This window comes from Pseudomonas sp. 58(2021), assembly GCF_017491585.1.
In the GTDB taxonomy this organism is placed as follows: Bacteria; Pseudomonadota; Gammaproteobacteria; order Pseudomonadales; family Pseudomonadaceae; genus Aquipseudomonas; species Aquipseudomonas fluorescens_BT.
Genome location: NZ_JAFGYZ010000023.1, coordinates 57,414 through 100,438 on the forward strand (window position 1 = coordinate 57,414; position 43,025 = coordinate 100,438).

At 62.4% G+C, this 43,025-nt stretch carries 37 protein-coding genes and 1 pseudogene (1 of these 38 only partly in view); 10 read left to right on the forward strand and 28 right to left on the reverse strand.

Features of this window, described 5'->3' with window-relative positions:
* The 4 genes from J5M72_RS23385 to hemE form a co-directional block, all read left to right on the forward strand.
* Nucleotides 1-628, forward strand: partial view of an AAA family ATPase gene (locus tag J5M72_RS23385; protein ID WP_207867228.1) — the 3' portion only. 968 nt of this gene lie to the left of the window's left edge; the window shows 628 of its 1,596 coding nt (coding positions 969-1,596); its start codon lies beyond the left edge, outside the window; its stop codon occupies nucleotides 626-628.
* A gap of 350 nt (nucleotides 629-978) precedes the next feature.
* Nucleotides 979-5,424 (forward strand): glutamate synthase large subunit, encoded by a 4,446-nt coding sequence (gene gltB / locus J5M72_RS23390; protein WP_207867229.1) that lies wholly within the window; start codon nucleotides 979-981, stop codon nucleotides 5,422-5,424.
* Nucleotides 5,425-5,457: 33 nt separating this feature from the next.
* The gene (locus tag J5M72_RS23395; RefSeq protein ID WP_169428512.1) at nucleotides 5,458-6,876 is read left to right on the forward strand and encodes an FAD-dependent oxidoreductase; all 1,419 of its coding nucleotides are present in this window, start codon (nucleotides 5,458-5,460) and stop codon (nucleotides 6,874-6,876) included.
* A gap of 253 nt (nucleotides 6,877-7,129) precedes the next feature.
* Nucleotides 7,130-8,197: a uroporphyrinogen decarboxylase gene (hemE, locus tag J5M72_RS23400; protein WP_169428513.1), complete on the forward strand. Its 1,068-nt coding sequence runs from the start codon at nucleotides 7,130-7,132 to the stop codon at nucleotides 8,195-8,197.
* A gap of 70 nt (nucleotides 8,198-8,267) precedes the next feature.
* On the opposite strand, the gene J5M72_RS23405 is transcribed toward hemE, so the two are convergent.
* Nucleotides 8,268-9,542, reverse strand: coding sequence for an MFS transporter (locus J5M72_RS23405; protein ID WP_207867230.1), 1,275 nt, complete (start codon nucleotides 9,540-9,542; stop codon nucleotides 8,268-8,270).
* A 118-nt stretch (nucleotides 9,543-9,660) separates the two neighbouring features.
* Here J5M72_RS23405 and J5M72_RS23410 point away from each other — a divergent pair, with 118 nt between their 5' ends.
* The gene (locus tag J5M72_RS23410) at nucleotides 9,661-10,557 is read left to right on the forward strand and encodes a LysR family transcriptional regulator (RefSeq protein WP_207867231.1); all 897 of its coding nucleotides are present in this window, start codon (nucleotides 9,661-9,663) and stop codon (nucleotides 10,555-10,557) included.
* On the opposite strand, the gene J5M72_RS23415 is transcribed toward J5M72_RS23410, so the two are convergent.
* Nucleotides 10,558-10,995 carry an excinuclease gene (locus tag J5M72_RS23415; RefSeq protein WP_207867232.1) on the reverse strand — a complete coding sequence of 146 codons (438 nt, stop codon included), beginning with the start codon at nucleotides 10,993-10,995 and terminating at the stop codon, nucleotides 10,558-10,560.
* Between the two features lie 50 nt (nucleotides 10,996-11,045).
* On the opposite strand from J5M72_RS23415, the pseudogene J5M72_RS29025 reads away from it, so the two are divergent.
* Nucleotides 11,046-11,147: pseudogene (locus tag J5M72_RS29025) on the forward strand (transcriptional regulator); the annotation flags it as partial.
* A gap of 38 nt (nucleotides 11,148-11,185) precedes the next feature.
* Here the strand turns inward: J5M72_RS29025 and J5M72_RS23420 are convergent.
* The 21 genes from J5M72_RS23420 to J5M72_RS23520 are packed head-to-tail and all read right to left on the reverse strand — an operon-like array spanning nucleotide 11,186 to nucleotide 29,621.
* Nucleotides 11,186-11,626 carry an excinuclease gene (locus J5M72_RS23420; protein ID WP_169428517.1) on the reverse strand — a complete coding sequence of 147 codons (441 nt, stop codon included), beginning with the start codon at nucleotides 11,624-11,626 and terminating at the stop codon, nucleotides 11,186-11,188.
* Nucleotides 11,627-11,646: 20 nt separating this feature from the next.
* Entirely contained in the window at nucleotides 11,647-12,882 is a 1,236-nt protein-coding gene (locus tag J5M72_RS23425) for a beta-ketoacyl-ACP synthase (RefSeq protein ID WP_207867233.1), read from the reverse strand.
* The gene (gene fabG / locus J5M72_RS23430) at nucleotides 12,882-13,610 is read right to left on the reverse strand and encodes a 3-oxoacyl-ACP reductase FabG (RefSeq protein WP_169428519.1); all 729 of its coding nucleotides are present in this window, start codon (nucleotides 13,608-13,610) and stop codon (nucleotides 12,882-12,884) included. The genes J5M72_RS23425 and fabG overlap by 1 nt, the downstream gene beginning before the upstream one ends.
* Nucleotides 13,603-14,067, reverse strand: coding sequence for a hotdog family protein (locus tag J5M72_RS23435; protein ID WP_207867234.1), 465 nt, complete (start codon nucleotides 14,065-14,067; stop codon nucleotides 13,603-13,605). The genes fabG and J5M72_RS23435 overlap by 8 nt, the downstream gene beginning before the upstream one ends.
* Nucleotides 14,064-15,260: a beta-ketoacyl-[acyl-carrier-protein] synthase family protein gene (locus tag J5M72_RS23440; protein WP_207867235.1), complete on the reverse strand. Its 1,197-nt coding sequence runs from the start codon at nucleotides 15,258-15,260 to the stop codon at nucleotides 14,064-14,066. Before J5M72_RS23440 ends, J5M72_RS23435 begins: the two co-directional genes overlap by 4 nt.
* Nucleotides 15,257-15,739: a hypothetical protein gene (locus tag J5M72_RS23445; protein WP_169428522.1), complete on the reverse strand. Its 483-nt coding sequence runs from the start codon at nucleotides 15,737-15,739 to the stop codon at nucleotides 15,257-15,259. Before J5M72_RS23445 ends, J5M72_RS23440 begins: the two co-directional genes overlap by 4 nt.
* Nucleotides 15,739-16,464, reverse strand: coding sequence for a class I SAM-dependent methyltransferase (locus tag J5M72_RS23450; RefSeq protein ID WP_169428523.1), 726 nt, complete (start codon nucleotides 16,462-16,464; stop codon nucleotides 15,739-15,741). Before J5M72_RS23450 ends, J5M72_RS23445 begins: the two co-directional genes overlap by 1 nt.
* A complete protein-coding gene (locus tag J5M72_RS23455) occupies nucleotides 16,461-17,708 on the reverse strand; it encodes an NAD(P)/FAD-dependent oxidoreductase (RefSeq protein ID WP_207867236.1) in 1,248 nt (415 codons plus the stop codon). Before J5M72_RS23455 ends, J5M72_RS23450 begins: the two co-directional genes overlap by 4 nt.
* A complete protein-coding gene (locus J5M72_RS23460; protein WP_207867237.1) occupies nucleotides 17,695-18,855 on the reverse strand; it encodes a sodium:proton antiporter in 1,161 nt (386 codons plus the stop codon). Before J5M72_RS23460 ends, J5M72_RS23455 begins: the two co-directional genes overlap by 14 nt.
* Nucleotides 18,852-21,191 (reverse strand): MMPL family transporter, encoded by a 2,340-nt coding sequence (locus tag J5M72_RS23465; RefSeq protein ID WP_207867238.1) that lies wholly within the window; start codon nucleotides 21,189-21,191, stop codon nucleotides 18,852-18,854. The genes J5M72_RS23460 and J5M72_RS23465 overlap by 4 nt, the downstream gene beginning before the upstream one ends.
* Nucleotides 21,175-21,777 carry an outer membrane lipoprotein carrier protein LolA gene (locus tag J5M72_RS23470; protein WP_207867239.1) on the reverse strand — a complete coding sequence of 201 codons (603 nt, stop codon included), beginning with the start codon at nucleotides 21,775-21,777 and terminating at the stop codon, nucleotides 21,175-21,177. The genes J5M72_RS23465 and J5M72_RS23470 overlap by 17 nt, the downstream gene beginning before the upstream one ends.
* Nucleotides 21,774-22,199: an acyl-CoA thioesterase gene (locus J5M72_RS23475; protein WP_169428528.1), complete on the reverse strand. Its 426-nt coding sequence runs from the start codon at nucleotides 22,197-22,199 to the stop codon at nucleotides 21,774-21,776. The genes J5M72_RS23470 and J5M72_RS23475 overlap by 4 nt, the downstream gene beginning before the upstream one ends.
* Nucleotides 22,192-23,736, reverse strand: a complete 1,545-nt coding sequence (locus J5M72_RS23480; RefSeq protein ID WP_207867240.1) for an aromatic amino acid ammonia-lyase — start codon at nucleotides 23,734-23,736, stop codon at nucleotides 22,192-22,194. Before J5M72_RS23480 ends, J5M72_RS23475 begins: the two co-directional genes overlap by 8 nt.
* Nucleotides 23,717-24,664, reverse strand: coding sequence for a glycosyl transferase (locus tag J5M72_RS23485; protein WP_207867241.1), 948 nt, complete (start codon nucleotides 24,662-24,664; stop codon nucleotides 23,717-23,719). Before J5M72_RS23485 ends, J5M72_RS23480 begins: the two co-directional genes overlap by 20 nt.
* Nucleotides 24,661-25,395 carry a glycosyltransferase family 2 protein gene (locus J5M72_RS23490; RefSeq protein ID WP_207867242.1) on the reverse strand — a complete coding sequence of 245 codons (735 nt, stop codon included), beginning with the start codon at nucleotides 25,393-25,395 and terminating at the stop codon, nucleotides 24,661-24,663. The genes J5M72_RS23485 and J5M72_RS23490 overlap by 4 nt, the downstream gene beginning before the upstream one ends.
* Nucleotides 25,388-27,067, reverse strand: coding sequence for an acyl-CoA synthetase family protein (locus tag J5M72_RS23495; protein ID WP_207867243.1), 1,680 nt, complete (start codon nucleotides 27,065-27,067; stop codon nucleotides 25,388-25,390). Before J5M72_RS23495 ends, J5M72_RS23490 begins: the two co-directional genes overlap by 8 nt.
* Nucleotides 27,064-27,609 carry a hypothetical protein gene (locus J5M72_RS23500; protein ID WP_169428533.1) on the reverse strand — a complete coding sequence of 182 codons (546 nt, stop codon included), beginning with the start codon at nucleotides 27,607-27,609 and terminating at the stop codon, nucleotides 27,064-27,066. Before J5M72_RS23500 ends, J5M72_RS23495 begins: the two co-directional genes overlap by 4 nt.
* Nucleotides 27,606-27,860, reverse strand: coding sequence for an acyl carrier protein (locus J5M72_RS23505; RefSeq protein WP_007947135.1), 255 nt, complete (start codon nucleotides 27,858-27,860; stop codon nucleotides 27,606-27,608). Before J5M72_RS23505 ends, J5M72_RS23500 begins: the two co-directional genes overlap by 4 nt.
* Nucleotides 27,861-27,869: 9 nt before the next feature.
* Nucleotides 27,870-28,130 carry a phosphopantetheine-binding protein gene (locus J5M72_RS23510; protein WP_169428534.1) on the reverse strand — a complete coding sequence of 87 codons (261 nt, stop codon included), beginning with the start codon at nucleotides 28,128-28,130 and terminating at the stop codon, nucleotides 27,870-27,872.
* Entirely contained in the window at nucleotides 28,111-28,920 is an 810-nt protein-coding gene (locus J5M72_RS23515) for a lysophospholipid acyltransferase family protein (RefSeq protein ID WP_207867244.1), read from the reverse strand. The genes J5M72_RS23510 and J5M72_RS23515 overlap by 20 nt, the downstream gene beginning before the upstream one ends.
* A complete protein-coding gene (locus J5M72_RS23520) occupies nucleotides 28,896-29,621 on the reverse strand; it encodes a beta-ketoacyl synthase chain length factor (protein WP_207867245.1) in 726 nt (241 codons plus the stop codon). Before J5M72_RS23520 ends, J5M72_RS23515 begins: the two co-directional genes overlap by 25 nt.
* A 369-nt stretch (nucleotides 29,622-29,990) precedes the next feature.
* Here J5M72_RS23520 and J5M72_RS23525 point away from each other — a divergent pair, with 369 nt between their 5' ends.
* On the forward strand, nucleotides 29,991-30,761 hold the full coding sequence (locus J5M72_RS23525; RefSeq protein WP_169428537.1) for a ParA family protein: 771 nt from the start codon (nucleotides 29,991-29,993) through the stop codon (nucleotides 30,759-30,761).
* A gap of 44 nt (nucleotides 30,762-30,805) precedes the next feature.
* Here J5M72_RS23525 and trxC read toward each other — a convergent pair whose 3' ends face one another.
* The 5 genes from trxC to J5M72_RS23550 all read right to left on the reverse strand — a co-directional run bounded on the left by trxC (nucleotide 30,806) and on the right by J5M72_RS23550 (nucleotide 39,921).
* Entirely contained in the window at nucleotides 30,806-31,240 is a 435-nt protein-coding gene (gene trxC, locus J5M72_RS23530; protein WP_169428538.1) for a thioredoxin TrxC, read from the reverse strand.
* 81 nt (nucleotides 31,241-31,321) lie between these two features.
* On the reverse strand, nucleotides 31,322-32,785 hold the full coding sequence (gene selO / locus J5M72_RS23535; protein ID WP_207867246.1) for a protein adenylyltransferase SelO: 1,464 nt from the start codon (nucleotides 32,783-32,785) through the stop codon (nucleotides 31,322-31,324).
* A gap of 48 nt (nucleotides 32,786-32,833) precedes the next feature.
* Entirely contained in the window at nucleotides 32,834-36,187 is a 3,354-nt protein-coding gene (gene mscK / locus J5M72_RS23540) for a mechanosensitive channel MscK (protein ID WP_207867247.1), read from the reverse strand.
* Between the two features lie 34 nt (nucleotides 36,188-36,221).
* Nucleotides 36,222-37,964 carry a potassium/proton antiporter gene (locus J5M72_RS23545; RefSeq protein ID WP_085711091.1) on the reverse strand — a complete coding sequence of 581 codons (1,743 nt, stop codon included), beginning with the start codon at nucleotides 37,962-37,964 and terminating at the stop codon, nucleotides 36,222-36,224.
* A 331-nt stretch (nucleotides 37,965-38,295) separates the two neighbouring features.
* On the reverse strand, nucleotides 38,296-39,921 hold the full coding sequence (locus J5M72_RS23550; protein WP_169428541.1) for a methyl-accepting chemotaxis protein: 1,626 nt from the start codon (nucleotides 39,919-39,921) through the stop codon (nucleotides 38,296-38,298).
* Nucleotides 39,922-40,200: 279 nt separating this feature from the next.
* Between J5M72_RS23550 and zapB the strand changes: the two genes are divergently transcribed.
* The 3 genes from zapB (at nucleotide 40,201) to J5M72_RS23565 (ending at nucleotide 42,766) form a co-directional block, all read left to right on the forward strand.
* On the forward strand, nucleotides 40,201-40,431 hold the full coding sequence (zapB, locus tag J5M72_RS23555; RefSeq protein WP_207867248.1) for a cell division protein ZapB: 231 nt from the start codon (nucleotides 40,201-40,203) through the stop codon (nucleotides 40,429-40,431).
* Nucleotides 40,428-40,730, forward strand: coding sequence for a cell division protein ZapA (locus J5M72_RS23560; protein ID WP_207867249.1), 303 nt, complete (start codon nucleotides 40,428-40,430; stop codon nucleotides 40,728-40,730). The genes zapB and J5M72_RS23560 overlap by 4 nt, the downstream gene beginning before the upstream one ends.
* 98 nt (nucleotides 40,731-40,828) lie before the next feature.
* Complete coding sequence (locus tag J5M72_RS23565) at nucleotides 40,829-42,766, forward strand: methyl-accepting chemotaxis protein (RefSeq protein WP_207867250.1); 1,938 nt, start codon at nucleotides 40,829-40,831, stop codon at nucleotides 42,764-42,766.
* The last annotated feature ends 259 nt before the right edge of the window (nucleotides 42,767-43,025 follow it).

Consider the following 43,025-nt stretch of genomic DNA (forward strand, 5'->3'; position numbering starts at 1 on the left):
GGTCGGCAATTCGCAGCCGGTCATGCGCAAGCCCTTGGCCGAAGCGGCCGGCGGGATCACCGAAGGTGACGACGGTGTGCCGCTGGAAGGTTCCAGCAATACGCCGCCAACCGTGACCACTTCTGCGCCGCCGGTCGGTGTGCCGGCCGGTCCTGTACCGACGCCGGTTCCGGTCCCTGTCCCTGCGGCCAAACCGACACCGGCTCCGACCCAGGTGGCTACCGCCAAGCCAGCACCTGCTCCGGTGGCCAAGCCGGCCCCGGCGCCTGCCAAGCCTGTGGCAGCGGCCAAACCGGCCGAGAAAGCCGCCGAGAAGCCGGTTGCCGTTGCCAAAGCCGCCGGCGGTAGCTGGTATGCAGGTCAAGCACCGGGCAACTACGTGGTGCAGATCCTCGGCACCAGCTCTGAAGCCGCCGCGCAAAACTTCGTCAAGGAGCAGGGCGGCGAGTACCGCTATTTCAAGAAAGTCCTCAACGGCAAGCCGCTCTACGTGATCACCTATGGCAGCTTCGCCAATCGTGATGCGGCCGTTTCTGCCATCAAGGCCTTGCCAGCGAAGGTTCAGGCTGGTAAACCTTGGCCTCGCACTGTCGCCAGCGTCCAACAGGAACTGGCAACAACTCGCTGAAGATTCGGCGGCCTTACCCAGGCCGCCTCTCCAAGCACCTCAAAATTTCTACAAGTGCGCGCCGCCCTTACGGGCCGCGTGCCTTGTGGTGTCTGCGTCACAGTAGTCTTTGAGTCGTTGCGGTCAAAATTAAAAAAGTTTTGACTAGCACAGCAGATCGTTTTAAACCTTTCACAAATGCGACATGGATTTGCGATATTTCGTCGTCAAATTTGTGAGCCTCTGTGTCGCTGTGTACAATGACCACCCTTTTGCCCCCGCAAAGCCGGCGTACGTTCGGCGCTAGGTGCAAGTGGTTGAATTGAAAAGAAATTTGCCTCGAAAAGAGGCAGCCTGGTGAGAAAGTGTCTATGAAAGCAGGTCTGTACCAACCAGATGAATTCAAGGATAACTGCGGTTTCGGCCTGATAGCCCATATGCAGGGCGAACCCAGTCATACCCTTTTGCAAACGGCCATCGAGGCCCTGACCTGCATGACCCACCGCGGTGGGATTAATGCCGACGGCAAGACCGGTGACGGTTGCGGTCTGCTGATTCAAAAACCCGACGCCTTCCTGCGTGCCATTGCCCAGGAAGCCTTCAGCGTCGAGCTGCCCAAGCAATACGCCGTGGGCATGGTCTTCTTCAATCAGGATCCGGCCAAGGCCGAAGCCGCTCGCGAGAACATGAACCGCGAGATCCTGGCCGAAGGCCTGCAACTGATCGGCTGGCGCAAAGTACCGATCGACACCAGCGTCCTCGGCCGCCTCGCCCTTGAGCGCCTGCCGCAGATCGAGCAGGTGTACATCGGTGGCGAAGGCCTGAGCGATCAGGACATGGCGGTCAAGCTGTTCAGCGCCCGTCGTCGTTCGTCGGTGGCCAACGCCGCCGACACCGACCACTACATCTGCAGCTTTTCCCACAAGACCATCATCTATAAAGGCCTGATGATGCCGGCCGATCTGGCCGCTTTCTATCCGGACCTGGGTGACCAGCGCCTGCAAACCGCAATTTGCGTGTTCCACCAGCGCTTTTCCACCAACACCTTGCCGAAATGGCCGCTGGCCCAGCCATTCCGCTTCCTCGCCCACAACGGCGAGATCAACACCATCACCGGCAACCGCAACTGGGCTCAGGCCCGTCGCACCAAGTTCACCAACGATCTGATGGATCTGGAAGAACTCGGCCCGCTGGTGAACCGCGTTGGCTCCGACTCTTCGAGCATGGACAACATGCTCGAACTGATGGTCACCGGCGGCATCGACCTGTTCCGTGGCGTGCGGATGATCATTCCGCCTGCGTGGCAGAACGTCGAAACCATGGACCCGGACCTGCGTGCGTTCTACGAGTACAACTCGATGCACATGGAACCTTGGGACGGCCCGGCCGGCGTTGTGATGACCGACGGTCGCTACGCGGTGTGCCTGCTCGACCGTAACGGTCTGCGCCCGGCGCGCTGGGTTACCACCACCAACGGTTTCATCACTGTCGCTTCGGAAATCGGCGTCTGGAACTACCAGCCGCAGGACGTGATCGCCAAGGGCCGCGTCGGTCCTGGCCAGATCCTCGCCGTGGACACCGAAACCGGTCAGATCCTCGACACCGACGCGATCGACAACCGTCTCAAATCCCGTCATCCGTACAAGCAATGGCTGCGCAAGAATGCCCTGCGCATCCAGGCGACCATGGAAGACAACGATCACGGTTCGGCTTTCTACGACGTCGATCAGCTCAAGCAATACATGAAGATGTATCAGGTCACGTTCGAAGAGCGTGATCAGGTACTGCGTCCGCTCGGCGAGCAAGGCTACGAAGCCGTCGGCTCGATGGGCGACGACACGCCGATGGCCGTGCTGTCCCAGCGCGTGCGCACGCCGTACGACTATTTCCGTCAGCAGTTCGCGCAGGTGACCAATCCGCCGATCGACCCGCTGCGTGAAGCGATCGTGATGTCGCTGGAAATCTGTCTCGGTGCCGAGCGCAACATCTTCCAGGAATCGCCGGAACACGCGTCGCGCGTAATCCTCAGCTCGCCGGTGATTTCCCCGGCCAAGTGGCGCTCGCTGATGAACCTCGACCGCCCGGGTTTCGAGCGGCAGATCATCGACCTCAACTACGACGAAAGCGTCGGCCTCGAAGCGGCGATCCGCAATGTGGCCGATCAGGCTGAAGAAGCCGTGCGTGCCGGTCGTACCCAGATTGTCCTGAGCGACCGCCATATCGCGCCGGGCAAACTGCCGATCCACGCCTCGATGGCCACCGGCGCGGTACACCACCGTCTGACCGAAAAAGGCTTGCGCTGCGACTCCAACATCCTGGTGGAGACCGCCACCGCGCGCGATCCGCATCACTTTGCGGTGCTGATCGGTTTCGGCGCCTCGGCGGTGTATCCGTTCCTGGCCTACGAAGTGCTGGGCGACCTGATCCGCACCGGTGAAGTGCTGGGCGACCTCTACGAGGTGTTCAAGAACTACCGCAAAGGCATCACCAAAGGTCTGTTGAAGATCCTGTCGAAGATGGGCATCTCGACCATCGCCTCGTATCGCGGTGCGCAGCTGTTCGAAGCCATCGGTCTGTCCGAAGAAGTCTGCAACCTGAGCTTCCGTGGCGTGCCGAGCCGCATCAAAGGGGCGCGTTTTGTCGACATCGAAGCCGAACAGAAAGCACTGGCCACCGAAGCCTGGAGTCCGCGCAAGCCGATCCAGCAGGGCGGTCTGCTGAAGTTCGTCCACGGTGGCGAATATCACGCGTACAACCCGGACGTGGTCAACACCCTGCAAGCCGCCGTGCAGCAGGGCGACTACGCCAAATTCAAGGAATACACCTCACTGGTGGACAACCGTCCGGTGTCGATGATTCGCGACCTGTTCAAGGTCAAGACCCTCGACACGCCGCTGGACATCAGTGAAGTCGAGCCGCTGGAATCGGTGCTCAAGCGCTTCGACTCCGCCGGTATCTCGCTGGGCGCTCTGTCGCCGGAAGCGCACGAAGCCCTGGCCGAAGCCATGAACCGCCTCGGTGCGCGTTCCAACTCCGGCGAAGGCGGCGAAGACCCGGCGCGCTACGGCACCATCAAGAGCTCGAAAATCAAGCAGGTCGCGACCGGCCGTTTCGGGGTGACCCCGGAATACCTGGTCAATGCCGAAGTGCTGCAGATCAAGGTCGCCCAAGGCGCCAAGCCGGGCGAGGGCGGGCAACTGCCGGGCGGCAAGGTGAACGGGCTGATCGCCAAGCTGCGTTACGCAGTGCCGGGCGTGACTCTGATTTCGCCACCGCCGCACCACGACATCTATTCCATCGAAGACTTGTCGCAGCTGATCTTCGACCTGAAACAGGTCAACCCGAAGGCGCTGGTTTCGGTGAAGCTCGTGGCTGAAGCAGGCGTCGGCACCATCGCCGCCGGTGTGGCCAAGGCCTATGCGGACTTGATCACCATCTCCGGCTACGACGGTGGCACCGGTGCTTCGCCGCTGACCTCGATCAAATACGCTGGCGCACCGTGGGAACTCGGCCTGGCCGAAACCCACCAGACCCTGCGTGGCAACGACCTGCGCGGCAAGGTCCGGGTGCAGACCGACGGCGGCCTGAAAACCGGCCTCGACGTGATCAAGGCCGCGATCCTCGGCGCCGAAAGCTTCGGCTTCGGTACTGCGCCGATGATCGCGCTGGGCTGCAAATACCTGCGTATCTGCCACCTGAACAACTGCGCCACCGGCGTCGCGACCCAGAACGAGAAGCTGCGCAAGGATCACTACATCGGCACCGTCGACATGGTGGTGAATTTCTTCACCTACGTCGCCGAAGAAACCCGTGAGTGGCTGGCCAAGCTGGGCGTGCGTTCCCTCGAAGAGCTGATCGGCCGCACCGATCTGCTGGAAGTCCTCGAAGGCCAGACCGCCAAGCAGCATCACCTGGATCTGACCCCGCTGCTGGGCAGCGATCACATCCCGGCGGACAAGCCTCAGTTCTGCGGCGTCGAGCGCAACCCGCCGTTCGACCAGGGCCTGTTGGCCGAGAAAATGGTCGAGATGGCGACATCGGCGATCAACGACCTCAGCGGCGCCGAGTTCGACCTGGATATCTGCAACTGCGACCGTTCGATCGGCGCAAGGATCTCCGGCGAAATCGCGCGCAAGCACGGCAACCAGGGAATGGCGAAAGCGCCGATCACCTTCCGCTTCAAGGGCACTGCCGGTCAGAGCTTCGGCGTGTGGAACGCCGGCGGTCTGAACCTGTACCTGGAAGGCGATGCCAACGACTACGTCGGCAAAGGCATGACGGGCGGCAAACTGGTCATCGTGCCGCCGAAGGGCAGCGTTTATCAGACTCAGAACAGCGCCATCATCGGCAACACCTGCCTGTACGGCGCCACCGGCGGCAAGCTGTTCGCCGCCGGCACCGCAGGCGAGCGTTTCGCCGTGCGCAACTCCGGTGCCCACACGGTCGTGGAAGGCACTGGCGATCACTGCTGCGAGTACATGACCGGTGGTTTTGTCTGCGTCCTGGGCAAGACCGGTTACAACTTCGGCTCTGGCATGACCGGTGGTTTCGCCTACGTGCTCGACCAGGACAACACTTTCGTTGACCGGGTCAACCACGAACTGGTGGAGATCCAGCGGATCAGCGGCGAGGCGATGGAATCCTATCGCAGCCACCTGCAGAACGTGCTGAACGAGTACGTCGCGGAAACCGACAGCGAGTGGGGTCGTGAACTCGCCGAGAACCTCGATGACTACTTGCGTCGTTTCTGGCTGGTCAAGCCGAAGGCTGCCAACCTGAAATCGTTGCTTTCCAGCACCCGTGCCAACCCGCAGTGATATGCGCCTGAAGAGTTTGATGAGGTTTTAACAATGGCTGAACGTCTGAATAACGACTTCCAGTTCATCGATGTCGGGCGCAAGGATCCGAAGAAGAAACTGTTGCGTCAACGCAAGAAAGAGTTCGTGGAAATCTACGAACCGTTCAAACCCCAGCAGTCGGCCGACCAGGCCCACCGCTGCCTGGGTTGTGGCAACCCGTATTGCGAATGGAAGTGCCCGGTGCACAACTTCATTCCGAACTGGCTGAAGCTGGTGGCCGAGGGCAACATCCTCCAGGCTGCCGAGCTGTCGCACCAGACCAACACCCTGCCGGAAGTCTGCGGCCGGGTGTGCCCGCAGGATCGTCTGTGCGAGGGGGCCTGCACCCTCAACGACGGCTTCGGTGCGGTGACCATCGGTTCGGTCGAGAAGTACATCACCGACACCGCATTCGCCATGGGCTGGCGCCCGGACATGTCCAAGGTCAAACCGACCGGCAAGCGTGTCGCGATCATCGGCGCAGGCCCGGCGGGCCTCGGTTGTGCCGATGTGCTGGTGCGCGGTGGCGTGACCCCGGTGGTGTTCGACAAGAACCCGGAAATCGGCGGTCTGCTGACCTTCGGCATCCCCGAGTTCAAGCTCGAGAAGACCGTGCTGAGCAATCGCCGCGAAGTCTTCACCGGCATGGGCATCGAGTTCCGCCTCAACACCGAGGTCGGCAAGGACGTGACCATGGAGCAACTGCTCGCCGAATACGATGCCGTGTTCATGGGCATGGGCACCTACACCTACATGAAGGGCGGTTTTGCCGGTGAGGACCTGCCGGGCGTTTATGACGCGCTGGATTTCCTGATCGCCAACGTCAACCGCAACCTGGGCTTTGAAAAGTCGCCGGAAGATTTCGTCGACATGAAAGGCAAGAAGGTCGTGGTGCTGGGCGGTGGCGACACGGCGATGGACTGCAACCGCACGTCGATCCGCCAGGGCGCCAAGTCGGTGACCTGCGCCTATCGTCGTGACGAAGCGAACATGCCCGGCTCGCGCAAAGAGGTGAAAAACGCCAAGGAAGAAGGCGTGAAGTTCCTCTATAACCGCCAGCCGATCGCCATCGTTGGTGAAGACAGGGTCGAAGGCGTGAAAGTGGTCGAGACCCGTCTCGGCGAACCGGACGCCCGTGGCCGTCGCAGCCCCGAGCCGATCCCGGGCTCCGAAGAGATCATCCCGGCCGACGCCGTGGTCATCGCCTTCGGTTTCCGCCCGAGCCCGGCGCCGTGGTTCGAACAGTTCGAAATCCAGACCGATAGCCAGGGCCGCGTCGTTGCGCCCGAGCAAGGTCAGTACAAGCACCAGACCAGCAACCCGAAAATCTTCGCCGGTGGCGACATGGTGCGCGGTTCCGACCTGGTGGTGACGGCGATCTTCGAAGGCCGCAATGCGGCGGAAGGGATCCTGGATTACCTGGGCGTCTAACCGCGATCCCGAGCTGAAATGCAGTAAACCTGTGGGAGCGGGCTTGCTCGCGAAGAGGGAGTGTCAGTCGACAGATTTGTTGTCTGACACACCGAATTCGCGAGCAAGCCCGCTCCCACATTCGTTTCAGGGTGTTGCTGATAGCGCATTTCCTGCGCGACAAATTGACCCGATAGACAAAAGGCTGACCTGCATCCGTGCCTTTTGCGTCGCGCTCTGAGAAAATGCCCGCACTTTTTTTCCGGATGCCGACATGACTGCCCTGAAGAACGACCGTTTCCTCCGCGCCCTGCTCAAGCAACCCGTAGACGTCACCCCTGTGTGGATGATGCGCCAGGCCGGCCGCTACCTGCCGGAATACCGCGCCAGTCGTGCCCAGGCCGGTGATTTCATGAGCCTGTGCATGAATCCGGAATTCGCCTGCGAAGTCACGCTGCAACCGCTGGACCGCTATCCGCAACTGGACGCGGCGATCCTGTTCTCCGACATCCTCACCATTCCCGATGCCATGGGCCAGGGCTTGTACTTCGAGACCGGTGAAGGTCCGCGCTTCAAGAAAGTCGTCAGCACCCTGGCCGACATCGAAGCCCTGCCGATCCCGGATCCGCACAAAGACCTCGGTTACGTGATGGACGCGGTCAGCACCATCCGCCGCGAACTGAACGGCCGTGTGCCGCTGATCGGTTTCTCCGGCAGCCCTTGGACCCTCGCCACGTACATGGTCGAAGGCGGCTCGTCGAAAGACTTCCGCAAGACCAAGGCGATGCTCTACGACAACCCGCAAGCCATGCACCTGCTGCTGGACAAGCTGGCGCAGTCGGTGACCTCGTACCTCAATGGCCAGATCAAGGCCGGCGCGCAAGCGGTGCAGATCTTCGATACCTGGGGCGGCAACCTGTCGGCGGCGGCGTACCAAGAGTTCTCCCTGGCCTACATGAAGAAAATCGTCAGCGGCCTGATCCGCGAGCACGACGGTCGCAAGGTGCCGGTGATCCTCTTCACCAAGAACGGCGGCCTGTGGCTGGAAAGCATCGCCGACGCCGGCGCTGACGCACTGGGCCTGGACTGGACCTGCGACATCGGCAACGCCCGCGCTCGCGTCGGCGACAAGGTCGCCCTGCAAGGCAACATGGACCCGACCGTGCTGTACGCCAAGCCTGAAGCGATCCGCACCGAAGTCGGGCGCATCCTCGCCAGCTACGGCAAAGGCAGCGGCCACGTGTTCAACCTCGGCCACGGCATCACGCCGGAAGTCGATCCGGAACACGCCGGCGCGTTCCTGCGCGCGGTGCACGAGTTGTCGGCGCAGTATCACGAGTGATCGGCGCTCAGCTCTAATGTTAGAAAACAAAAACGCCCGGCTTATGCCGGGCGTTTTTTGTGGGCGTGAATCAAGCTTTGACGCCACCCAGCGGCGGCAGCTTCGCCAGCTTCAACGCCACCAACAGCGCCACCAGCAGCAGCGCGCCGATAAACAGGCCAATCCCGTTCCACCCGGCCATGTGCCAGAACACCCCGCCCGCCGTCCCGGCGATGCTCGACCCGGCGTAATAGCTGAACAGGTACAGCGACGACGCCTGGCCCTTGGCCTTGAGCGCCCGACGGCCGATCCAGCTGCTGGCCACCGAGTGTGCGGCGAAGAAACCGAAAGTGAAGATCAGCATGCCGATGATCACCAGTGGCAGCGGGGTGAGCATCGTCAGCGCGAGGCCGGCGAACATCAGGGCGATGGTGGCCCACAGCACTTTGCGGCGACCCAGTTTGTCGGCCAGCGAACCGATTTTGGCCGAGCTGTAGATACCCGACAGGTAGACCACCGACAACAGCCCCACAAACACTTGATCCATGTGGTACGGCTCGGCGAGCAGGCGATATCCGATGTAGTTGAACAGCGTGACGAACGCGCCCATCAGCACGAACGCCTCAAGGAACAGCAGCGGCAGGCCTGCATCACGAAAGTGCATGGTGAAACCATCGAGCAGGCTGCGTGGATGCAGCGAGCGGGAGCGGAAGTTGCGCGACTCCGGCAGGATTTTCCAGAACACCGCCGCCGCGATCAGCGCCAGACCGCCGATCACCAGCATCGCCGTGTGCCAGCTGACGAAGTCGATCAGTACGCCGGTGATCAACCGCCCGCTCATGCCGCCAATCGCGTTGCCGCCGATATACAGGCCCATCGCCAGACCGATGTGTTGCGGATGGATTTCCTCGCTCAGGTAAGTCATTGCGACCGCCGCCAGACCGCTGAGCGACAACCCGATCAGCGCACGCATGATCAGCACACCGTGCCAGCTCGGCATTATCGAACTGGCGATGGTGCACAGGGCTGCAGCAAACAGCGCGGCGACCATCACCGGTTTACGCCCGACCCGATCGGAAATCGGGCCGGTGATCAGCAGACCGAACGCCAGCATGCCGGTGGCCACCGACAGGATCAGGCTGCTCTGCGCCGCGTTGATCGAATATTCGTGAGACAGCAGCGGCATCATCGGCTGCACGCAGTACAGCAGGGCGAACGTCGCGAAGCCGCCGCTGAACAGCGCAAGTACCGTGCGCATGAACGCGGGCGTGCCTTTCTCGATGTAGATCTCTTGCAGTTCGGTCAGCACATCGTCCGCCGCAGCGGGCGGGACTTCATGGGCCAGTGGAGCGACGGCGGTTTTCACATCAGACCTCGGAGGGCGCGGGCAGGCAGGCAATGAAAAAATCATATAGCTGGCTAATGTTTCTATCCAATATATTGTTCGACCTGTTTGATAGCTTTAACGACTTAATGGGGTGTCCATGGAATTGCGTCACTTGCGCTACTTCATCGCCGTCGCCGAAGAACTGCACTTCGGCCGCGCCGCACAGGTGCTGGGCATCTCCCAGCCACCGCTGAGCCAGCAGATTCAGGCGCTGGAACAGGAAGTCGGCGCACGGCTTTTCGAGCGTACCAATCGTCGGGTTGAACTGAGCGAAGCCGGGCGACTGTTTCTGGAGGAAGCGCGGCTGGTGCTGGCCCAGGTCGATAAAGCGGCCGACGTGGCCCGCCGTGCGCAACTCGGCGAGCTGGGTGAACTGAAGATCGGCTTCACCTCGTCGGCACCGTTCAACTCGACCATTCCCCAGGCGATCTTTTCCTTTCGCCAGCGTTTCCCGGCCGTGCACCTGAACCTGCGGGAGATGAGCAGCACCATGGTGGCCGACGCACTGGTGGACGAGTCGATCGAGGTCGGCATCATGCGCCCGCTGGGTTTGCCTGATTCGCTGAGCGTGGTCGAGTTGACGCGCGAGCCTCTGGTGGCGGTGCTCAGTTCCAAGCATCCTCTGGCCCAAGGCAGTGAGGAAGGTCTGTTTCTCTCGGCGTTGGCTCTGGAGCCGTTCGTGTTCTTCCCACGCAGCTATGGCAGCGGTCTGTACTCGCAATTGATCAGCCTGGCCCGTGACGCCGGGTTCAGTCCGCACTTCGCCCAAGAAGCGGGGGAGGCGATGACGATCATCGGCCTGGTGGCGGCGGGCCTGGGCGTCTCGGTCATGCCGGCCTCGTATCAGCGGATGCGCATTGACGGCGTGGTCTACCGACCGCTGCTCGATCCCGAGGCCGTGACGGCGGTGTGGCTGGTGCAGCGCAAGGATCAGAAATCGCCGATGGCCAAGGCCTTTGTCGAGCTGCTCACGCGCAAGGTCGAAGCCGGTTGATCAGGGCAGCCGCACCAGATCGCCCTTCAACGCCACCCGCGTCACAAACACCCCGGCCCGACATTCGTATGTGTTCAGATCCTTGCGCACATGCTGGTCGTAATAGCTGACGATGTTGGTCACCGCATTGGCGCCGACGCGCTTGGCCTCGGCCTGCAGCGCAATCAGGTTCGACTGCAACACCCACTCGCAGGAGTCGTGATCGCTTTTGTTGAAACCGTTGGTCTTCAAGTCGCTGACCACCCCGCGCTTCAACAACTGCGGTGTGCCCTGGGGCCCGTTGCCGATCAGATAAAACTTCACACTGCCATCCAGCCGCCCGGCACGAATCGCATCCGACAGCACGGTTTCGAACGGCATGTACATCAGATTGGTGGCGTGGCTGGCACTGGGGAGCAGGCTGAAAAGGGCGGCGGCGATCAGGGCTTTTGCTTGCATGGTCATCTCCTTGACGTAACGCGCAGTAAATCATGGGTATGACGAGTGTAGACGCCATATATCGCGCACTGTCAGGCGAGGTAAATCCCGAGTTTGGAACGATCCTGAAAGTCATGAAAGCGCTGGGGCTGAAGTTGCATGCCAGCACATGAGCTGAACGACGAAGGGCGCCCTTCGTCGTTTCCGGCAGTTACTGAACCGTCGCCAGATCACCCTTCAAGGCAACGCCGGCCATGATCGCACCCGCGTGGCACTCGTAGTTCTTCGCATCCTTGCGCTCGTTGCTCTTGTAGAAGCTGACGATGTTGGTCACGGCGTTGGCGCCGGCGTTTTTCGCCGCCTGGTGCAGGCTGATGATGGCCGATTGCACGACCCACTCGCAGGCTTCCTGGTCGGACTTGTTGAAGGCGTTGGTCTTCTTGTTGGTCACCGCGCCAGGGCTGACGACGCTGACTTTGCCGGCCGGGGCGTTCCCCGCCAGATAGAACTTCACGCTGCCGTCGATCTTGCCGGTACGGGTTGCTTCTGCGACCGCCTTGTCGAACGGCAGGTACACCGCCGTGTCACGGGCCTGGCTGACGGCTGGCAGCGCGCAGATGAGCAGGGCGGCAGCGAGTTTGTTCAAACGCATGGAGGTCTCCTTGACCTGGATTAATTCGGTGGCGTCCAGCGGCGGAAGATCAGCGAGGTGTTGACCCCGCCAAACGCGAAGTTGTTGTTCATCACGTAGTCGTGGTGCATCTGGCGGAATTCGCCGCGCAGGTAGTCGAGCTTGCCGCAGTGCGGATCGACCTCGTCGAGGTTGAGCGTGTGCACGTACAAGTCACGGTTGAGCATTTCGATGCTGAACCATGACTCCAGCGCACCGCAGGCACCCAGGGTGTGACCGAGGAAGCTTTTCTGCGAGCTGATCGGCATGTGTTCGCCGAACAGACTGCTGGTCGCCAGGGTTTCGGCGATATCGCCCTGTTCGGTGGCGGTGCCGTGACCGTTCACGTAACCGATGGCGTCGGGTTCCAGACTGGCGTCTTCAAGCGCCAGCTCCATGGCGCGGCGCATGGTGATCTGTTCCGGCCGGGTCGTGTGCTGGCCGTCGGCATTGCTGCCGAAACCGACGATTTCGGCGTGAATGTGCGCACCGCGCGCGAGGGCGTGTTCGAGCTCTTCGAGCACCAGCATGCCGCCGCCTTCACCGATCACCAGACCATCGCGGCCCTTGTCGTACGGGCGTGGCGAGGTTTGCGGCGCATCGTTTTTCAGGCTGGTGGCATACAGCGCGTCGAACACCATGGCCTCGGTCGGACACAGCTCTTCGGCACCACCGGCGAGCATCATCGGCAGGCGGCCGAACTTGATCGCCTCGTAGGCGTAACCGATGCCCTGGCTGCCGCTGGTACAGGCGCTGGAGGTCGGGATCAGGCGGCCGGTGAGGCCGAAGAAGATGCTGATGTTCGCCGCGGTGGTGTGCGGCATCATCCGCACATAGGAGTTGGCGTTCAGGCCTTCGGCCACCGAGTTCAGCAGCATGTTGCCGAACGCCTTGATCTCGTCGGTGCTGCCGGTGGACGAGCCGCAGGCCACGCCCATGCGCCCGTCCTTGATCGATTCGTCGCCCAGCAGGCCGGCATCGGCCAGTGCCTTTTCGGCAGCGCCGACGGCCAGCCGCGAAACCCGACCCATGCTGCGCAGTTGCTTGCGGGTCCAGTGCGCCGGCACCAGAAAATCATCGATCGGCCCGGCCAGTCGGGTGTTGAGTTCGCTGAAACGATCCCACTCGTCCATCCGGCGGATGCCACTGCGGTTGGCCGCAAAATTGCCGGCGATGGTGTCCCAGTCGCTGCCCAGCGAGGTAATGCCGGCCATGCCGGTGACGACAACGCGCTTCATCAGCACAAGCCTCCGTTGACCGCCAGGACCTGGCGGGTGATGTACGACGCTTCCGCCGACATCAGGAAATTCACCGCACCGGCCACCTCTTCAGGGGTGCCCATGCGTTGTGCCGGGATCATTTTCATCAGTTCTTCCACTGGCACGTTTTCGTCGAGCATGGCCGTGTCGATCAGGCCCGGCGCGACACAGTTGACTGTAATTTTGCGCTTGGCCAGTTCGATCGCCAACGCTTTTGCGGCGCCGATCACGCCGGCCTTCGAAGCGCTGTAGTTGACCTGGCCACGGTTGCCGATCAACCCCGAGACCGAGGTGATGCAAACGATGCGACCGGCGGCGCGGCGGCGGATCATCGGCATCATCACCGGGTGCAGGACGTTGTAGAAACCGTCGAGGTTGGTACGCAATACCACGTCCCAGTCGTCATCGCTCAGGGCCGGAAACGCGCCGTCGCGGGTCAGACCGGCGTTCAGCACCACGCCGTAATAGGCGCCGTGAGTTTCGACGTCGGCTTCGAGGATGGCTTTGCAGGTTTCGCGCTCAGCCACGTCGAATTGCAGGATGCGCGCATGGCGGCCCAAGGCTTCGATTTCGGCCTGCACGGCTTGTGCGTCGCTCAAGCCACTGCGGCAATGCACGACGATATCGTGGCCGGCCCTGGCCAGACGCAGTGCGATGGCGCGGCCGATGCCACGGCTGGAGCCGGTGACCAGTACGGATTCAGTCATCGTTCGACTCCCTGGATTGTTGAAGATATTGGTCGGCCTGCGGCGGGCGGAACACGTTCAGCCGGGCGCTGGCTTCGATGCCGGGCGCATTGATGTGGCATTCGAACACGCCCATGCCGTTGTCGTCTTCCAGCGAGCGAATGCCGTGGATGGTCAGCTCGCTGCCGACCGGGAACGCTTCGACATTGCACTCGAACTTGCGGGTGCCGAGCAGAAAGCCCAGCTCCACTGCGTTGCCTTTCTGCCGTGCATGGCAGCCGGCGAATGCAGCGACGCTCTGCGCCATCAATTCGACGCCGACCCATGCCGGCAGGCTGCCGTCGGGCAGGTTGAACGGGCCATCGGGCTTGACCGTGAGGGTGGTGTGGATCTGCTCGTCGTCGAAGCCGAGGATCCGGTCGATCAGAATCATGTCGCCAGCGTGGGGCAGCAATTCGGCGAGCGGCCAGTCATTCATGGTGCATCTCCGATAATCAGGCTGACGTTATTGCCACCGAAGGCAAACGAATTGCTCATCAGGTAGCGGGGTGCAATGGACGCCAGGCGCTCGCTCGCGGTCACCCACTTCAGCGCTGGCAGGTCGGGGTCGGCCTGGCCGTCCCAGACGTGGGGCGGCAAGGCGCGGTCGGGGTTGTCGGCACTCAGGCTCAGCCAGCAGAACGCGGCCTCCAGCGCTCCGGCAGCCCCGAGGGTGTGGCCGGTCATGGGTTTGGTCGAGGAACAGGCCACGCCCTGCGGGAACAGGGTGGCAACGGCCAGGCTTTCCATGGCGTCGTTGTGTTGGGTGGCGGTGCCGTGCAGGTTCAGGTAACTGATTTGCGCGGCTTGCAGTTGTGCGCGATCCAGCGCCTGTTGCATGGCTTGCAACGCGCCGCGACCCGACGGTTCCGGCGCGGAAATGTGGTGCGCGTCGGAACTGGCGCCGGCGCCCAGCAGGGCAATGGCCGGGCCGTCGCCGCGCTGTCTGCTCATCACGAACAGCACCGCCGCCTCGCCGATGTTGATGCCGTTGCGGTTGGCGGAGAACGGATTGCAACGCTGGTCGGATACCGCTTCCAGCGACGAGAAGCCGTTGAGGGTCAGTTTGCAAAGACTGTCGACACCACCGCACAGCACCGCATCGCACAGCCCCAGATCCAGCAGGCGTCGTGCACTCATCAAGGCCCGGGCGCTGGAGGTGCACGCGGTGGAAATCACGTAGGCCGGGCCGCTCAGTTGCAGCCAGTCGGCGAGGAAGGTCGCCGGGGCGCCGAGTTCCTGTTGCCGATAGTCGTAATCGGCCGGGAACTGCTGGTCGCGAATGTAATGCGCCAGACCCCGGCTGGCCTCGTCGATGCCCGAAGTGCTGGTGCCGAGCACCACACCGATACGCTCCGGGCCGTAGGCCTGAATGGCGGCGTCGATGTCGTCGCGAATCTGCAACGCGGCTTCCAGCAGCAGCTGATTGTTGCGGCTTTTGTGCGCGGCCATCTGCGGCGGAATGAGCGCCAGATCACCGCGCACGGCGGCCACCGGCAGCTCGCGCTCCGGCACCCAGCCAGCCTCGTGGCGTATGCCCGAGCAATTGCCGGCGAACAGGTGGTGTGCGATTTGCTGCTTGTCACGGCCCAGGGCACAGATCACGCCGAGGGCGTTGAGGTAGGCGGTCATGGCGTCGATTCACCTAAGGGAGACACGCGATAGTGCGGGCCTTGTGGCAGATTCAATTCGAAGCTCGACGGTTGTGAATATCGGATGTTCCAGCGTGCCGGCAGGGAACGTTGCCCGTCGTGTTGTTGCGCCGCGGGGTAATTGCGCGACAGCTCGCCGGCAGGTGTCAGGGCGAACAACAGCGCGGCGAACAACTCCCGGGCCTCCGGATTCGGCGGCAGCAGGCCGTCAGCCTGCCAGCGTCCGTCGATCAGTTGCTGACGGGCCTGGGGGATGCCCAGCGGATCCATCATCGACCAGCGGATGCCCGGGCCCTCGCGCTGGATCACCAGCAACCAGTCCTGACGCTGTCCGGCTTGCTGGCGCTCGATGTGCAGTTGCAGCGGCAAGGGCAGCGTAGGGTTATCCACAGGCAGCGGCGCCTGGCTGGCGCAAGCGGTCAGCAGCAGGACGCAGGCGAGCAGCAGAACACGCAGCATCAGACGACCTCTTCCAGCGGTTTGCGCGCCACGACATTGACCAGGGTTTCTTCACGCTGGCCAAACGGCTTCGGTTTGCGCAGGCCAAAACGTTCCAGCAGGCCAAAATCCTTTGCACGGCTCCACCACAGGTACGGATAGGAAACATTCCGCTCGGCGAACTCGAATCCCTGCTGGCGGATCATCTCCAGATATTGCGCCGCACTCTTCTGCACGTGCATCGGATGACGGAACAACCAGCGGATGACCCACGTATCAATGTATGCCTCGGTGGACTCGGCGAACAGCAGATAACCTCCGGGTTTGAGCACCCGGTAGAACTCGGCCAAGGCTTTTTCCTGTTCCACGAGGTGATGAAAGGTCTGGTGACAGAACAGCAGGTCGACGCTCGCATCCGGGACATTGAGTGTCGCGCAGTCGCTGCCGATCAGCTCGACGGCAAACCCCTGGCGCGCTGCTTCGGCGGCGCTCAATTCCAGGCTGTGCGGGTCGGCATCGACGCCGATCAAACGTTGTGGCGCGAAGGTCTGGCGCAGGTGGCCGAACGACTTGCCCTGACCGCATCCCGCATCCAGCAGCACCGGACTGGCCGGCAGCGATTCGCTGAACAACCCGCGCAAGTCGTTGATCGCCACGCGCAGCACATGGTGCTGCCAGGTGTGGCTGCGCAGGAACCAGAAGCCGAAACGGGTTTCCTCGACGTAGCTGTCGCTCAAGTAATTCATGGGGCGTCCTTTGCACAGAGTTCGGAGATCATCTTCAGCCGGCGACGCGCTTCGCTGACGAACGGGTTGCGTTCGTCCCAGGCGTAACCGGCGAGGATCGAGCAGATCATGCGACGGATTTGCGCCGAGCCTTGCTCGTGGAAAATCACGTCCTGGAAGGTGCCGGCGTACCAGCCCTCGACATAGCAGCGGAAGGTATCGACGCCGCGCTTGAGCGGTTCGGCGAACTCGCTTTGCCAATCCACGGTTTCGCCCTGCAACTGCCGATGCAGCACGCCGGCGGCCATACTCGCCGAGCGCATGGCGATGGTCACGCCGGAAGAAAACACCGGATCGAGAAACTCCGCCGCGTTGCCCAGCAGCGCGAAACCTGGGCCGTGCAGGGTTTTGACGTTGGCTGCATAACCGCCAAGGGTACGCGCCGGGGTGTCCCACACGGCGTTGTTCAGCACTTTGGCCAGACTCGGGGTTTCAGCGATGAAACCACGCAGGCAGGCATCGAGATCGGCATCGCGACCGTTGAAATGTTCAGCGGCAGCGACAACGCCCACCGAGCAGCGACCGTTGCTGAACGGGATTGTCCAGAACCAGATGTCGCGATGCTGCGGGTGGGTGGTGACGAGGATTTTCTCGCGGTCGAAGGCCGGGTGGTCGATGTGATCTTCGACATGGGTGAACACGGCCTGGCGCACCGGGAAATTCGACGGTGCTTCCAGATCGAGCAAGCGAGACAGCACCCGGCCGTAGCCGCTGGCATCGAGCACGAAAACAGCCTCGACACGGTACTCGCTGCCGTCTTCGCGACGCACATCGAGTTGCGGACGCGGACGCTCGAAGTCGACGCTGACAATGGCGTCGCCATAACGGATTTCCACGCCTTGCAACGCTGCCTGATCGGCCAGCAGTTTGTCGAAGTCGGCGCGTTGTACCTGGAAGGTGGTCGGTTTGCCGCCGGTGAATGTATCGCCGAAATCGAACGCGCTGTAGTGCTCGCCCCAGGCAAATGCCGCGCCGGTCTTGCGCTGGAACCCGGCGGCGTTCACGGCGTCGAGCATTCCCGCTTCTTCGACGAAATCCAGGCAATGACTGAGCAGGCTTTCGCCAATGGAAAACCGCGGAAAATGCTGGCGCTCGATGACCAGCACGTCGTGCCCCTTGCGCTTGAGCAACGCGGCGGCGATGGCGCCCGACGGGCCGGCGCCGATGATCACGACCTGACGGGATTCCATTTCAACGATTGGCACGGGAGCTCCCGGGTACGGCAATAGGGTTCAGTGACCTGCGGTGCAGGCCGATGAAGGCCGGCAACAGCGTCGCGATCAGCCCCATCAGCATCAGCGCAAAGTACAGCGCCGGGCTGATGATCTGTTGTTGCAACAGCAGGTTGAGAAAAACGATTTCGCTCAAGCCGCGAATGTTCAGCAGCACGCTTTCGCGCCAGCGACTGGCGCCTTCGAACGAGGCGCCGGCCCAGCCAAGACCCAGCCAGTTGCCGAGCAGTTTGCTGGCGATCGGCAACAGCAGCAGTGCTGTCCATTGCACAACGCCGAGGCTGGCGAGGGCGCTGTGCACATCGATCTGCACAATGCCGAACGTCAGGATCAGCGGGATCGCAATCGACGTCTGCAAACGGTTCATCCAGCGTGTCGGCAGCGGCAACACCAACGGCACCTTCAGTGCGGCCATGCACAGCAGGTAGCCGATGCCGAAAATCAGTGCATTGAGCTTGTAGTGCTCGGCCAGCACCAACAGCGCAAAAAAAACCAGGCTGTAAGTCAGCGGCCGGCGGATGTCGAACACCCTAAGCAGCAATGGCACACAGGCCAGCCCCAGCGGCAGCAACAGACTGCTCAGGTGCAGGCTGCCCTGGGCGAGGCCGAACAGGGTCCAGCAGGTCAGGTCGATCAGGATCGCGGTCTGCACCAGACGCCGGGTGGCGGCGGGCGGGTAGTCGATGTGGCGCAGGTACAGGTACAACACCGGGATCGCGGTGATGGCGAACACCAGACCGATCGCCAACGAGGTGATCCATGGTTGCGCTGGCAGCAGCCAGTACGTCGTTGCGAGTCCGCAGGCGAACGGCACGGCGAAACTCGGCACGGCGATTTTCACGCTCTGGCGATCCAGGCGCAGGTCGATCACGTCGCTGAGAATGTGCCCCAGCAACAGCGCAAAACTCAGGCTGTAGAGATTCTTCAGCCAGGCCGGCGCAATCAGGTCGGCGCCGCTGAGCTGCCAGCCCGGTTCGATCCAGAAATACATCAACAGCGGCAGCACGAAGCTGGCCAGCAGCAACTGGCTGACAATCGGAATCAACCCGAAATGCCGGCCGACGCGGGTGGCCACGGCGAACAACGCCAGCGCCATCAGCCAGAAGCCCGCGACTATCATGCTGCCGGCTCCGCGACTGTCGCCGCATGAGCATGACGCCCGGCCCAGGGTGCGAGCATGAAACTGAAGGCCAGCCCGAGGCTCACCGACAACCCGAAATTGCTCACCGCCGGCGTACTTGACACTGCCAGCAGGCCGAACGACAGCCAGGTCGTCAGCGCCGCCAGCAAAGTACCGAGCAGACTGACCGCCGCGCCGCCGACCTGTTCGCGCATGAGGATCGCGTAATCGACGCTGATAGCGGTCACCAGCAGCAGGCCGAACAGACTGAACAGCGTCAGCGGCTGACCGAGCCAGCCGAGGCTGGCCAGACTGCAGAGCGCCGCGAGCAGCGGCAGGGAAACGATGCGCAACGCGCCGCCAAGGCCGAACGGCAGGATCAGCACCAGCACGATCAGCACGCAGGAGGCGAGTTTCAGTTCGGCGGCGCTGATCTGGGTTTCGGCAAATACCCGGTTCAGGTCACCGAGTCGATCCACCAGCTCCACGCCGGGCAAGTCCAGTGCCTGCACCCGCAGCAGTGCCGGGTTGTTCAGGCCTTGCAGGCTGACCATCGCCGCCACACCGCCCTCGGTCGGGCCGAGCCACAAGGTGCGGTAAGGCTCGCCGAGAGGGCCGACGAGTGCGGCATCGATGTCTTCGGCGGGCAGGGATTGCAATTGCGTCAGTTCGGTTTGCAGGGCTGCCAGCGGTACGCCGACTTCAAGCAGCGGCTGCCAGAACTGCGGCAACTTGTTCAGGGCTTCGCGCACCTGTTGCTGCTGGCTGGGCGGACTGACCAATTGGTTGAGCGCCAGAAAGCCCTGCAACTTGTCGAGGTTGACCAGTTGCTCCAGTCGCTCACTCAGCGCTGCCTGACGTTCCAGCAGTTGCTCCTGGTTTTCTGCGCGCACCAGGAAGAACTGGCTGGTCGGTTGATAACCGGTGATGCGGGCGATGGCCTGCGCCTCATCGGTCAGGCGCTGCGGCGCGCCGACCCACTGGCGGATGTCGTTCTTGCTTTGCAGTTGCACCAGACCGCCGGCGCAGAAGGCGATCAACAGGGCGAACAGAATCGGCGTGCGCACGTGCTCCAGCAGGGTTTCCCGAAGGTTGACCATGCGTTCGGCCAGCCGCAGCGGCCACTGCGCCGGTCGCAGCTCGACGCCGCTCAACAGCGCCGGCAGCAGGCACACCGCCGACAGGTAGGCACCCAGCAGCCCAGCGGCGGAAAACACGGCGATCTGGGTCAGGGCCGGGAACGGTGTCCAGGCCAGCGCCAGATAGCCGATGGCGCTGGTGATCAGGCTCAGGGTCAGGCCTGATACTGTCAGGCGCAGCGCCGGCCAACTGCGCCATGGCTTGAGGCTCCAGCTCTTGGACAGGTAGTGCAGCGGGTAATCCACGGCTACGCCGATCAGGCTGGAGCCGAGCACCAATGTCATCACGTGCATGTGCCCGAACAGCGCCACGCAGGCCACTGCACCGAACAGCATGCCGACCAGCACCGGGATGAACGCCAGCAGCACCCGCCAGCGGCGGAAGGCGAGCAGCAACAGCAGCAGAATGCCGACCGTGGCGCCGCCGCCGACCCAGGTCATTTCCCGGGTCGCCTGCTGCTGACCGTTGGCGGCGTACAGCAGGCCGCTGGCGGCCAGCAGTTGCACGTCGGATTTCGCCGCTTGTTCGCGGCTGTGTTGCAGCAGCGTGGCGACTTGCAGCGGCAGGCTCATGTCGAAGGCGTTGCCGGTGGTGCGTGCGCGCAGCAGCACCCAGCTCTTGCCGTCGGCATCGGCGATCAATGCACCGCTGCCGATGTCCAGTTGCACCGCGCCATGTTGCGGCTGGCTGTTCTGGATGCGTCCGGTCAGGCCCAGCCAGTCGTCCTGACTCGGTACCAGACTGAAACCGGTGAACGGATCGAACAGCGCCTGCACCCGTTGCTGGATAAAGGCGTCCGGGTGTTCAATCAGCAGTTGCCGATCATCCGCCGAGAGCATCGCCAGCCGCCCTTGCAGCAACTGCGTGCGCAGCGCGGGCAAATCGGCTTGCAGATTCCACTGGACCTTTTCGAACAGTCCGCTGGCCTGCCACTGCTCGCCCAAGGTTTGGGCCATGGCAACGGCTTGCTGGCGATCGGTGTGACCGACCAGCACCAGCATTTCCCGGTTGAGCGGATCCTGCATGCGTTGTTCGGCCCGCTGCTCGATGGCGTCCGGGTGGGTGCCGGGCACCAGCTCCATCAGGTTGGCCGACAGTGGTGCGCCGTCGCGCCACTGCCAGGCGCCCAGTGCGACAACCGCCAGCAGCAGGATCAGGAACAGCCAGGGCAGCCTGCGTTCACTCGGCAAAGTCATGTTGCTCCGCGTCGCTCAACGGTTGGTCGGCGGTGCTGTCCTGCATGCGCAGCACGGTGCTGTCGCCTTGGGTTTCCATCAGTTCGATGGTATTCACCAGCGTGCCGCCGGTGATGTTGATCTGATTGAAAACCTGCTTGAGCAGCACCGAGCGCGGGGTCAGTGTCAGATGCCATTGCTGCGCATCGCCGCTCAGGGCCAGTTCGAAATCCCGTTGCAGACCGCTGCTGTCGCCTTGCAGCACGGCGAGGAACAAACGGTTCTGCTCGGCGCCGGCACTCTTGCCGGGCAACAGTTGCCAACCGTTTACGTCACGACGGGCGATGCCTTTGGCGCTGATGCGGTAATCCTGCTGCAACGGGGTTTTCAGCAGCCAGAGCAGGCCGTGGTTTTTCGCCAGCACGAAGCTGCCCTTGCTGATCAGCGGCTGGGGCAGGGCGCGCAGGTGCTTTTCCTGGATGAACTGGCCGTGGATCACGTCCGGCTTCGCCAGTTGATCGCTCAACTGTTGCAGGTCGAAGGCGTTGGCCAGCGATGACAGCGTCAGCAGCGCCAGGACCCCAAGGGATTTCACGAACACATTCATCGCAGCATCCTTTCCACGGCATCGGTGAAGACTTTCGGCGAGGCCAGTTGCATCTCGCGGCTGCTCACCTCGACGGCGACCTGTACGGAGCTGGCGCGGGTCAGGCGTTCGCCGGTCCGGGCGTCGGTGATCAGGTAGTGAATCTTCAGGCGGTTTTCCCATTCCACCAGACTGGCGCGCACGTTCAGCCGCTGACCGAACACCGCGCCGCGCACGTAGCGCAATTGCAGGTCGATCACCGGCCAGGCGTAGCCCGAGTCGACCATCTGGTTGTAGTTGTGGCCGATCTTGTCGAGCAACGCGCAGCGCGCCACTTCCAGGTATTTCACGTAATGGCCGTGCCAGACGACGTGCATGGTGTCGACGTCAAAGAACGGCACGAGGATTTCCGTATCGGCGTGAAGCACTCCGGCGCTACGCATGCAGCCTCCAGTGTTGTTCGGCGATGCGTTGCAGGCACAGGCGCAGTTCGCCTTCCAGCGCGCGGTCTTCGATCACTGGCGGGAAGTCTTGGGCCAGCTCTTCGTGCATGGCGGCCAGGGACGGTGGCAGCGCTCGCGCGTCCTCATCACGGCTGCGCAGCCACACACCCTGATTGGCCGCGAGCAAGGTGGCGGCGGCGACCTGTTCGGTCAGCTCCAGCACACGAATGGCGTCGCGGGCGGCGATGGTGCCCATGCTCACCTTGTCCTGGTTGTGGCACTCGGTAGAGCGCGAGAACACGCTGGCGGGCATGGTGTTTTTCAACGCTTCGGCGGTCCAGGCGCTGGCACCGATCTGCACAGCCTTGAAGCCGTGGTTGAGCATCGCCCGATCAGCGCTGGCGCCAGACAGGTTGCTCGGCAAACCGTGGTTGTAACGCTCGTCCACCAGCAGCGCGAGTTGTCGGTCGAGCAGGTCGGCGACGTTGGCCACGAGGTTTTTCAGGCTGTCCATGGCGAACGCGATATGCCCGCCATAGAAGTGCCCGCCGTGCAGCACGCGTTCGGCTTCGGCGTCGATGATCGGATTGTCGTTGGCGCTGTTGAGTTCGGTCTCGATGAACGAGCGCAGCCAGTTCAGGCTGTCGGCCAATACGCCGAGCACATGCGGTGCGCAGCGCAGCGAGTAGCGATCCTGCAAGCGGTGCAGCGGCGCGGTCGGCGCGTCGATCGCCAGATCCTTGCGCAGCCACGCGGCCACCTGCATCTGACCCGGATGCGGTTTGGCGGCGAACAGGCGCTCGTCGAAGTGCTCCGGATTGCCTTGCAGCGCCACCACGTTCAACGCGGTGATGCGGGTGGCCAGTTGCAGCAGGTAATCGGCGCGGGCGTAAGCCAGGCAAGCGAGGCCGGTCATCACGGCGGTGCCGTTCATCAGTGCCAGCGCTTCTTTCGGGCGCAGCACCAGCGGGGTCCAGCCCAGTTCACGATGCACATCGGCGGACTGGCGGCGCTGACCTTGGAACATCACTTCACGCTCGCCGGACAGGGTCGCGGCGACGTAGGACAGCGGCGTCAGATCGCCGCTGGCGCCCACCGAACCCTCTTCGGGGATCAGCGGCAGGATGTCGTGTTCAAGAAACGCATGCAGGCGCTCCAGCAGTTCGATGCGCACCCCGGACACGCCGTGGCACAGCGACTGCAAACGCGCCGCCAGCACCGCGCGGGTAGCCTGGGCGTCGAGCAGTTTGCCCAGCCCGCAGCCATGGAACGTGTAGAGATGCTGTGGCAATGCTTCGACGTGATGCAGCGGCACCGCAACCACGCAGGAGTCGCCGTAACCGGTGGTCACGCCGTAAATCACGCCTTCCTTGTCCAGCAGCGAGTCGAGGAACCGCGCACCTTTGGCGATGCGCTCACGGTAGTCGGCGTCGCTCTGCAACTGCACGGGCGCCTGACGATTGGCCAGGGCCAGCACGTCTTCGATGCGCAAAGGGCGTTCGCCGAAGGTTACCGGCTCATGGGTTGGCGTCGTCATCGGTCTTCCAGAAAGGGTAAAAGTTGAACCATTGCTTCGGTGCTTCAAGACAATAGTGACTCAGGCGTTCGGCGTAGCGGGTCGCCCACTGATGAATGACCTGTTCGCGATCGCGGCGCGTCCACGTCACGGCATCGGTGAACGGCTCGAGGGTCAGGCGATAGTGTCCGTCAGGTTGCTTGAGGCACATCAGCAGATTGACCGGGCATTTCAGCAGGCCGGCCAGCAGCCACGGGCCTTGCGGGAACCGCGCCGGATGGCCGAGGAAGTCCACGGTCACGCTGCGCCCGCCGTGCAGCGGCACCCGGTCGCCGGCAATCGCCAGCCATTCGCCGCGCTCCAGGCGTTCGTGCAGTTGCAGCATGATCACCGGGTCCAGCTCGCTGACCTGGATCAGCCGCAGATTGGTCGCCCCGGCTTCACCCAGCAGCCGATTGAATTGTTCGGCGTGCTTGGTGTGCACCAACACATTCATGGTGACCTTTTCGCCGATCTCCGCCAGCGCCCGGCAGACTTCGAGGTTGCCCAGATGCGCGCCCACCAGCATTTGCCCGCGACTGCCACGCAACTGATTGCGCAACAGCGCGGGGTCGATGATTTCGATCTGTTCGATGCGCAACTTGCGGTTCCACACGTCGAGCTTGTCGAGCAGTGAATCGGCAAACGCCATGAACTGGCCGAACACGCGCCACAGGCTTGGGCGCAATTCGTCGCGACCGCTCCAGTCGGCCAGGCGCTGCTGATACTGCCAGGCACTGCGCCGGGCCGTGCGGCCGAACAGGAAAAAGTACAGGACGATGCCGTACAACAGCGGGCTCAGCAGGCGTCGGCCAAGAACCCTGGCGGCGAACGCGGTGAATTTCATCAGCACAAAGCTGCCGCGTTCTTCGCGGTCGGCCCAGTGCTTCTTGTCGGTTTCGACGGTCATGCGCGCCACCGTCGCCAGAGGATGGCGGGCGAGCGCAGCAACATGCCGAAGAACAGGCGCGTGTGCATGCTCGAAATCAGCACGTTGTCATGGAACATCCGAAAGTGCGACACGCCGTCCAGCGGGTAATGCACGCCGGTTTGCAGCCAACGCATCGGCTGGTTGCGCCAGGACAGGCGCACGAGGATGTCCGAGTCGAAATCCATGCGCTTGCCGATCCGGGCCGAGTCGATCAGCGCCAGGGTCGGCTCCAGCGGATACACCCGGAAACCGCACATCGAGTCGCGGATCTGCAGCGACAGGGTGTTGATCCACACCATCACGTGAGTCAGGTAGCGGGCGTACAGGCGACCCTTGGGCACGCTGGCGTCGTACAGTGGATAACCGCAAATCAGCGCTCGCGGATGGGCGCGGGATTCTTCGACGAAACGGCTGACGTCCTGCAAGTCGTGCTGACCGTCGGCATCGACCTGCAAGGCGTGGCTGAAGCCCAGTCGCGCTGCTTCACGCAGGCCGGTCATCACCGCGCCGCCCTTGCCCTGATTGGTGGTGAGGCGCACCAGATACACCCGCTCGCGTTCGGCCAGCACATCCAGCACGGCTGCGCAGGATTTGCTGCTGGCGTCGTCCACCAGAATGCACGGCAAGCCTTGGGCGAGCAGGGCGTCGACCACCGTGGAGATCGCGGTTTCGTGGTTGTAGACCGGAATGACTGCGCAAGGATTATGCATTGACAGTCCCCAGCAGAATCCGCCCGCTGGAGCAGGTCGCGGTGTCGTTGCGGTAGGCGAAATACAGCTTGCCGCGTTCGGGGTCAAAGCGCAGGTGCAACTGGATTTCATCGCCTGGGCGCACGAGTTGCTGGAACTTCAGCACTTCCATCCCGGCGAATGCACCGGACAGGTTCAGCAGTTTCCGACCCAGGTTCAGCGCCCACTCGACCTGCACCACGCCGGGCAGTACCGGGGCCTTGGGGAAGTGGCCGCTGAAGTAAGCGAGGTCTGGCGGCACGCTCAGTTGCAGGCTCCACTCGCCCTCGGTTTCGGTCTGTTCCAGAACCTCCGGAGCCTTCGGACGCGGCGCCAGCAGCAAGGCTTCGACCTCGGCCTGGGGCAGCTTGCCCTGAGGGTTCAGCGGCAGTTGTCGCAACAGGCGCCAGCGCCGGGGCAGGGCGAGGGCTTCGCAATGTTCGCCGAGGTGACGGCGCAGGGTTTCGGTGAGGCTGCGCCGGCCATGTTCGCGCAGGGCAAACAGGCCGGATTCGCTGAGCACCAGCAAGGCGCCGAGGGACGCACGGTTTTCCTGTACTACGCCCAGACGCGCTTCGCTGACCCAGTCGTGGGCCACCAGCGCCTGTTCAAGCATCGGCAGGGAAATACGTTTTTCTTCGAGTTTGACGATCCGGTCGAGTCGCCCGAGCAGTTCGAAGCGACCATCGGCAGCAATGCGTGCCGCATCGGCGGTGTGTTCGACGTGTCCGGCGGGCAGGTACGGTGACGCGATCAGCAGTGCGCCGTCGCCGTCCTGGCTCAGCTCGACACCGGCAAACGGCTGCCACAGCTGTTGGCCCTGACGCCAGGCGATGCCGCCGGTCTCCGAGCTGCCGAGGATCTCCGTCGGCCACTGCTGCAGGCGCTGGTGCAGACTCTGCGCGGCATCTGCCGGCAGCGCGCCACCGGAGGAAAACACCCGGCGCACGGCGCTCAGGGCCGGCCAGTCGAGGTTGTCGCCCATGCGCTTGAGCAGTGCCGGGCTGGCCACCCAGGCGAAGGCCGGGTGTTCGCGGCTGGCGCGCTGCAGGTCTTCGGGAAAGGCCAGTTGTTTGCGCAGGAACGGGCGCCCGGCGCACAGCGGCCACAACACACGGAACAACAGGCCGTAAATGTGTTGGGTGGCGACGCTGCCGATGATACAGGCCTCGCCGAGATCCACTCCCCACAGTTGCTCCAGGGCTTGGACTTCGTTGGCCAGTTGCCGCAGGGATTTGTCGATGCGCTTGGGTTCACCGCTGGAGCCGGAGGTGCACAGACTCAGGCGGCACTGGTCGAGATCCAGTTCGGCGCCCGTCAGTGCGGTGTGCTGCAAGTCGCTCAGGTTCGCGTCGTCTGCGTGATCGGTCAGCCACAGGTCGACTTCGCCTGACCAGCGCTGGCGGGTCTGCGCCTGCAGATCCGAAGGCAGCAACACGCTGGCGCCCGCTCGCCAGGCACCCAGCAGGGCGATCGCCAGTTCCGCGGCATCGTCCAGGTGCACGGCCAGGCGTTGCACGCCTTTGGCCTGCAGGCCGGCGGCCAGGCGCAGGGCCTGCTCGCGCAGATGTCCGTGATCGACTGCCGGCGCGACAGTGACTGCGCGTCCCGGCAGATCCTTGAGCAACAGTTGCTCAAGTCTTATCCAGTTCATGGGCGACCTCTTACCCGTTGTCGTACCAGCCATTCAATGGCAAACATCAGGCCGATCAATCCGTAGGAGATCAGGCCGGTGTACAACATCCACCAGTGCAGCGGCGCCCAAAGGGTCAGCAGCGCGGCGCACAGACCGTTGCAGAAGAAAAACACGCTCCAGGCCACGGTGACCTGGCGGGTGTAGCGGATCGCTTCGGGCGGCAACTGCGGCTCGCGAATCCGCGCCAGGCGTTCAACCATCGGCGGCCCGTATTTCAGGCTCAGACTGAACAGCACCAGCATGAAACCGCTGATCAGCACCGGATACCAGCGCAGCAACAGCGGGCTGTCGAACAGCGCCAGCAGCAGGCAGAACACGATGGCCACGCAGGCCATCCACAGGCTGCCGGGCTTGCGCTCGCCGGTCAGCGCGCGGGCCAGCCACAGGCTGCCCAGCAGCAGACCGAACTGCCACGGCGCAAAGTGCTCCATGCCGAAGTACACCGCAAAGGGATAAAGCAGGCCCGCCAGCAGCAGGCCGAGGCCGATCAGTCGGCTCATGCGGCCGGTTGAACCAGACGGTAGACCGCCTCGACCACGTCACTGACGGTACGCACCGACTTGAATTCCTCGGCGGCGATTTTCTTGCCGGTCTGGCGTTTGATGTGGTCGATCAGGTCGACGGCGTCGATGCTGTCGATTTCCAGGTCCTGATACAGGTTCGATTCCAGGCTCACGCGAGCCGGGTCCAGTTCGAACAGCTCGACCAGGGCATCGCGCAGGGTGTTGAAAATGTCGTCACGAGTTTGCATGGTCCGGTCTCAAGCTGCCTGTTTTGCCGTGACGAACGCCGCGAGGCTCGCCACGTTGGTGAAATGGTTGCGGGTGTCCTTGGCGTCGGCGTCGATCTTGATGCCGTACTTTTTCTGGATCGCCAGGCCGAGTTCCAGTGCGTCGACGGAATCCAGGCCCAGGCCCTCGCCAAACAGCGTCTGATTGTCGCCGATGTCGTCGACGCTGATGTCTTCGAGGCCCAGGGCGTCGATGATCAGCAGTTTTATCTCACGGTGCAGATCGCTCATCTTCGGCGAGCTCCTTGATAAAAAAATGGTGCAGAAAGTCGTTGAGCTTGCGCGAGGCCTGCGGTGCAGGGCCCTGCGCGACAAACGTCTGTGGGTCTATATCGGCCCCGACGCGAAAACTGAAATGAACACGGCGGCTGGGGATGCGGTACCAGGGTTCAGCTTTGGTCAGAGTGGTCGGACTGACCTTGATGATGACCGGTGTGAGGATTTTCGCACCCCGCAGTGCAATGGCCGCCGCGCCCCGATGAAAGGCCGGTGCCTGTCCGGGCTGGGTGCGGGTGCCTTCGGGAAAAATGATCAGGGTCTGGCCGTCTCGAAGTGCGTCGGCGGCGGCATCGAGCATGTCCATGCTGCCGTCGTTGCTGATGTATTCGGTGCTGCGCAGCGGGCCGCGGGTGAAAGGGTTTTCCCACAGGCTTTTCTTCACCACGCAATTGGCGTGGCGTACCAGACCGATCAGAAACACCACATCGATGAGCGACGGGTGGTTGGCGATGATCATCTGCCCCGGGCGGCCAAGGCGTTCGGCGCCCTGGATGTCATAGGTCAGCACACCGGTACGGGCCATGAACCGGACGAAAAACCAGAACAGCCGACTGACGGTCTGCCGCGCCCGCTCCCGATGGGCTTTCGCGTTGCCAGGCAGGCAGCCCAGCAGCGGAAACACCAGCAAACGCAGGCACAGCCCACCGAGCCCGAACAGGGCAAAGCTGAGGGCGGTGGCCAGCAAGCGCCAGTAATAGGCGTCGCGGTGCTTTTCGGTCACGGGTTGCGTTGCCAGGTCCATACACGATTTTTCCAGGCATGTTGGCAAAGGGGTTGCTGGCCGAGCAGGGTTTGCAACAGGCTCAATGCATGGGGCCATTGCGCTTTGGACAGTGCCGGCGGGGCGCTGTTCAGGGTCAGCCGCCAGTCGGTACCGGGGGTCAGCAGCAAGCCAACCGCGTATGGGAACGGCACGTCATCGATCCAGGCCGAATAGGCCGCGGGAGGTTGTTCTTCGGTGATCACCAGCAGTACGGCCGGGGCGCCTTCGTCCAACAGCGCGGCGGCCTCCAGCATGCCGTGTTCGAGGCCGTCGCCGGCGGCGGCAAGGGCCGTCATCTCGCTGGTTTCTCCGCGCATGATCGACCAAAGACCGATGATCGCGTTGTGTACGGAGAGGCTGAACTGAGTCGGTGACAGCGGCTGCTCGCTGGCCAGATCACTGAGAATATCGAACGTACGCGGGGTTTCACCGTGGCGTGAAATGAACACCAGCGGCAGGTTTTCCCGCCCCTCGGCCAACGGCCAGCCAACACTGAAGGCCATGCGCGCCAGGCGACTGAGACGGCGTCGCTGCATGGCCGCAAGAAACGACACATCGGGCGCGGCATCGCTGCTCGGGAGCACGACCGGTTGTCGGCTCCAGGCCTGCCAGGCGTCCACGCTGTCGAGCCCGGGAGCCCACGCGCGCCATTGGGCGATGTTGAAGTTGATCACGGACATTCATCCCGCCCCTGCGGGCTAAAGTGACGCTGTTTTGCCAGCGTCGCAGTTGCGCTGACCCTGCCGGAAGTGGCGTGGCGCTTGGCCCCGAGTGGTGCGCATTATCCCGGTGTGACGAGTGTGTAGCAAATGCTGGTTACATTTTGCGCGCTGAAATGGACCGAAGGGTACATTGTAAAAAATGTCACTTGGCCATTATCCAGAACACGCCGGTTTTTTCTGTCAGGCGGATCAGCAGTCCGTTGCAGTCTTTGCGCCGTGTTCATTGAGATATTGGCGTCTGACTCTGTAGTCCGCGTCCATGAAGGTAGCGAAGCGGGGCTGGGCGACACTACACTCGGTCATTCTTTGATACACGGAGGTTTTGTCATGCGGCGCGTGGTGTTCAATCAGAAAGGTGGCGTGGGCAAATCCAGCATCGCCTGCAATCTGGCGGCGGTCAGCGCCAGCGAGGGCTATCGCACGCTGTTGGTGGACCTCGATGCCCAGGCCAACTCCACTCAGTACCTGACCGGGCTCACCGGTAATGACATTCCGATGGGCATTGCCGACTTCTTCAAGCAGACCCTGTCTTCCGGGCCGTTCTCGAAAAAGAATCAGGCGGATATCTACGAAACGCCGTTCGACAACCTGCACATCATCACCGCCACGGCGGAGCTGGCCGACTTGCAGCCCAAGCTCGAGGCCAAACACAAGATCAACAAGCTGCGGAAGCTGCTCGACGAGCTGTCGGAAGATTACGACCGGATCTATCTGGATACGCCGCCGGCGCTGAACTTTTATGCGGTTTCGGCGCTGATTGCTGCGGATCGGGTACTGATTCCCTTTGACTGCGACAGCTTCTCGCGTCAGGCCCTGTACGGTCTGATCGCCGAGATCGACGAGTTGAAGGAGGACCACAACGAAGGCCTTGAGGTCGAAGGCATCGTGGTCAACCAGTTCCAGGCCCGAGCCAGCCTGCCGCAGCAGATCCTCGACGAACTGATCGCCGAGGGCCTGCCGGTGCTGCCGGTCTACCTCGCCAGTTCAGTGCGCATGCGCGAATCGCATCAGGCCAGCATGCCGCTGATCCACCTCGATCCACGGCACAAGCTGACGCAACAGTTCGTCGAGCTGCACAACCTGCTCGAAGACGCCTGAATAAACCCATGTGAGAGCAAGCTCTCACATGGGTTGGTGGTGTGTCAGATGCCTTGGCTGCGCAACCACGCCATCAGTTGCGGCAATGGAAACGCGCCGCTCTGCCGCGCCACCTCACGGCCGTTTTTGAACAGGATCAAGCTCGGAATCGAGCGAATCCCCAATTGCGCCGACAACTGCTGATTGGCCTCGCTGTCGAGCTTGGCCAGCCGGCACTTGCCTGCCAATTGCCCAGCGGCCTGCTCGAACACCGGCGCAAACGACTTGCACGGCCCGCACCAGTCCGCCCACACGTCTACCAGTAACGGCAGATCGCCCTTGATCTGGCTGGCGTAATCGCCTTGCTTGAGTTCGAACGGCTTGTTCAACAGCACCTCTGACTTGCAGCGCCCGCATTTTGGGTGGTCGCTGAGGCGTTCGGCGGGAATGCGGTTGAGGCCGTTGCAGGAGGGGCAGGGGATGAGGAGTGGGTCGGTCATGATCAGCTCAATGAATAAAACGGGATCGTACGACTGATCTGGAGCCGTACGGATCGATTATCAAGGTTCAGTCGTTCCCGCTTACGACGAGCAACTGATCTCCAGATGCTTGCCCCACTCCGGCGGCCGTTCCGCATAGCTTTCCATTCCAGGCTGTTCCTCGAATGGATTGCTCAGCACCGCGTGCAACCGGCGCACTTCTGAATAGTCACCCTGCTCGGCAGCATCAATCGCCTTTTGCGCCAGGTAATTGCGCAGGATGTACAGCGGGTTCACCGCATGCATCCGCGCCCGGCGCTGTTCCTGATCGGTCGCGCCATCGCGCGCGACACGGGCGACATAACGCTCGCCCCAGGCATCGAAACCTTTGATATCGACGAAGTCATCGCGCAACTGGGCGACGGCCTGTCCGGCTGACTCTTCGCCCAGACGACGGAAGAACAAGGTGTAGTCGACGCCACTGTTCTGCATCAGTTGCAGCAGTTGCTCCAGCAATTGCTGGTCCTCGTCCTCTGCCGTTGTGAAGCCGAAGCGGCGGCGCATCAGGTCGAGGTAATGGGCCTGGAACAGCGGCAGATACAGACCGAGGGTTTCGCGCAGGGCTTCGACGCTGATGAACGGCGTCAGGGCCTGGGCCAGGGCGCTGAGGTTCCACTGACCGACCGGCACCTGATTGCTGAACGAGTAGCGGCCCTGATCGTCGGAGTGGTTGCAGATGAAGTTCGCGTCGAAGTCATCGAGGAAGGCGAACGGGCCGAAGTCGAAGGTGATGCCGAGGATCGACATGTTGTCGGTGTTCATCACCCCGTGGCAGAAACCGTAGGCCTGCCACTTGGCGATCAGTTCGGCGTTGCGCTCGACGATTTCGCGGAACATCGCCAGATACGGCTCCGGCTGCTCCAGGCACCCTGGGAAGTGCATCGCCAGCACATGCTCGCCGAGCAGCTTCTGCTGCTCGGGACGCTTGGTGTAATAGAAATATTCGAAATGTCCGAAGCGAACGTGGCTCGGCGCCAGGCGCAGCACCATCGCGGCACGTTCCTGTTTTTCGCGCCACACCGGGGTGTCGGAGCCGATCACGCACGCGGCGCGTGAAGACGGGATGTTCAGCGCATACAGCGCTTCGGATGCGAGAAACTCGCGAATCGACGAACGTAGCACCGCGCGGCCATCACCCATGCGCGAGAACGGTGTCTGTCCGGCGCCCTTCAGGTGCAAGTCCCAGTGCTCGCCGGCCTCGTTATAGACCTCGCCCAGCAACAACCCGCGACCATCGCCCAGTTGCGGGGTGTAGCCGCCGAACTGATGCCCGGAATAGACCATCGCCCGCGGCTCGGCATCGGCCCACAACTTGTGGCCGCCGAACAGTTCCGCGAATTCCTGGGTGTCGGCCGTCGTCGGTTCCAGATCCAGCAGCGCCAACGCCGCAGGACTGGCGACAACCAGTCGCGGGTTGTCGATCGGTTCGGGCAGCACATGGGCCGAGAACGCGTCGCCCAGGCGAGCGAAGCGGTTGTCGAAGGTCAGTTCGTCGAGGGCTTTCAAGGGCCGGCTCCAGCAGAATGTCCGAGCATTCTGCTGGGAATGACCGGGTTAGTCGAGTTTGGCGGGCGGCGGCTCTTGCAGCGGTTTTTGCTCGCCGTTGACGGGCACGATGGTTTTGCTGTCGTCTTCGATCGGCACCAGTTTGTACTCCTGGCCGTGAAGGTTCTTCAGGTACACCTCCATCTGCCGGAACGAGATGTTGATGTGCTGTTTCTTGAACTCGCGGTTGATGAAGCGGTTGACCTCGTCGATCACCGGGTTGCGGTCACCGAGGTCGCGCACGTGCATGCGCAGCTCGTGGTCGAGGGTGCTCTCGCCGAAATTGAGGAAGTACACGTGCGGCTCGGGTTCTTTCAGCACGCGCGGGTTTTCCCGGGCGGCCTTGAGCAGCAGTTCCTTGACCAGATCCAGATCCGAACCGTAATCCACGCCCAGTTTCAGCGTGACCCGGGTGATGGTGTCGGTCAGCGACCAGTTGATCAGTTGACCGGTGATGAACGTTTTGTTCGGAACAATGATGTCCTTGCGGTCGAAGTCGGTGATGGTCGTGGCGCGGATGCGGATCTTGCTCACCGTGCCCGACAGGTTGCCGATGGTGATGGTGTCGCCGATCCGAACCGGGCGTTCGAACAGGATCATGATGCCGGAGATGAAGTTCGCGAAGATCTCCTGCATGCCGAAGCCGAGACCCACCGACAGCGCCGCCACCAGCCATTGCAACTTGTCCCAGCTCACACCGAGTGTCGACAGGGTCGAGACGAAACCGACCCCGGCGATCACGTAGGACAGCAACGTGGTCGTCGCGTAGGCGCTGCCCTGGGCCAGATTGAGTTTCGACAGCACGAACACTTCGAGCAGACCTGGCAGGTTGCGTGCCAGGGCGAAGGTGATGCCGATGATGATCAACGCGCCGAGCATGTCGCCGATGCTGATCGGCACCATGCTCATGTTGGCGCCGGTGCCGCTGGTGTATTCGTAGAGGGTGATGTTGTCGAGGTACGAGAACACCGAGATCAGGTCCGACCAGACCCAGTAAAGCGCCGCGATGAAGCCGCCGAGCAGTGCCAGACGGATCAGGCGCAGGGACTGTTCGTTGACCTTTTCGATGTCCAGGGTCGGTTCTTCGATCACCGCCTCGCCGTCGCCGGCCTCTTTCGCTGCCTGACGTTTGGCCAGGGCGCGTTGGTAGGCCAGACGTCGAGCCGCAACGGCCAGGCCACGAACGAAAGTGGCTTCGATCACCAGCCAGAACATCAGCAGGTACAGCGTGTTGATCAAGCGGTCGCTGAGTTTCAGCGCGGTGTAGTAGTAACCGAAGCACACCGCGACGAACAGGGCGATGGGCAGCAGCGTGAACATGATCCCCACGGCCTTGCGGAACAGCGAGGCGTTTTCGTGAGTCGGGCTGCTGATCAGCAGGCGACTGAGCAGCCATGCCATCAGGGCGTAGCAGGTCAGCACCACCGGCATGCCCAGCACGTCATCGGCCAGTGCCGCCGGTTGCAGCTCGGCAACCGCCACCACCGCCACGAGGGCCATGACCACCAGGCCGAGGCGACGCACCCAGCCCTGGAGGAATTCGACCTGCGGTTTCTCCCAGCGGAAGTGCAATTCGGCCACGCCACCCGGCGCAAGGATCCGGTAAGCGGTGTAGAACACCAGCCACGCCTGGCCCATTTGCAGCAGGGCGGCGCCCATGTTGGCGTTCTGACCCCGGGCGTCGATCTGCAGCGCCAGCCCGCACAGCGCCAGCCCCAGCGCCACCGGCATCGCCAGCAGGATGTTGATCAGGATCGCCTGCGGCGTGTGCCACTGGCTGTCGCGCTTGAAGTGGCCGATGTCCTGGTGAACCTTGTTCAGGCGTGCATACAGCTGCTTGCGACGCCACAGCAAGGCACCGATCAGCAGCGCCAGTGGCAGGAACAGCAACGGGCGCTGGGTCAGGCCGTCGGTCAGTTCGCTGAAGCTCGACGCCATGGGCAGCGTGTCGATCTGGCGCTTGAGGCGTTCTGGCACACCGCGTATCCACTCGGCGTCCAGCGGCTTGTTGCTGGGAATCCAGAACATCTGTTCATCGAGGGTTGCGCGCAGGCTTTGCGCGGTGCTCAGCAGTTGCTTCTGGTTCAGTTGCAGGGTGATCGATTCGTTGAGGACCGCGCTCAGCTCGCGGTTCAGGCGCTCGAGCAGGTCGGCGCGAGTGTTGGCCAGCTCCAGCAGGCTCTTGCGCAGTTGTGGCGTGACCTGCTCCGGCGGCTGGGTGGACAGCAGGTTGTCGACGTAGGCCGCCGGGTTGCTCAGCAGTTCCCGTTGCTGGCTGACTTCGAACTGATACAGGCGAATATCGGCGATCTGGTCCGCCAGGTCACGGTCGACCTTGAGACGCGGCAGCGACTGTTTCTGTTTATAGAGAATCTTCGACAGCAGCAGGCTGCCCTTGAGCACGTTGATCTGTTCGTCGAGGGCCGAGTCGCTCTGGGTCACGCTGTCCAGTTGCTGCTTGGTCTGCAGGTTCTGCTGAGTGACTTCGTTGAGGCGGTCGGTGCTTTTGAGCAGGTAGTCCGAGAGTTTGAGGTTGGCCGCACTTTCGGTGGCCAGCAGGCTGCTGCCGCCGGCCTTTTGCGCTTCGATGGACTGCTGGGTGACGGTCTCCTGAGACTGGGCCAGGCGCTTCTGGTTGATCAGGGTTTGCAGTTCCTGAATCTCATGGTCCAGGCGATCGGATTTTTCCGTGAGCAGGTCATGCTGGCTGTTGCCCAGATCCTGCAACTGGTTGTTGCCGGCCAGTTCCTGGCGACGCAAAGGGATCAGTGCATTGAGCGCTGCCAGCTCGGCGTTGAGCAGGTCGCGTTGTTCGGCGCTCAGGGTCTTGCCGCTGTCCTTGCCGGTCTTGAGGATGCTGTTGATCTGCTGGATGCGCGTCTGGCTGGTGGAAATTTCGGCCTGGGCACGCTCCGGGCGGGTCTGGGCAGTGATGATCAGACTGTTGGCGTCCGCCAGCGCTTTTTGCAGGTCGCTTTGCTGGGTCGAGCGCTCGGTGAGCATCTGTTCCAGCTGCTGGATGTTTTCCTTGGTAAAACGCTGCGCCACCGGCACCGCAGGGGTGGCTTTGAGTCGCGTCAGTTCACGTGTGTTCTCGATGGTCTGCTTCGGCGCGGTGGCCAGTTGTTGCTTGAGATCGACCAGTTTCTGCTCGTAGTCACGCTTGTTGTTGAGCTGGTTCAGCGTGTTTTGCAGGATCGTCTGCAGGGTCTTTTTATCGGCCTCGGGCAGTTTGCTGTCGGCGATCTTGTCCAGATTGGCCTGTACGGCGTCGCTGGACGGCGGTTCGGCGGCCTGCAGTGGGCCGACAGTGAGACTCAGGCCCAGCAGGGCCGCGACGAAAAAGGAGCGCAGGGTAGGCATAGAGACCGGTCAAGCAAGTGAGAGTGGACGCAGTTTAGAGGAAGAGCCCGGGGCCCGGGCGACTTCCTTCGGGGAATCTGACGCCCACTTTGGCGATCTTGTTCCCGTCCATGACCGCAACCGTCCAGTGGGTGTTGTTCCACTCCACCTGGTCGCCAACGATCGGCGCACCGCCGACTTTCTGGGCGATGAAGTGGCCCAGAGTCATGTCCGGATCGATGCCTTCGGCCGACAGGCCGTAAAGGGCGGCAACCGCTTTGAGCTGGGCGTCTCCTTCGAGCACGAAGTCGCCGAAGAAGCGCAGATCGAGGCCGCGCTGCGGCGCCTGGCTGAAGAGCTTTCCGAGGGCCGGAAGGTTGTGTTCATGGCCGATAACACACAGCAAATCATCGACTTCCAGCACCGTACTACCCGACGGATGGAGCAGTTGCTGACCACGAAACAGGGCCGCGATACGCGTGCCTTCGGGCATTTTCAGCTCGCGCAGGGGCGAACCGATGCACCATTTCTCCGCACCGAGCTTGTAAACGAACAGCTCCCACTCACTGGTGATGTGCACTTCCAGGGCCGAGCGGGAGATCGGCGCCGGCTCCGGCGGCACCGTCACCTTGAGCAGTCTGGCCACCCACGGCAGACTCGTGCCCTGCACCAGCAGCGACACCAGCACGATGAAGAACGCGAGGTTGAAGTACAGCTGCGCATTCGGCAGCCCGGCCATCAACGGGAACACCGCCAGAATGATCGGTACCGCGCCACGCAGGCCGACCCAGGAAATGAAGGCCTTCTCGCGACCATGGAAAGCCTTGAACGGCAGCAGCCCGACCACCACCGACAGCGGCCGCGCGAACAGAATCATCCACAGCGCCAGACCCAGAGCAGGCAAGGCGATCGGCAGCAGGTCATGCGGAGTGACCAGCAACCCCAGCACCAGGAACATACCGATCTGCGCCAGCCACGCCATGCCGTCGAGCATGTGCAGGATGCCGTGGCGACTGCGCACCGGCCGGTTGCCGATCACCAGACCACACAAGTAGACGGCAAGGAAACCGCTGCCGTGCAGGGCGTTGGTCAGGGCGAACACCACCAGACCGCCGGCGATTACCAGGATCGGATAAAGGCCGGTGGCGAGGTTGATCCGGTTGACCAGTTGCAGCATCAGCCAGCCGCCGCCGAGGCCGATCACGCCACCGATGCCGAACTCGCGGATCAGGTGGGTCAGCAGGCTCCAGTGCAGGCCGGTCTGGCCGCTGGCGAGCATGTCGATCAAGGTCACGGTGAGGAACACCGCCATCGGGTCGTTGCTGCCGGATTCGATTTCCAGGCTGGCGGTTACCCGTTCGTTCAGGCCCTTGCCGCCGAGCAGCGAGAACACCGCCGCGGCGTCCGTGGAGCCGACGATGGCGCCGATCAGCAGGCCTTGAATCAGGTTGAGGTCGAACAGCCAGGCGGCGGCCATGCCGGTGAGGCCGGTGGTGATAAGGACGCCCACCGTGGCCAGCGACAAGGCCGGCCACAGGGCCACGCGGAAACTGGACACCCGGGTGCGCAAGCCGCCGTCGAGCAGGATCACCGCCAGCGCGAGGTTGCCGACCAGATAGGCCGTCGGGTAGTTATCGAAAATGATGCCGCCACCATCGACCCCGGCAGTCATGCCGACTGCGAGGATGATCACCAGAATCGGGATGCCGAGACGCGACGAAAGGGAACTGACAAGAATGCTTGCACCTACCAGCAACGCGCCGATCAAGAACAGGCTGTTGATGGTCGTCGCATTCAAAGGCAGTACTCCAGAAGCGGAAAGACGGGCACAAACTGACCATGCAGTCTGCGTGCCAGCGATTCTAACCTGTTGAAATGTGATGCTGTCAAAAAGGTTTTTGCGGCGGAGTCATTAGCGGTTGTGCCTGGCTTCAGACCGCTGCCCTCACCCTAACCCTCTCCCGGAGGGAGAGGGGACTGACCGAGTGGCTCTCTCGAGTTACATCGACCTGAAATAGCGAGTCGAACTCAGGTCTTGAAACGCACGAAGATCTGCTCCCTTTCCCCCTCGCCACCTTTAGGGGGAGAGGGCTGGGGTGAGGGGGTAGCTTTTGATCTTGATCTCAAAATTACAGGCTGAACCGCCCAACCATATTGTTCAGATCCAGCGCCAGGCGCGACAGCTCGTTGCTCGCCGCACTGGTCTGATTCGCGCCGGTCGCCGATTGCACCGACAGATCGCGGATGTTCACCAGGTTGCGGTCCACTTCCCGCGCCACCTGTGCCTGCTCTTCGGCGGCGCTGGCGATCACCAGGTTGCGCTCGTTGATCTCGACGATGGCGGTGTTGATGGTGTCCAGCGACAGACCGGCGCCACGGGCGATGTTCAATGTCGACTCGGCACGCTCGGTGCTGTTGCGCATTGAGTCCACGGCGTGTTCGGTGCCGCTCTGAATGCTGCCGATCATGCGTTCGATTTCGCTGGTCGACTGCTGGGTGCGGTGCGCCAAGGCACGGACTTCGTCGGCCACCACGGCAAAACCACGGCCGGCTTCACCGGCGCGGGCCGCTTCAATTGCAGCGTTGAGGGCCAGCAGGTTGGTCTGGTCAGCCAGGCCGCGAATCACGTCCAGCACTTTGCCGATGTCGCGGGATTCGTTGGCCAGATCGCCGATCAGGGTCGCGGTGCTCTGCACGTCGGCGCTCATGCGTTCGATGGCGCTGACGGTTTCCTGCACCAGATCGCGACCGTCGCCGGCGGAGGTGGTGGCGTTCTTCGAGGCTTCCGAGGTGCTGACTGCGTTACGCGCAACTTCTTCCACGGCGCTGGTCATCTCGTTGACCGCGGTGGCGGCCTGTTCGATTTCGTTGTTCTGCTGGGTCAGGCCACGGGCGCTTTCGTCGGTGACGCTGTTCAGCTCTTCAGCGGCGGAGGCCAGTTGGGTGGCCGAGCCGGAAATCCGCTGCAGAGTGTCGCGCAGCTTCGATTGCATCTTGGCCATGGCCGCCAGCAGGCGACCGGCTTCGTCGGTGCCGTCGACGTGGATCGGCTGGGTCAGGTTGCCTTCGGCGATGGTTTCCGCCGCGTCCAGTGCCTTGGCGATCGGCTTGGTGATGCTGGCGGTCAGCAACCAAGCGAACAGGAAGGTCAGGCCGGTGGCGATCACCAGCAGGGTTACCACCAGATTGAAGGCCGAGGAATACTGGTCGGCGGCCTGCTGGTTGGTTTCGCTGATCTGCTGGCCGTTGATCTGCATCAAGCGGTTGAGCACGGTGTTCATCGCTTCGGAGTTGTCGAGCAGCTGGGTGTTCAGCAGGTTGCGCAGCTCATCGAACTGATTGTTGCGCGACAGGGTTTTCATCCGGTCTTCGATCTGGCGGTACTGGCCCAGCAACTGCACGTATTGGTCGTAGGCCGCACGCTCTTCGGGGCTGCCGATCAGCGGCTCGTAATCGGTCTGGGCCTTGCGGATCTGCTGGTTGCGCATCTCCAGCAGCTCGATGGTTTTCTGCTGGACGTCCGGCTCGCGGTTCACCAGCAAACGGTACGACAGCACCCGCAGGCGCAGAGTCAGCTGGGTGAATTCGTCGAGATTTTTGATGCTTGGCACGCTGCTGGAGGAAATGTCCTCGGCGGCGCCGCGTATTTTGCTCATCTGGTTCAGGGCGAACACGCCGAGAATCAGCATCAGGCCGCCGATCAGGGCGAAGCCGGTGAACGCCCGGGGGGCGATATTCATATTGCGAAGGGACATGGGGGCGTATACCAGGAAGGGCCGCATCCATGCGGGCTGAGACTGCTGTTGGATGACTTATCGGTCATACGACTAAAGTCTTGAGGCGGTGCGCGTATTTGTCGCATGAGAGGGCGGGCGACGAAGTGCAGGAACCAGATCGGCAGATCACAGTCTCTAAGACTCGCAAGAACGGTCGAGCCGCCAGGAAAATCAAGGCCTTGCGCCGGTTTAACCCTGGCGTCAACGACGACTTTTCTTTATCGTACGCGCCCTTTGAAAAAGCCCTGGAAGATCAAAATGTTGGAAGCATCCCTCAGCCAATTGGAACAGCTCGTCAGCGACCTGGTGCAACAGAACCAGACCCTGTCGGAAACCAACCAGACCCTGTCCATGGAACTGGCCCAGGCCAAGGATGAAAACGAAAGCCTGCAACTGAGCCTGATGGAACAGGAAGAAAAGCACGGCGCCACTGCCGCGCGCATCCAGGCCCTGGTTGATCGCGTCAACGCAGGTCCTGTCAGCGCATGAACCACGGTACAGCAGGGGTAAAAGTCATCTCCATCATGGGGGAGGACTATTCGATCAAGGCACCGGCCGGGGAAGAACAGACCCTGCTGGACGCCGCATTGATGCTCAAGGCCGCACTGGCCGACACCAAGAAGAAATACCCGACCCTGATCGGCGACCGCCTGCTGGTGCTGGCGGTGATGAATCTGTGCTCGCAGCAGATTGAAATGAAGAAGCAGCATCAGGAAGAACTCGAGCGTTACCAAGAGCAAGTCAGCGCCACGGTCGAGACCATCGCCAAGACCATCAATCAGGGTTGATGGTTGCGCACAACCAAAGAATAAGATTGTCGATTGCGCTGTATACAATCGGCACGGCTGTTGCAGTGTTTCAGCCTCTTATTCTTTGGGGGTGCTCCATGCAGTTCTGGCGTCGCAGTATTCAATGGCAGTTGATCCTCGGCATGGGCACCGCCCTGCTGGCCAGCATTCTGATCGTGGTTGGCATTTATACCCTGGTGGTCAACCGCCTCGCCCAGAGCTATCTGGTCGAACAGGCGCTGCCGTCGAGCATCGAAGCGACGCGCAACGACATCGAACGAATCCTCGTTCAACCTCTCACCGCCGCCAAGGACATCGCCAGCAACACCATGGTCCGCGACTGGCTGGCCAATGGTGAGGACTCCACCAAAACGGCGGGCTTCGCGCAGTATCTGGAAGGCATCCGCGCCGAACACAAGGCGTTTACCGCGCTGATCATCGGCACCGAATCCAATCACTACATCACCGAAAAAGGCCTGGATCGGACCCTCAGTCGCGACAAACCGGCCGATGCGTGGTTTTACTCGTTTCTCGACAGCAATCAGCCACGAACCCTGAACATCGACAACGACGGGGCCACCGGAGAGTTGGCGCTGTTCATTGATTTGAAGGTGGAGCAGGCCGGCAAAGTGGTCGGTGTCGCGGGGCTCGGGCTGAGCATGAAAGAGCTGTCCGAGCTGATTCACAACTTCAGCTTCGGCGAGCGCGGGAAGGTCTATCTCGTACGTTCCGACGGATTGATCCAGGTCCATCCCGAGGCGCAGTTCAGCGGTAAGCGCACCCTCACGGAGCAGATTGGCGCCAGCGCTGCACAAGCGGTCATGGGCCATAAGGTGGCGACCAACAGCAGCTTCCAGCGCGACGGCGAAGATTTCCTCGCCTTCAGCCTGCCTTTGCGCGACCTCGGCTGGACCCTGGTGGCCGAAGTGCCACAGTCGCAGATCTACGCCGAAGCTCGCCGGGCGATGTGGATGAGCAGCGGCATTGGTCTGGCGGTGGCGCTGGTTTGCCTGGCGCTGGTGATCTGGCTGGCCCAAGGGTTGGTAAGGCCGATTCGTCAGGTAACAGCTGCACTGGTAGCAATCGGTAGCGGTGGTGGAGATTTGACTCACCGGTTAGATTCCAGCCGCGCCGATGAACTGGGCGACCTCGCTCGGGGCTTCAACCGTTTCCTCGACAGCCAGCGCGGGATGATCGGCGAAGTGCTGACCACCAGCGAGCGACTGCGCGTTGCCGTCGGTCAGGTGGCCAGGGTTGTGGATAACACCGCCGAACGCTCCGGCCGGCAGCAGGAAATGACCGACATGGTCGCCACCGCCGTCCACGAAATGGGCCTGACCGTGCAGGAAATCGCCCAGAACGCCGGCAATGCCGCACTTGCCTCGCAAACCGCACGCGATGAGGCGATGCAGGCTCGGGAAGTGGTCGGCGGCTCGATTCGCCATATAGAAAGCATGTCCGATGAAATCGGCGTTGCCGCTGGCGCGGTGGGTGAGCTGGCGCATCAGGTGGCGTCGATCGATCAAGTGCTGGCGGTGATTCGCGGGGTGTCCGAGCAGACCAACCTGTTGGCGTTGAACGCGGCGATTGAAGCGGCGCGGGCCGGGGACATGGGGCGTGGTTTTGCGGTGGTGGCCGATGAAGTGCGCACCTTGGCGCGCCGCACCCAGGCTTCAACCGACGAGATCCAGCAGATGATCGGCAGCCTCAAGCAGGGCGCGGAGAATGCGGTGTCTTCGATGCGCACCGGGCAGGCCGCGACGGGGACTGGGGTTGAGTCGAGCCAGCGTACCGGGGCCTCTTTGACTGCGATTACCGGGCAGGTCGAGCGCATCAGTGACATGAACCACCAGGTGGCGACGGCGACAGAGGAGCAGTCGGCGGTGACCGAGGAGATCAACCGCAACGTGCAGGGGATTTCCGATCTGGCCCGGGCGACGGCGGGGGAGGTTCGGGCTTGTCGTGAGGATTGTCAGATGCTGCAGCGGTTGGCGGATGACCTGGCGCGGCAGATGGGTGGGTTCAAGTTGGTTTGAGTGCCAAGAGCCAAAGAGCCCCTCACCCTAGCCCTCTCCCTGTATGTACCGGAGACATGGTGAACACATGTTCGGAGACATGGTGGACGGTTTTTAGATCCTCTTACCTGCCGTAACAATCTGCAAGTTCATGTCGATTCGGGCGATACGATGTCTACTCCAGTAGACATCGTGGATGCCATCCTCCGCTGTTTCCCTGATCGCTATCGACAGCCCGTGAAATGCTTTTCCGATTGAGTATTCACGGTTCCTCCAGTAA

What these genes read in the sequence shown, in the direction of transcription:
- J5M72_RS23490 (WP_207867242.1), bottom strand. Translation starts at nt 25,395, where the DNA reads ATGCATAATCCTTGCGCAGTCATTCCGGTCTACAACCACGAAACCGCG.
- J5M72_RS23525 (WP_169428537.1), top strand. Translation starts at nt 29,991, where the DNA reads ATGCGGCGCGTGGTGTTCAATCAGAAAGGTGGCGTGGGCAAATCCAGC.
- J5M72_RS23460 (WP_207867237.1), bottom strand. Translation starts at nt 18,855, where the DNA reads ATGATAGTCGCGGGCTTCTGGCTGATGGCGCTGGCGTTGTTCGCCGTG.
- J5M72_RS23550 (WP_169428541.1), bottom strand. Translation starts at nt 39,921, where the DNA reads ATGTCCCTTCGCAATATGAATATCGCCCCCCGGGCGTTCACCGGCTTC.
- mscK (WP_207867247.1), bottom strand. Translation starts at nt 36,187, where the DNA reads ATGCCTACCCTGCGCTCCTTTTTCGTCGCGGCCCTGCTGGGCCTGAGT.
- J5M72_RS23505 (WP_007947135.1), bottom strand. Translation starts at nt 27,860, where the DNA reads ATGCAAACTCGTGACGACATTTTCAACACCCTGCGCGATGCCCTGGTC.
- J5M72_RS23480 (WP_207867240.1), bottom strand. Translation starts at nt 23,736, where the DNA reads ATGACGACGCCAACCCATGAGCCGGTAACCTTCGGCGAACGCCCTTTG.
- fabG (WP_169428519.1), bottom strand. Translation starts at nt 13,610, where the DNA reads ATGACTGAATCCGTACTGGTCACCGGCTCCAGCCGTGGCATCGGCCGC.
- J5M72_RS23410 (WP_207867231.1), top strand. Translation starts at nt 9,661, where the DNA reads ATGGAATTGCGTCACTTGCGCTACTTCATCGCCGTCGCCGAAGAACTG.
- J5M72_RS23520 (WP_207867245.1), bottom strand. Translation starts at nt 29,621, where the DNA reads ATGTCCGTGATCAACTTCAACATCGCCCAATGGCGCGCGTGGGCTCCC.
- J5M72_RS23415 (WP_207867232.1), bottom strand. Translation starts at nt 10,995, where the DNA reads ATGCAAGCAAAAGCCCTGATCGCCGCCGCCCTTTTCAGCCTGCTCCCC.
- J5M72_RS23510 (WP_169428534.1), bottom strand. Translation starts at nt 28,130, where the DNA reads ATGAGCGATCTGCACCGTGAGATAAAACTGCTGATCATCGACGCCCTG.
- hemE (WP_169428513.1), top strand. Translation starts at nt 7,130, where the DNA reads ATGACTGCCCTGAAGAACGACCGTTTCCTCCGCGCCCTGCTCAAGCAA.
- J5M72_RS23420 (WP_169428517.1), bottom strand. Translation starts at nt 11,626, where the DNA reads ATGCGTTTGAACAAACTCGCTGCCGCCCTGCTCATCTGCGCGCTGCCA.
- zapB (WP_207867248.1), top strand. Translation starts at nt 40,201, where the DNA reads ATGTTGGAAGCATCCCTCAGCCAATTGGAACAGCTCGTCAGCGACCTG.
- gltB (WP_207867229.1), top strand. Translation starts at nt 979, where the DNA reads ATGAAAGCAGGTCTGTACCAACCAGATGAATTCAAGGATAACTGCGGT.
- J5M72_RS23440 (WP_207867235.1), bottom strand. Translation starts at nt 15,260, where the DNA reads ATGACCGCCTACCTCAACGCCCTCGGCGTGATCTGTGCCCTGGGCCGT.
- J5M72_RS23450 (WP_169428523.1), bottom strand. Translation starts at nt 16,464, where the DNA reads ATGAATTACTTGAGCGACAGCTACGTCGAGGAAACCCGTTTCGGCTTC.
- J5M72_RS23515 (WP_207867244.1), bottom strand. Translation starts at nt 28,920, where the DNA reads ATGGACCTGGCAACGCAACCCGTGACCGAAAAGCACCGCGACGCCTAT.
- J5M72_RS23425 (WP_207867233.1), bottom strand. Translation starts at nt 12,882, where the DNA reads ATGAAGCGCGTTGTCGTCACCGGCATGGCCGGCATTACCTCGCTGGGC.
- J5M72_RS23560 (WP_207867249.1), top strand. Translation starts at nt 40,428, where the DNA reads ATGAACCACGGTACAGCAGGGGTAAAAGTCATCTCCATCATGGGGGAG.
- J5M72_RS23500 (WP_169428533.1), bottom strand. Translation starts at nt 27,609, where the DNA reads ATGAGCCGACTGATCGGCCTCGGCCTGCTGCTGGCGGGCCTGCTTTAT.
- J5M72_RS23495 (WP_207867243.1), bottom strand. Translation starts at nt 27,067, where the DNA reads ATGAACTGGATAAGACTTGAGCAACTGTTGCTCAAGGATCTGCCGGGA.
- trxC (WP_169428538.1), bottom strand. Translation starts at nt 31,240, where the DNA reads ATGACCGACCCACTCCTCATCCCCTGCCCCTCCTGCAACGGCCTCAAC.
- J5M72_RS23445 (WP_169428522.1), bottom strand. Translation starts at nt 15,739, where the DNA reads ATGCTGCGTGTTCTGCTGCTCGCCTGCGTCCTGCTGCTGACCGCTTGC.
- J5M72_RS23470 (WP_207867239.1), bottom strand. Translation starts at nt 21,777, where the DNA reads ATGAATGTGTTCGTGAAATCCCTTGGGGTCCTGGCGCTGCTGACGCTG.
- J5M72_RS23485 (WP_207867241.1), bottom strand. Translation starts at nt 24,664, where the DNA reads ATGACCGTCGAAACCGACAAGAAGCACTGGGCCGACCGCGAAGAACGC.
- J5M72_RS23465 (WP_207867238.1), bottom strand. Translation starts at nt 21,191, where the DNA reads ATGACTTTGCCGAGTGAACGCAGGCTGCCCTGGCTGTTCCTGATCCTG.
- J5M72_RS23395 (WP_169428512.1), top strand. Translation starts at nt 5,458, where the DNA reads ATGGCTGAACGTCTGAATAACGACTTCCAGTTCATCGATGTCGGGCGC.
- J5M72_RS23475 (WP_169428528.1), bottom strand. Translation starts at nt 22,199, where the DNA reads ATGCGTAGCGCCGGAGTGCTTCACGCCGATACGGAAATCCTCGTGCCG.
- J5M72_RS23435 (WP_207867234.1), bottom strand. Translation starts at nt 14,067, where the DNA reads ATGAATGACTGGCCGCTCGCCGAATTGCTGCCCCACGCTGGCGACATG.
- J5M72_RS23565 (WP_207867250.1), top strand. Translation starts at nt 40,829, where the DNA reads ATGCAGTTCTGGCGTCGCAGTATTCAATGGCAGTTGATCCTCGGCATG.